General features: G+C 70.3%; 55 protein-coding genes (1 of these 55 only partly in view). 33 read left to right on the top strand and 22 right to left on the bottom strand.

The annotated features are described in order from the left end of the window. Positions 1-327: the 3' portion of an RDD family protein gene (locus tag ACFO6V_RS15335; protein WP_377136672.1), read on the top strand. 180 nt of this gene lie to the left of the window's left edge; only the last 327 of its 507 coding nucleotides appear in the window; the start codon falls outside the window, past its left edge; its stop codon occupies positions 325-327. A 30-nt stretch (positions 328-357) separates the two neighbouring features. Here ACFO6V_RS15335 and ACFO6V_RS15330 read toward each other — a convergent pair whose 3' ends face one another. The 3 genes from ACFO6V_RS15330 to ACFO6V_RS15320 all read right to left on the bottom strand — a co-directional run bounded on the left by ACFO6V_RS15330 (position 358) and on the right by ACFO6V_RS15320 (position 3,485). Next, positions 358-1,311 carry a glycosyl hydrolase family 18 protein gene (locus ACFO6V_RS15330; protein ID WP_377136671.1) on the bottom strand — a complete coding sequence of 318 codons (954 nt, stop codon included), beginning with the start codon at positions 1,309-1,311 and terminating at the stop codon, positions 358-360. A gap of 200 nt (positions 1,312-1,511) precedes the next feature. After that, positions 1,512-2,960 (bottom strand): catalase, encoded by a 1,449-nt coding sequence (locus ACFO6V_RS15325; RefSeq protein ID WP_377136670.1) that lies wholly within the window; start codon positions 2,958-2,960, stop codon positions 1,512-1,514. A gap of 93 nt (positions 2,961-3,053) precedes the next feature. Then, positions 3,054-3,485 (bottom strand): Fur family transcriptional regulator, encoded by a 432-nt coding sequence (locus ACFO6V_RS15320; protein ID WP_377136669.1) that lies wholly within the window; start codon positions 3,483-3,485, stop codon positions 3,054-3,056. A gap of 290 nt (positions 3,486-3,775) precedes the next feature. Between ACFO6V_RS15320 and infC the strand changes: the two genes are divergently transcribed. From infC to ACFO6V_RS15300, 4 genes are all read left to right on the top strand, one after another. Beyond that, on the top strand, positions 3,776-4,855 hold the full coding sequence (infC, locus tag ACFO6V_RS15315) for a translation initiation factor IF-3 (protein ID WP_377136668.1): 1,080 nt from the start codon (positions 3,776-3,778) through the stop codon (positions 4,853-4,855). 103 nt (positions 4,856-4,958) lie between these two features. Next, a complete protein-coding gene (rpmI, locus tag ACFO6V_RS15310) occupies positions 4,959-5,153 on the top strand; it encodes a 50S ribosomal protein L35 (protein WP_116674656.1) in 195 nt (64 codons plus the stop codon). A gap of 68 nt (positions 5,154-5,221) precedes the next feature. Beyond that, positions 5,222-5,605, top strand: a complete 384-nt coding sequence (rplT, locus tag ACFO6V_RS15305) for a 50S ribosomal protein L20 (protein ID WP_116674657.1) — start codon at positions 5,222-5,224, stop codon at positions 5,603-5,605. A 62-nt stretch (positions 5,606-5,667) separates the two neighbouring features. After that, a complete protein-coding gene (locus ACFO6V_RS15300; RefSeq protein ID WP_377136667.1) occupies positions 5,668-6,504 on the top strand; it encodes a TrmH family RNA methyltransferase in 837 nt (278 codons plus the stop codon). Positions 6,505-6,541: 37 nt separating this feature from the next. Here ACFO6V_RS15300 and ACFO6V_RS15295 read toward each other — a convergent pair whose 3' ends face one another. Next, on the bottom strand, positions 6,542-7,318 hold the full coding sequence (locus tag ACFO6V_RS15295) for a MarR family winged helix-turn-helix transcriptional regulator (RefSeq protein ID WP_377136666.1): 777 nt from the start codon (positions 7,316-7,318) through the stop codon (positions 6,542-6,544). Between the two features lie 309 nt (positions 7,319-7,627). On the opposite strand from ACFO6V_RS15295, the gene ACFO6V_RS15290 reads away from it, so the two are divergent. After that, positions 7,628-7,786, top strand: a complete 159-nt coding sequence (locus ACFO6V_RS15290) for a VanZ family protein (RefSeq protein ID WP_377136665.1) — start codon at positions 7,628-7,630, stop codon at positions 7,784-7,786. A 22-nt stretch (positions 7,787-7,808) separates the two neighbouring features. Here ACFO6V_RS15290 and ACFO6V_RS15285 read toward each other — a convergent pair whose 3' ends face one another. Next, positions 7,809-9,038 carry a M20 metallopeptidase family protein gene (locus tag ACFO6V_RS15285; protein ID WP_377136664.1) on the bottom strand — a complete coding sequence of 410 codons (1,230 nt, stop codon included), beginning with the start codon at positions 9,036-9,038 and terminating at the stop codon, positions 7,809-7,811. A 233-nt stretch (positions 9,039-9,271) separates the two neighbouring features. Here ACFO6V_RS15285 and ACFO6V_RS15280 point away from each other — a divergent pair, with 233 nt between their 5' ends. The 8 genes from ACFO6V_RS15280 to ACFO6V_RS15245 all read left to right on the top strand — a co-directional run bounded on the left by ACFO6V_RS15280 (position 9,272) and on the right by ACFO6V_RS15245 (position 20,356). Next, on the top strand, positions 9,272-9,703 hold the full coding sequence (locus ACFO6V_RS15280; protein WP_377136663.1) for a spore germination protein GerW family protein: 432 nt from the start codon (positions 9,272-9,274) through the stop codon (positions 9,701-9,703). An 84-nt stretch (positions 9,704-9,787) separates the two neighbouring features. After that, a complete protein-coding gene (gene thpR / locus ACFO6V_RS15275) occupies positions 9,788-10,384 on the top strand; it encodes an RNA 2',3'-cyclic phosphodiesterase (RefSeq protein WP_377136662.1) in 597 nt (198 codons plus the stop codon). A 399-nt stretch (positions 10,385-10,783) separates the two neighbouring features. Beyond that, the gene (pheS, locus tag ACFO6V_RS15270) at positions 10,784-11,854 is read left to right on the top strand and encodes a phenylalanine--tRNA ligase subunit alpha (RefSeq protein WP_377136661.1); all 1,071 of its coding nucleotides are present in this window, start codon (positions 10,784-10,786) and stop codon (positions 11,852-11,854) included. Between the two features lies 1 nt (position 11,855). Further along, the gene (pheT, locus tag ACFO6V_RS15265; RefSeq protein WP_377136660.1) at positions 11,856-14,426 is read left to right on the top strand and encodes a phenylalanine--tRNA ligase subunit beta; all 2,571 of its coding nucleotides are present in this window, start codon (positions 11,856-11,858) and stop codon (positions 14,424-14,426) included. Beyond that, on the top strand, positions 14,419-15,291 hold the full coding sequence (locus ACFO6V_RS15260) for an SDR family NAD(P)-dependent oxidoreductase (RefSeq protein ID WP_377136659.1): 873 nt from the start codon (positions 14,419-14,421) through the stop codon (positions 15,289-15,291). The genes pheT and ACFO6V_RS15260 overlap by 8 nt, the downstream gene beginning before the upstream one ends. Before the next feature lie 96 nt (positions 15,292-15,387). Next, entirely contained in the window at positions 15,388-16,629 is a 1,242-nt protein-coding gene (locus tag ACFO6V_RS15255) for a hypothetical protein (protein WP_377136658.1), read from the top strand. A gap of 254 nt (positions 16,630-16,883) precedes the next feature. Beyond that, complete coding sequence (locus tag ACFO6V_RS15250; RefSeq protein ID WP_377136657.1) at positions 16,884-18,428, top strand: RNA-guided endonuclease InsQ/TnpB family protein; 1,545 nt, start codon at positions 16,884-16,886, stop codon at positions 18,426-18,428. Between the two features lie 71 nt (positions 18,429-18,499). Then, positions 18,500-20,356 carry a glycoside hydrolase family 15 protein gene (locus ACFO6V_RS15245; RefSeq protein WP_377136656.1) on the top strand — a complete coding sequence of 619 codons (1,857 nt, stop codon included), beginning with the start codon at positions 18,500-18,502 and terminating at the stop codon, positions 20,354-20,356. A 10-nt stretch (positions 20,357-20,366) separates the two neighbouring features. On the opposite strand, the gene ACFO6V_RS15240 is transcribed toward ACFO6V_RS15245, so the two are convergent. After that, complete coding sequence (locus ACFO6V_RS15240) at positions 20,367-21,146, bottom strand: LLM class F420-dependent oxidoreductase (RefSeq protein WP_377136655.1); 780 nt, start codon at positions 21,144-21,146, stop codon at positions 20,367-20,369. Positions 21,147-21,293: 147 nt separating this feature from the next. Here ACFO6V_RS15240 and ACFO6V_RS15235 point away from each other — a divergent pair, with 147 nt between their 5' ends. Then, positions 21,294-21,719 carry an SRPBCC family protein gene (locus ACFO6V_RS15235; protein WP_377136654.1) on the top strand — a complete coding sequence of 142 codons (426 nt, stop codon included), beginning with the start codon at positions 21,294-21,296 and terminating at the stop codon, positions 21,717-21,719. Between the two features lie 42 nt (positions 21,720-21,761). Here ACFO6V_RS15235 and ACFO6V_RS15230 read toward each other — a convergent pair whose 3' ends face one another. The 14 genes from ACFO6V_RS15230 to ACFO6V_RS15165 all read right to left on the bottom strand — a co-directional run bounded on the left by ACFO6V_RS15230 (position 21,762) and on the right by ACFO6V_RS15165 (position 34,576). Continuing rightward, the gene (locus ACFO6V_RS15230; protein WP_377136653.1) at positions 21,762-22,520 is read right to left on the bottom strand and encodes a methyltransferase domain-containing protein; all 759 of its coding nucleotides are present in this window, start codon (positions 22,518-22,520) and stop codon (positions 21,762-21,764) included. 65 nt (positions 22,521-22,585) lie between these two features. Beyond that, positions 22,586-23,995, bottom strand: coding sequence for a family 43 glycosylhydrolase (locus ACFO6V_RS15225; protein WP_377136652.1), 1,410 nt, complete (start codon positions 23,993-23,995; stop codon positions 22,586-22,588). 263 nt (positions 23,996-24,258) lie between these two features. Next, on the bottom strand, positions 24,259-25,242 hold the full coding sequence (locus tag ACFO6V_RS15220) for a quinone oxidoreductase family protein (protein WP_377136651.1): 984 nt from the start codon (positions 25,240-25,242) through the stop codon (positions 24,259-24,261). 63 nt (positions 25,243-25,305) lie between these two features. Next, positions 25,306-26,034: a hypothetical protein gene (locus ACFO6V_RS15215; RefSeq protein ID WP_377136650.1), complete on the bottom strand. Its 729-nt coding sequence runs from the start codon at positions 26,032-26,034 to the stop codon at positions 25,306-25,308. A 110-nt stretch (positions 26,035-26,144) separates the two neighbouring features. After that, positions 26,145-26,453: a DUF6507 family protein gene (locus ACFO6V_RS15210; protein ID WP_377136649.1), complete on the bottom strand. Its 309-nt coding sequence runs from the start codon at positions 26,451-26,453 to the stop codon at positions 26,145-26,147. A gap of 333 nt (positions 26,454-26,786) precedes the next feature. After that, on the bottom strand, positions 26,787-27,227 hold the full coding sequence (locus ACFO6V_RS15205) for a hypothetical protein (RefSeq protein WP_377136648.1): 441 nt from the start codon (positions 27,225-27,227) through the stop codon (positions 26,787-26,789). A 1-nt stretch (position 27,228) separates the two neighbouring features. Next, the gene (locus tag ACFO6V_RS15200) at positions 27,229-27,693 is read right to left on the bottom strand and encodes a hypothetical protein (protein WP_377136647.1); all 465 of its coding nucleotides are present in this window, start codon (positions 27,691-27,693) and stop codon (positions 27,229-27,231) included. Positions 27,694-27,815: 122 nt separating this feature from the next. Then, on the bottom strand, positions 27,816-28,778 hold the full coding sequence (locus ACFO6V_RS15195; protein ID WP_377136646.1) for a hypothetical protein: 963 nt from the start codon (positions 28,776-28,778) through the stop codon (positions 27,816-27,818). 1 nt (position 28,779) lies between these two features. Further along, a complete protein-coding gene (locus ACFO6V_RS15190; protein WP_377136645.1) occupies positions 28,780-29,394 on the bottom strand; it encodes a DUF3558 domain-containing protein in 615 nt (204 codons plus the stop codon). A 34-nt stretch (positions 29,395-29,428) separates the two neighbouring features. Further along, positions 29,429-30,112 carry a hypothetical protein gene (locus ACFO6V_RS15185; protein WP_377136644.1) on the bottom strand — a complete coding sequence of 228 codons (684 nt, stop codon included), beginning with the start codon at positions 30,110-30,112 and terminating at the stop codon, positions 29,429-29,431. Beyond that, on the bottom strand, positions 30,109-32,583 hold the full coding sequence (locus ACFO6V_RS15180; protein ID WP_377136643.1) for a DUF6571 family protein: 2,475 nt from the start codon (positions 32,581-32,583) through the stop codon (positions 30,109-30,111). The genes ACFO6V_RS15185 and ACFO6V_RS15180 overlap by 4 nt, the downstream gene beginning before the upstream one ends. Then, the gene (locus ACFO6V_RS15175) at positions 32,580-32,906 is read right to left on the bottom strand and encodes a DUF6507 family protein (protein ID WP_377138146.1); all 327 of its coding nucleotides are present in this window, start codon (positions 32,904-32,906) and stop codon (positions 32,580-32,582) included. The genes ACFO6V_RS15180 and ACFO6V_RS15175 overlap by 4 nt, the downstream gene beginning before the upstream one ends. A 73-nt stretch (positions 32,907-32,979) precedes the next feature. Continuing rightward, positions 32,980-33,558 carry a hypothetical protein gene (locus ACFO6V_RS15170; protein ID WP_377136642.1) on the bottom strand — a complete coding sequence of 193 codons (579 nt, stop codon included), beginning with the start codon at positions 33,556-33,558 and terminating at the stop codon, positions 32,980-32,982. Positions 33,559-33,952: 394 nt separating this feature from the next. Then, complete coding sequence (locus ACFO6V_RS15165) at positions 33,953-34,576, bottom strand: hypothetical protein (protein WP_377136641.1); 624 nt, start codon at positions 34,574-34,576, stop codon at positions 33,953-33,955. A gap of 166 nt (positions 34,577-34,742) precedes the next feature. On the opposite strand from ACFO6V_RS15165, the gene argC reads away from it, so the two are divergent. From argC to ACFO6V_RS15100, 13 genes are all read left to right on the top strand, one after another. After that, positions 34,743-35,825, top strand: coding sequence for an N-acetyl-gamma-glutamyl-phosphate reductase (argC, locus tag ACFO6V_RS15160; RefSeq protein WP_377136640.1), 1,083 nt, complete (start codon positions 34,743-34,745; stop codon positions 35,823-35,825). Then, on the top strand, positions 35,822-37,018 hold the full coding sequence (argJ, locus tag ACFO6V_RS15155) for a bifunctional glutamate N-acetyltransferase/amino-acid acetyltransferase ArgJ (protein ID WP_377136639.1): 1,197 nt from the start codon (positions 35,822-35,824) through the stop codon (positions 37,016-37,018). The genes argC and argJ overlap by 4 nt, the downstream gene beginning before the upstream one ends. Then, entirely contained in the window at positions 37,015-37,941 is a 927-nt protein-coding gene (argB, locus tag ACFO6V_RS15150; protein WP_377136638.1) for an acetylglutamate kinase, read from the top strand. The genes argJ and argB overlap by 4 nt, the downstream gene beginning before the upstream one ends. Continuing rightward, positions 37,938-39,248, top strand: coding sequence for an acetylornithine transaminase (locus ACFO6V_RS15145; RefSeq protein WP_377136637.1), 1,311 nt, complete (start codon positions 37,938-37,940; stop codon positions 39,246-39,248). Before argB ends, ACFO6V_RS15145 begins: the two co-directional genes overlap by 4 nt. Then, the gene (gene argF, locus ACFO6V_RS15140; protein ID WP_377136636.1) at positions 39,245-40,174 is read left to right on the top strand and encodes an ornithine carbamoyltransferase; all 930 of its coding nucleotides are present in this window, start codon (positions 39,245-39,247) and stop codon (positions 40,172-40,174) included. Before ACFO6V_RS15145 ends, argF begins: the two co-directional genes overlap by 4 nt. After that, positions 40,174-40,692, top strand: coding sequence for an arginine repressor (locus ACFO6V_RS15135; RefSeq protein ID WP_377136635.1), 519 nt, complete (start codon positions 40,174-40,176; stop codon positions 40,690-40,692). The genes argF and ACFO6V_RS15135 overlap by 1 nt, the downstream gene beginning before the upstream one ends. 53 nt (positions 40,693-40,745) lie before the next feature. Beyond that, entirely contained in the window at positions 40,746-41,975 is a 1,230-nt protein-coding gene (locus ACFO6V_RS15130) for an argininosuccinate synthase (RefSeq protein ID WP_116674675.1), read from the top strand. After that, on the top strand, positions 41,972-43,513 hold the full coding sequence (gene argH / locus ACFO6V_RS15125) for an argininosuccinate lyase (protein WP_377136634.1): 1,542 nt from the start codon (positions 41,972-41,974) through the stop codon (positions 43,511-43,513). Before ACFO6V_RS15130 ends, argH begins: the two co-directional genes overlap by 4 nt. Then, positions 43,510-44,064: a uridine kinase family protein gene (locus ACFO6V_RS15120; RefSeq protein ID WP_377136633.1), complete on the top strand. Its 555-nt coding sequence runs from the start codon at positions 43,510-43,512 to the stop codon at positions 44,062-44,064. Before argH ends, ACFO6V_RS15120 begins: the two co-directional genes overlap by 4 nt. Before the next feature lie 65 nt (positions 44,065-44,129). After that, positions 44,130-46,076, top strand: coding sequence for a protein kinase domain-containing protein (locus ACFO6V_RS15115; protein ID WP_377136632.1), 1,947 nt, complete (start codon positions 44,130-44,132; stop codon positions 46,074-46,076). Between the two features lie 95 nt (positions 46,077-46,171). Next, entirely contained in the window at positions 46,172-46,534 is a 363-nt protein-coding gene (locus ACFO6V_RS15110) for a PadR family transcriptional regulator (RefSeq protein ID WP_116674676.1), read from the top strand. Next, a complete protein-coding gene (locus ACFO6V_RS15105) occupies positions 46,534-47,880 on the top strand; it encodes a permease prefix domain 1-containing protein (RefSeq protein WP_377136631.1) in 1,347 nt (448 codons plus the stop codon). Before ACFO6V_RS15110 ends, ACFO6V_RS15105 begins: the two co-directional genes overlap by 1 nt. A gap of 22 nt (positions 47,881-47,902) precedes the next feature. Then, positions 47,903-48,589 (top strand): DNA-3-methyladenine glycosylase, encoded by a 687-nt coding sequence (locus tag ACFO6V_RS15100; protein ID WP_377136630.1) that lies wholly within the window; start codon positions 47,903-47,905, stop codon positions 48,587-48,589. An 8-nt stretch (positions 48,590-48,597) separates the two neighbouring features. Here ACFO6V_RS15100 and ACFO6V_RS15095 read toward each other — a convergent pair whose 3' ends face one another. Further along, positions 48,598-49,581 (bottom strand): ATP-grasp domain-containing protein, encoded by a 984-nt coding sequence (locus ACFO6V_RS15095; RefSeq protein ID WP_377136629.1) that lies wholly within the window; start codon positions 49,579-49,581, stop codon positions 48,598-48,600. 181 nt (positions 49,582-49,762) lie between these two features. Further along, positions 49,763-51,079: an MFS transporter gene (locus tag ACFO6V_RS15090; protein ID WP_377136628.1), complete on the bottom strand. Its 1,317-nt coding sequence runs from the start codon at positions 51,077-51,079 to the stop codon at positions 49,763-49,765. A 182-nt stretch (positions 51,080-51,261) separates the two neighbouring features. Here ACFO6V_RS15090 and ACFO6V_RS15085 point away from each other — a divergent pair, with 182 nt between their 5' ends. The 5 genes from ACFO6V_RS15085 (at position 51,262) to glmS (ending at position 55,781) form a co-directional block, all read left to right on the top strand. Further along, complete coding sequence (locus tag ACFO6V_RS15085; protein ID WP_377136627.1) at positions 51,262-51,735, top strand: helix-turn-helix transcriptional regulator; 474 nt, start codon at positions 51,262-51,264, stop codon at positions 51,733-51,735. Next, a complete protein-coding gene (locus tag ACFO6V_RS15080; RefSeq protein WP_377136626.1) occupies positions 51,732-52,133 on the top strand; it encodes a VOC family protein in 402 nt (133 codons plus the stop codon). The genes ACFO6V_RS15085 and ACFO6V_RS15080 overlap by 4 nt, the downstream gene beginning before the upstream one ends. A 123-nt stretch (positions 52,134-52,256) precedes the next feature. After that, on the top strand, positions 52,257-53,516 hold the full coding sequence (gene tyrS, locus ACFO6V_RS15075; protein ID WP_377136625.1) for a tyrosine--tRNA ligase: 1,260 nt from the start codon (positions 52,257-52,259) through the stop codon (positions 53,514-53,516). Positions 53,517-53,681: 165 nt separating this feature from the next. Next, the gene (locus ACFO6V_RS15070) at positions 53,682-53,945 is read left to right on the top strand and encodes a hypothetical protein (protein WP_116674681.1); all 264 of its coding nucleotides are present in this window, start codon (positions 53,682-53,684) and stop codon (positions 53,943-53,945) included. Positions 53,946-53,957: 12 nt separating this feature from the next. After that, entirely contained in the window at positions 53,958-55,781 is a 1,824-nt protein-coding gene (gene glmS / locus ACFO6V_RS15065; protein WP_377136624.1) for a glutamine--fructose-6-phosphate transaminase (isomerizing), read from the top strand. Positions 55,782-56,313: the final 532 nt, after the last annotated feature.

Below are 56,313 nucleotides of genomic sequence, written 5' to 3'. Positions count from 1 at the left end.
ATCTTCCTCGCCGTGCTCGAGTCCGGTAAGCGGCAGGCGTCGGTCGGCAAGCGCGTGCTGGGGCTCAAGGTGGTGGCCGCCGGGGACGGCGGGCGGCTCTCGTTCGCCTCGGCCCTGCTCCGGAACGCGCTCAAGGTCACGGTGCCATGGACGATCGGACACGCCGCGGCGATCGCCCTCGTCGGGTCCACGACCATCAGCTCGGGCCTCTTGACCCTGACTGCGGCGGCCTACGTGCTGCCCCTCGTCTACGTCGTGACGCTGTTCGTGCGCGAGGGGCGCACGCCGTACGACCGGGCCGGAGGTGCCAGGGTCGTCCGCGTCTGACCGCCCGTCGGCCGTGCCCGCAGGAGCTGCTCAGGAGTTGACGACGTCCGCGGCGTGCGCGAACCAGCTCGCCCGGCCGCCGCCCGCGTACCCGACGGAGTTGAAGTACTCCCAGCCGAAGACGCCGCCGAAGTCCGGGTGCCGCGCGGCAAGGGTGCCGACCGTGGCGTCGAAGGTGGGCCAGTCGACGTACCCGCTGCAGTTGGCCGGGTTGGTGACGGTGCCGGCCACCACGCGGCCGGGGGTGAACCCGTTGGCGAGGATCTGGTCGTACACGGTGGTGGTCCGCAGGTCGCCCCAGCCGCAGTAGAACTGGGTGTTGTACCAGTCGATCCGGTCGCCGGCGCGGCGTTCGAGCTCGGCGTAGGAGAAGCCGCCGGAGAACCTCGTGCGGCCCGCCATGTCGGTCGCGACGGGCGTCAGCGTGATGACGAAGTCGGGGCCGAAGTCCGCCCGCAGCGTGTCGACCAGATGGATCGTGTCCGCGAGCGAGAAAGTCTCCTCGATGTCGAGGTCCACGCCGTCCAGCCCGTACGTGCGCAGGAAGTCCCGCAGCACGGGGTAGAAGCGGTCGAAGTCCTCGCGCAGGTACCGGTAGGTGCCGGGCGCGGCGCCGCCGACGAACGCGCTGACCGTGACGCCCTGGTCCTGCATGGTCGCCAGGTCGTCCCACATCACGCCGAGCTCCGGGTGGTTCGCCGGGATGTCGTTGACGGTGAGGGAGGCGTCCGCGTTCAGGTGTATGGCGCCGACGTTGACGTCGGTGACCGAGCCCAGGAGCGGCTTGGGGTCGACGTAGCGGCGGACGCCGTCCGAACCGGTCTCGTAGATCGTCTGGTAGAACGCCAGCACGCGGTGGGACGCGGCTGTCGGCTCGGGCTTCGGGTCGTGCTTCGGCGCCGAGGTGGCCGGCCCGGCCGCCGCCGTCAGTGCCAGCAGGCCTGCTGCGAGGGCGGCGCCGATCCGGATGAGCGAGCGAGACATCGTTGACTCCCTTGTTCGCGACGCGTTGTCATGGCGCACGGTAGCGGAGATCGAGTGAACGTAGGAGTGGTCGCTGCATGAGCCCCGATCGAGCGACCAGGCCTACGTTCGGCGATGGAGCGACCATCCCTACGTTCGGCGCGGCGGGACGGCAGAGGCCGGGCCCCTACGGGGACCCGGCCTCTGCTGGTGCGGGTGGATCAGACGGCGACGGCCGCGCGGAGCTTGGCGCCCAGCTCTCCGTCGACGTTCGTCCAGTACTGGAAGAAGCGCTCACGGATCTCGTCGATCGTGATGGCCTGGCCCTGACCGGTCAGGGTCTCCAGCAGACGGGCCTTGGCGCCGTCGTCGTAGACCTCGCGGTACAGCGTGCCGGGCTGGCCGAAGTCGCTGTCCTCGCTGTGCAGCGTTGCCGCGGTGCGCACGAGCTCGCCGTCCGACTCCCAGGCGCCGTCCTGGCCGCGAGCCGGGTCGGCGACGGGGCCGCCGAACGAGTTCGGCGCGTAGTTCGGCACGCCGACCTCGTTGAAGTGGTGGCGCTGCGAGCCGTCCTGCGAGTAGTTGTGCACCGGGGCGGCGTGCGGCTGGTTCACCGGGACCGACTGGTAGTTGGTGCCCACGCGGTAGCGCTGCGCGTCCGGGTAGGAGAAGACCCGGGCCATCAGCATCTTGTCGGGCGAGATGTCGGTGCCCGGGACCTGGTTGGCCGGGGACAGCGCGATCTGCTCGATCTCCGCGAAGTGGTTCTTCGGGTTGCGGTTCAGCGTGAAGTTGCCGAAGTGGATCAGCGGGTAGTCCGCGTGCGGCCAGACCTTGGTCAGGTCGAACGGGTTGAACCGGTAGGTCTTCGCGTCGTCGTACGGCATGACCTGGACCTTGATGTCCCAGACCGGGTTGTCCCCACGCTCGATGGCCTCGTACAGGTCGCGGCGGTAGTAGTCCGCGTCCTGTCCGGCGATCTTGGCGGCCTCGTCGTTGTCGAGGAACTTCACGCCCTGGCGGGAGATGAAGTGGTACTTGACCCAGAACTTTTCGCCTGCGGCGTTGGTCCACATGTAGGTGTGCGAGCCGTAGCCGTTCAGCTCACGCCACGAGGCGGGCAGGCCGCGGTCGCCCATGAGGTAGGTGACCTGGTGCGCCGACTCCGGGGACAGGGTCCAGAAGTCCCACTGCATGTCGGAGTCGCGCAGGCCCGACCAGGGGAGGCGCTTCTGCGAGTGGATGAAGTCCGGGAACTTGATCGCGTCGCGGATGAAGAACACCGGCGTGTTGTTGCCTACGATGTCGAGGTTGCCCTCGCTCGTGTAGAAGCGCAGCGCGAAACCGCGCACGTCGCGCCACGTGTCGGGGGAGCCCATCTCACCGGCGACGGACGAGAAGCGCAGGGCCACCTCGCCCTTGGCCCCCGGCTGGAAGCCCGCGGCACGCGTGTACTGCGACACGTCACCGGTGATCTCCCACTCACCGAAGGCGCCACCACCCTTGGCGTGCACGATCCGCTCCGGGATCCGCTCGCGGTTGAACTGTGCGAGCTTCTCGACCAGGTAGCGGTCGTGCAGGACCGTGGCGCCGTCGGCGCCGACGGTCAGCGAGTGTGCGTCGCTGACGACCGGCGTGCCGGTCTGCGTGGTGGTGTAAGGAGTTGTCATCTTCAGACGTGCCTTCCTTTGGTGCTACTCGGGGGTTCTAGCGGGGTTCGGCGTGGGTCGGCGAACTCTTGGTGCCCAGCGCTGTGGGCGGGCTCAGGCGCTGCAGTCCGGACACAGGCCCCAGTACGTGACCTCGGCGGTCTCGACCACGAACCCGTGGTCGTCGCTGGGGGTCAGGCAGGGGGCATGACCGACCGAGCAGTCCACGTCACCGATGGCGCCGCAGGAGCGGCAGACGATGTGGTGGTGGTTGTCGCCCGTCCGCCGCTCGTAGCGTGCAGGGTGGCCGGCGGGCTCGATGCGGCGCAGGAGAGCGGCGTCGGTCAGCGCGTGCAGGACGTCGTAGACCGCCTGCACCGAGACCGTGCCCAGCTCCGCGCGGACCGAGCTCAGGACGTCGTCGGCAGTGGCGTGCTGGCTCTCGCCCACCGCGCGCAGGGCCGCCACACGAGGGGCGGTCACCCGCAGGCCGGCGCCGCGGAGGAGGTCCTCCGGCGTCACGGCTGCGGAGGCGGTCGGCGTCATAGGTTTCACCCTAGCCCCTAAACTGGAATGATTCCAGTTGTGCTGAAGGCCTGTGCCGGGGCTTGCGCTGTGACGCGGCCGACCTCACACCGGCCCGTATGGCAACCTGCGCCGGCATGCTGCTATCGTGGGGGCACGACCGACCCGGTGAGAGCCGGGTGCACAAAGTGGATCACCATCCCACCCGAGTCACGACCGAGCGCCGCAAGGTGCCGACAGAGGCCGGGTCCTTGGTCGGGTGCAGCGGTATCGGCTCAGTTGTTCGCCGGTCCGGGCACCCTTTCCTTGTGATGGCTTCCACCTGTGTTCAGGGCGGGAGCCATTTCTCGTTCCTGGTGGTCAATCAACGACTTCTGAGGAGCATCACCATCACCGAGCCTCGCATCAACGACCGGATCCGTGTTCCCGAGGTCCGACTCATCGGTCCTGGCGGGGAGCAGGTCGGCGTGGTTGCCACGGCGGTCGCCCTGAAGCTCGCCCAGGACGCTGACCTCGACCTCGTCGAGGTTGCGCCGGACGCTCGCCCGCCTGTCACCAAGCTCATGGACTTCGGCAAGTTCAAGTACGAGTCCGACATGAAGGCGCGAGAAGCGCGGCGCAACCAGGCGAACACGGTTCTCAAGGAGATCCGGTTCCGTCTGAAGATCGACCCGCACGACTACGAGACGAAGAAGGGCCACGTCGTCCGCTTCCTCTCGGCCGGCGACAAGGTCAAGGTCATGATCATGTTCCGTGGCCGCGAGCAGTCGCGCCCGGAGATGGGTCGTCGCCTGCTGGAGCGTCTGGCGGAGGACGTCGCCGAGCTCGGCTTCGTCGAGTCGATGCCGAAGCAGGACGGCCGCAACATGACCATGGTCCTCGGGCCGGTCAAGAAGAAGGCGGACGCCAAGGTCGAGCAGCGCAAGCGCTCTACCGAGATCAACGCGGGCCGGATGACCAAGTCCGAGGCGAAGGCGCAGGCCCGTGCGGCCGACGAGCCCGAGACCTCGGAGCCGGTCGAGGACCAGGTCGACGAGATCTCCGAGGCCACGGTCGAGGAGCCTGCCGCCGCGCCGGCTCCTGAGCCCGTCGTCGAGGAGCCCGTCGCGGAGCCCGAGCCCGTAGCCGTCGTCGAGCCGGAGCCGGAGCCGGTCGTCGAGGCCGAGCCCGAGCCGGTCGCTGCGGCCGAGCCGGTCGCTGAGGTCGAGCCCGAGCCCGTCGTCGAGACGCCCGCCCCCGCGGAGCCGAAGCCGGCCACCAAGCCTGCGGCCAAGACTGCCTCGAAGCCGGCAGCGAAGCCGGTCACCAAGGCAGCTCCGAAGCCCGTCCCGGCCCCCAAGCCGGCGCCGAAGCCCGTGGCCCCCAAGCCGCGTGCGCCGAAGGCCGGCTGAGGCGCGGTCCCCAAGACCACTACGACACCAGGTCGGCCCACCGGCCCAGGTACAACGTCGCCGCTCCAGCAGCGGTCGACCGACATGAGGAGAAACGGCAGTCATGCCGAAGAACAAGACGCACTCCGGTTCGAAGAAGCGGTTCAAGGTCACGGGTAGCGGCAAGATCATGCGCGAGCAGACCAACGCTCGCCACTACCTCGAGCACAAGTCCAGCCGTCGCACGCGTCGTCTGGCCATGGACCAGGTCGTCGCACCGTCTGACGTCAAGAAGGTCAAGCGCCTGCTCGGTAAGTGATTTTTGTGGCGCACGCCTGACAGGCGTCGCCAAGAACCCTTTCAGCCCCGAAGTACAAGGAGTCTCACGTGGCACGCGTGAAGCGGGCAGTAAATGCCCAGAAGAAGCGCCGTACAACCCTCGAGCGCGCCGCCGGTTACCGCGGCCAGCGCTCGCGCCTCTACCGTAAGGCGAAGGAGCAGGTCACCCACTCCCTGGTCTACGCATACCGTGACCGGAAGAAGAAGAAGGGTGACTTCCGCAAGCTGTGGATCCAGCGCATCAACGCTGCGTCCCGCGCGCAGGGTCTGACCTACAACCGCCTCATCCAGGGCCTCAAGGCCGCTGGTGTCGAGGTCGACCGCCGCATGCTCGCTGAGCTCGCTGTCAACGACATCGCGGCGTTCAACGCCCTCGTCCAGGTCGCCAAGGACGCGCTGCCGGCGGATGTCAACGCCCCGGCCGCTGCCTGAGGTTGAGCATTTCACCGGACGCCCGGCCAGCCGCCTCTTCGGAGGCCCCGTCAGCGCTTGACGTGACGCTCGCGAATCCGCGAGCCGACCGCGTCAAGCAGGTACGGGCACTGGCCGGGCGTTCGGCGCGTTCCAAGCACGGGCTGTACCTGGTCGAAGGCCCGCAGGGCGTGCGAGAGGCGGTCCGCCATGCGGCGCCGTCCGTCCGGGACGTCTATCTGACGCCGTCGGCCGCGACGCGGTACGCCGAGATCGTCGACGACGCCCGCTCGGCCGGGCTGTTCGTGCATGTCGGCAGCCTCGAGGTGCTCGAGGCGATGAGTGCCGACGCCCAGGGTGTGCTCGCGGTCGTGCGGTCCGCCGTGCCGTCGCTGCGTGAGGCGCTGGCCGCGCGAGACCCGGAGCGCGCCGGTCGGCCCCTGCTCGCCGCTGTGCTCGCCACTGTCCGTGACCCCGGGAACGCGGGCACCGTCATCCGGGCCGCCGACGCCGCCGGGGCCGACCTCGTGGTCCTCGCGGGGGAGAGCGTCGACGTGCACAACCCCAAGGTGGTCCGTTCGACCGCCGGGTCGCTGTTCCACCTGCCCGTGGTCACCGGGATGTCGCTCGCGGCCGCGGTGGCCGAGCTGCGCGCCGCCGGGTGCCATGTCCTCGCCGCTGACGGGACCGGCCCGCTCGACCTGGACGACCTCCTGGACGACGCCGGTTCCGGCGCGGTGCCGGATCTTGCCGGGCCGACCGCCTGGGTGTTCGGCAACGAGGCCTGGGGGCTGCCCGAGGAGGATCGCGCGCTGGCCGACGCCGTCGTGCGGGTGCCGCTCCGCGGCAAGGCCGAGTCGCTCAACCTGGCCACGGCGGCGACCGTCTGCCTCTACGCGAGCAGCCGCGCCCAGCGCTGAACGCGCTGGACGCGGCTGAGGTTCGGCACACCTGCCGTCACTCCTCGCCCTGGTCCTCCCGGCGACCGCGTCGGCCGCGCCGGCCGTGCGGGCCGGGGTGACCGCCAGGTCCGCCGGGGAACCCACCGGGACCGCCCGGGAATCCGCCCGGTCCACCCGGACCGCCGGGGAACCCACCCGGACCGCCGGGGAACCCGCCGCGGCCGAACCCGCGCATGCGGGGGTCGAACCCGCCGCGGGAGCGCCAGAACTCCTCGAACGCCTCGCGACGTTCGCCGAACTCGCCGGCCCACTCACGCTCGGCGCGTTCGAGGATCCTTGCCAGGTAGCCGGACAGCTGCGCCACCTCGTCGTCGTCGAGGACGTCCAGCAGCTCCGGCGTCCCGTGCGGCGGGCGCTCGGTGGCCTGTTCGGCGGCCTTCCCCGCCTCGGTGAGCCGGACGACGACCACTCGCTTGTCGTCGGCCGAGGGCTCACGCTCGATCAGGCCCTGCTTCTCCAGCTTGGACAGCAGCTCGGCGGTCGCCTGGCGGGACATGCCCAGCAGGAACGTGAGGTCCTTCTGGGTGGTCTCGGGCTGCAGCTGCAGCAGGGCGAGCACGCGGCCCTGTCCCTGGCTGGGATCCAGCCACGGAGCCCCGCGTCCGCTCCGCTTCGCGCGCTTGGCGTGGTGCAGCTGCAGCATGCCGACCGTCGACAGGCGATTCATCGCCTCCTGGCGCGGGTCGTCGGTCTCGTTCTCGTTGGTCTCGTCCGTGGCAGTGTCGCTCTCGTCGATGCTGTCGTCCGGTTCGATCTCGTTGGGGTATCTCATGACTCTCCTGATTGTCAGGCACCTGTCTGTCAGGTGCATGACAACAACGATGCGCCTTGAGGCCCAACTCTGTCAAGTGCCTGACTGTCGTGTGCCTGACATCTCTTCGAGGGGGCTGGTTCGCCGCCGGGGTGAAGCGCACGCCTAGGATCACGACGTGCTGTGGTCGGGGGTCTGGGGCGAGTGGGGTCATGTGCTGCGTCCTGCGCTGCTCGGGCTCGTGGTCGCGCTGGTGGTGATCCGCCTGTCGGTGCGCCTGCGAATGCTGCGCGGAGCTCCGCGCCCACGGGCCTGGCGGCACTCGGTCGTGTGGCCGTGCTCGCCGCCGGGGTCTCCACGACCGTGGAGGCCCTCCAGTACGTGCTCGACCTGGGCCGCGTGGCCTCGGTGGACGACGTCCTCGTCAATACCGTGGGTGCCGTCTTGGCCGCGCTCTGCTCGCGCAGGTGGTGGCTCTATTACCGCTGATCCTCAGCAGGCCGCGGGCGGTTCACGCACGCTGCGCGCGCTCGGCGAGCCAGCCCGCCATCGCGCGTACCCCCGTGCCGATGGCGCGTTCGTCCGGCTCGAAGTCCACGTGGTGCGGAAAGCCCGTGGTGACGAGCGCGCCGGGCGACCGCACGCCCAGGAAGGTGTACGTGACGGGGATCCGCTGACCGAACAGCGCGAAGTCCTCACCGTTGAACGGCGGTGCGGCCTGCATCCGTGACACCCGCTCGTGTCCGAGTGAACGGCCCAGGTGACGTTCCAGCTCGGTGCCGTCTCGTTCCGGGCAGAGCAGGGCGGGGAACGGGGCGGCGGGGAACGCCGCGCCGGCGCCGTACCGGGCCGTGATCGCCCGGATGTTGTCGCGGACCTCGAGATAGCGCGCCTCGGGCCAGCACCGGTAGGACGTCGCCACGGTGACGGAGCCGTTCTGGCTCGGCTGTGGTGTGGCGTGCTGGATGTTGACGAAGCGGGCCAGCGGCCCGTCGGGCGTCCCGAGGTCCAGGAGGAGCTGTTCCATGTCGTCCAGCGTCTGCGGACGCCGGATCGTGGCCAGGTCCATGATGTCGGCGGCGAGAGCCTCGGCCCGTGCGACGGCGTCGGGGCCGGTGAGGGTGACCGTGCCGCGGTCGAGGCCCGGCATGCCGAACCCTGGCGTCACCGCGAGCGTCCCCACCGGCATCGGGCCGCAGTGCAGCGCGTGGATCTCCCGGGCGCCGGTGCGGCGCAGCACGCCGTCGTCCAGCATCGCCCGGGCGCCGGTGAGGTTCTCCTCGGCGGGCTGGAACACGAACGCGACGCTCCCGCTGAGCCTCGACCGCAGTCCGGCCAGCACCTCGGCGACGCCGACCCCAACCGTGGTGTGCAGGTCGTGCCCGCACAGGTGGCCCGTGTCGGTGACCCCGCCGGTCGTCTGACCCGCCTGTACCGCGTCCATGTCGGCGCGGTAGGCGACCGTGCGGCCCTTGCGTGCGCCGTGCAGCATGCCGACCACTCCGTGGCCACCGACACCCGTCGTGACCGCGAGTCCCGCGGCGCGCAGGCGGTCGGCGACGAGGGCGGCGGTGCGCCGCTCCTCGCCCGCGACCTCGGGGTGCTCGTGGATGTCACGCCGCAGCGCTACGAGATCCGCCTCGATCGACCCGGTGGCGGCATCGATCGAGCGCTGGTCCACGGGGCGGTGCGGGTGTCCGGCCGGTCCGGGAGCGGCCCACGCTGCGTTCGGTGTCGTCACCCCGGCGAGCGTAGCGACACCCGCCGTAGCGGTTGCCCGGAGAAAGGTCCGGCGGTCGACGGGGTGCGGTTCCTGGGCGGTCATGGCTGCTCCTGAGATCGGCGGGTCTGGGACGTGCCACCAGCGTGGCGCGACGCCGTCGGGCTTCCCAGCGGGCAGCCCCCCGGGTGAACTGGTGGGTTGTCCCGACTCCTGCCGTATCGCGCGGGGGAGCCTGGACCTACGTTGGGCGGATGACGCACACACCTGATCTGAGCCGCATCAGCGAGTCGCTGGCCGAGGCCTTCGGCGCCCGAGAGGTCTATGGCGAGCCGATCGAGCGCGACGGGGCGATCGTGATCCCCGCCGCACGCGTGTGGTCGGGCGGTGGCGCCGGTGGCGGGGGCGGCACCGAGCCGGGCGGTACGGCTGAGGCCGCGCCGTCCGAGGACTCGGCCGATCCCACTGAGCGCGGCACGGAACCGGGTGCCCTGGCCGAGGGAGGAGGTGGCGGGTTCGGTTTCGGCCGCCGTGCCGAGCCTGCCGGGGCCTTCGTCGTGGACGAGCACGGTGTGCGCTGGGTCCCGGTCGTCGACGTCAACCGGATAGTCCTCGGCGGCCAGGTGGCGTTGGTGCTCGTGGTGGCCGCCGTCGCCTGGGCCGTGTCCCGTCGCCGGAAGCGGTAGCCGACGTACATGGCGGCCCGCCGTACGCCGGCGCGGAGCGAAAACATGTCCAGTCCGGACGAGGCGCTCGCCTAAGATCGCGGGGTGCGGTTGTTCACGGCGGTCTTCCCGCCCCAGCGTGTCAAGGACCATCTAGGGCTCGCCATCGACGGCGTACCCGCCTCCCCGCGCTGGGTGCCGCGGGAGAGCCTGCACATCACCCTCGCGTTCTACGCGGACCTTCCCGAGGGAACGGTGCCCGAGCTGCGCGACGAGCTGGCGGACGTCGCGCGGAAGCATGCGCCGATCGACCTGCGGCTGCGCGGTGCGGGATCGTTCGGCGCCCGCGTCCTGTGGATCGGCGTCGACGGCGGGACCGGTGCGCTGAAGGACCTGGCGACCGACTGCCTGGCCGCCTCGCCGCGGGAGGTGCCGGAGGACGTCAAGCCGCACCGCGCGCACGTCACCGTCGCCCGGGCGCGTGCCGGTCAGGTGAAGCCGCCGCGCGGGCGGGACCGCTGGGGCAAGAGTGCGGGCGCCGAGCCCCGGTCGGCGCTGGAGCCCGCGGCCCAGGCTCTGTCCGTGTACGCCGGCCCGGACTGGACCGCTGACTCGTTCGCGCTGGTCGAGTCCCACCCCGGTGAGGGTGCTCAGGGCGGCCCGCGGTACGAGATCGTGGAGACCTGGGCACTCGAGGGCTGACCGTCGGACGGTAGCCCTCCGCGGGAGGTCCGCCTCCACGACCGGGACCAGGGCCGCCCCGGCCGTGGAGACGAGATTGTCCGAAGATCCTTCGAACATGTGTTGCACCCTATGCCGATCCACTGACACGCCAAAAAAGTGTGCCAAGCGCCGATCGTCCAGACGTCGTTATCGACGTTGCTCGCCTACACCCGGCATGGAATGATGACCCCCATGCAGCCACTGACCCGCCGATTTATGCGGCCCGCTACGGGCCGTGCGGCGAGCGCTGCACGCGGGCACTGAGCAGCCCTGTGGACAACGCGTCCTGAGCCCTGGCGGGCACCTAGACTTCATTTGCCGGCAGAGGACCCCAGGCAGGGGATCGAACCGGCTCCCGAATCCGCCAGGAAGGCAAGCATGTCCACGCCCGATGAGAAGGCACCCATCGATCCGCTCGACGAGGCAGCGCTCGACGCCGCGGTCAAGGCCGCGCTCGACGACATCGCCAAGGCCGGCGACCTCGACGCGCTCAAAGCCGTCCGCACCCAGCACACCGGGGACCGCAGCTCCCTGGCCCTCGCCAACCGGGGCATCGGCGCGCTGCCCGGCCCGGACAAGGCCAAGGCCGGCAAGCTCGTGGGCCCGCGTCGCGGGCAGATCAACCAGGCGATAGCGGCCCGTCAGACCGAGCTCGAGGGCGAGCGCGACGCGCGCGTGCTGGCGGAGGAGTCGGTCGACGTCACCCTCCCGGTCCAGCGCACGACGGCGGGCGCCCGCCACCCCATCGAGCTGGTCCAGGAGCGCATCGCCGACTTCTTCGTCGGCCTCGGCTGGGAGATCGCCGACGGCCCCGAGGTCGAGGCCGAGTGGTTCAACTTCGACGCGCTGAACTTCGGCCCGGACCACCCCGCGCGCCAGATGCAGGACACGTTCTACGTGGCCGGCGACGGTGCTGACGGTGAGTCGAACCTGGTGCTGCGTACGCACACGTCCCCGGTCCAGGCGCGCTCCCTGCTCGAGCGCGGCGTGCCGCTGTACATCGCCTGCCCCGGCCGTACCTTCCGTACGGACGCGCTGGACCAGACCCATACGCCGGTGTTCCACCAGGTCGAGGGGCTGGCCGTCGACAAGGGCCTGACCATGGCGAACCTCGTCGGCACGCTGGACGCGTTCGCGAGGGCGATGTTCGGGCCGGAGGCCAGGACGCGCCTGCGCCCGGCGTTCTTCCCCTTCACCGAGCCGTCCGCCGAGATGGACCTGTGGTTCCCGCAGAAGAAGGGCGGAGCCGGCTGGATCGAGTGGGGCGGCTGCGGCATGGTCAACCCCAACGTGCTGCGCGCAGCGGGCGTCGACCCGGAGGAGTACACGGGCTTCGCGTTCGGCATGGGCATCGAGCGCACGCTCATGCTGCGCCACTCGATCGCGGACATGCACGACATTGTGGAGGGCGACGTGCGCTTCTCCACCCAGTTCGGGACGGAGATCTGAAGTGCCCCTCATCGTGAAGGACTGGCTCGCTGACCACGTAGAGGTGCCCGCGGACCTCACCGCCGAGCAGCTCGCGGCCGACCTCGTCAAGGTGGGCCTGGAAGAAGAGGCGATCCACGGGGCGGCCGTGACCGGCCCCCTCGTGGTCGGCCGGGTGCTCGAGATGACGCCCGAGCCGCAGAAGAACGGCAAGACCATCAACTGGTGCCGTGTCGACGTCGGACCCGAGCACAACGACGCCGAAGGTGCGCGCGGCATCGTCTGCGGCGCGCACAACTTCGCGCCCGGCGACCTCGTGGCCGTGGCCCTGCCCGGCACCGTGCTGCCCGGACCGTTCGCCATCGCCGCCCGGAAGACCTACGGGCACGTGTCCGACGGCATGATCTGCTCGGTCAACGAGCTCGGTATCGGCGACGACCACGACGGCATCCTGGTGCTGACCCGGAACGGGTTCGCCGAGGCGGACCTCACGCCTGGCCAGGACGCCGTGGCGCTCCTCGGCCTGGGCGAGGAGATCCTCGAGATCAACGTGACCCCCGACCGTGGGTACGCGTTCAGCTACCGCGGCGTGGCCCGCGAGTACGCCCACTCGACGGGGGCCAAGTTCACCGACCACGGTCTGGCTACGGGTGCCGAACCCGCCGCGACCCCGGACGGGTTCGAGGTCCGGGTGCGCGACGACGCGCCGATCAACGGCGTGGTCGGCTGCGACCGGTTCGTGACGCGCATCGTGCGCGGCATCGACCCGGCCGCGCCGACGCCCGCGTGGATGAAGCACCGTCTCGAGGGTTCCGGCATGCGGTCCATCTCCCTGGCGGTCGACATCACGAACTACGTGATGCTCGACCTCGGGCAGCCGCTGCACGCCTACGACCTCGCCAAGGTCTCGGCGCCCATCGTGGTCCGCCGGGCCACCGCCGGCGAGCGCCTCACCACGCTGGACGACGCCGACCGCGCGCTCGACAGCGAGGACCTCCTGATCACGGACTCGCCCACGGGAGCGGGGAGCCGCGTGCTCGGGCTCGCCGGCGTCATGGGCGGAGCGTCGTCCGAGGTCAGCGACACCACGACGGACGTGCTCGTCGAGTCTGCCCACTTCGACCAGATCACCGTCGCGCGCACCGCACGCAGGCACAAGCTCTCGAGCGAGGCCGCCAAGCGGTTCGAGCGTGGCGTCGACCCATTGCTGCCCGCAGTCGCGGCGCAGCGCGTCGTGGACCTTCTGGTCGAGCTGGGTGGCGGCACCGCCGACGCCGCGGTGAGCGACCTCGACCACACCGCGGAGACGGTACGGGCGTCGATCGCGCTCAAGGTCACCGAGCCCACCAGGCTCTCGGGTGTCGAGTACACCCCCGAGCAGGTGCGCAGCACCCTGGAGGAGATCGGCGCGACGGTCGAGGTGTCCTCGGTGGTCGAGCCCGTGCAGGTCCTCCTCGTCTCCCCGCCGTCCTGGCGCCCCGACCTGACCGGTCCTGCCGACCTGGTCGAGGAGGTCGTGCGCATCCAGGGCTACGACCAGGTGCCTTCGGTGCTCCCGTCCGCCCCCGGTGGCCGGGGCCTCACGACCGAGCAGCGCACGCGTCGCTCGGTGGCCCGGGCGCTGGCCGAGGCGGGCTTCGTCGAGACGCTCAGCTACCCGTTCGTCGGCGTCCCCGAGTACGACGCGCTCGGCATCCCCGCCGACGACCCGCGCCGCGTCTCCCTCCGGCTCGTCAACCCGATGGCCGACGACAAGCCGCTGCTGCGGTCGAACCTGCTGGTCACGCTGCTCGACACCGTTCGGCGCAACGTGTCGCGCGGGCTGACCGACCTCGCGGTCTACGAGATCGGCCTCGTCACCCGCCCGACGCCGGGCGCCCCCGCGGCGCCCACGCTGCCCGGTGGGGTGCGGCCCACCGAGGAGCAGCTCGCGGCGCTCGCCGCGGCAGTCCCCGACCAGCCGCGCCGTGTCGCCGGCGTGCTGACCGGCAAGCGCGAGCTGGCCGGCTGGTGGGGCGCGGGCCGCACGGCAGGCTGGGAGGACGCCCTCGCGGCGGCTCGCCTGGTGGCCGAGCGCGCCCGGGCCGAGGTGGTCGTCGTCCCGGACTCCGGGCAGATGCCGTGGCACCCCGGACGCTGTGGACGCCTCGAGCTCACCGACGGGACGGTCGTCGGCCACGCCGGCGAGCTGCACCCCAAGGTCGTCGAGGCACTGGGCCTCCCGGCCCGGGCCGCGGCGTTCGAGGTGGACCTGAGCGTCCTGGTCGGTGCGGCCTCGGGCGAGCCCGTGGCGGCCGCCCCCGTGTCGGCGTTCCCCGCCGCCAAGGAGGACTTCGCCTTCGTGGTCGACGACGGGGTGCCGGCTGAGGCGGTTCGGTCGGCGATCGTGGCCGGCGCCGGTGAGCTGCTGGAGGACGTGGCGCTGTTCGACGTCTTCACCGGGGAGCAGGTGGGCGAGGGCAAGAAGTCGCTCGCCTACTCGCTCCGTCTGCGGGCCGCTGACCGGACGCTGTCCGCGAAGGAGGTCCGCGCGGTGCGCGACTCGGTCGTGGAGTCGGCGGCCGACAAGGTCGGGGCGGTCCTGCGTGGCTGACCCGCGCCAGGCGGTCGGCACCGGGGCGACCCCGCCGTCGCGCACCGCACTCGTCACGGGTGCCTCGCGCGGGATCGGCCGGGAGATCGCGCTGGGTCTCGCGCGAGCAGGGTTGGACGTCGCCCTGCTCGCGCGGGACGCCGCCCGCCTCGCGGCCGTGGCCGCGGAGATCCGGGCGGAGGGCGTGACGTCGGTCGAGCTGACCGCCGACGTGTCGGACCCGGAGGCGGTGCGTGCCGCCGTCGGGCAGGCCGAGGACGCGCTCGGGTCGATCGACCTGCTGGTCAACAACGCGGGCGCCATCGAGTCCGAGCACCCGCTCTGGGAGGCCGATCCCGAGGAGTGGTGGTCGGTCTTCGAGACCAACGTGCGCGCGCCCTTCCTGTTCATGCGCTACGCCCTGCCGGGCATGATCGCGCGCGGCGGCGGCCGGGTCATCGACCTGGCCTCCGGTGCGAGCTCGCACGAGATGGGCGGCGGGTACTCGGCGTACAACGCGAGCAAGACGGCATTGACGCGCATGGGCGCCAACCTCCACAACGACGGCTTCCCGCGCGGCCTCCGCGTCTTCGAGCTCGCGCCGGGCGTGGTGCGGACCGACATGACGACGGGGATGGCCCTGCACGAGGGCCGTACCCGGTGGACGCCGGCCGAGCGCGTGATCGACGTCGTGAACGCGATTGCGGCCGGCGAGCTCGACGCCTGCTCGGGCTGGTTCCTGCGCGTCTCGCACGACACCCCCGAGTCGCTCAAGGCGCTGGCCGCCGACGTCGCCCGGCAGGGTGGCGAGGCAACCGCCCGCCGGCTGCGGGTCATGCCCGCGGGCGGCGACGACCCGCTGGCGGACGCGCTCACCAAGCGCTGACGGCCGACACGGGACGTTCATCCGGCGGTACTGGTGTGCGGGGGCGGGCGCTCTCTACGGTGGAGAGCGACCGTCCCCTCACGCAAGGAGACCACCATGCGCCATCGTCGCCCCGCACTTGCGGTCGCCGCTCTGGGGCTGTGCGCCCTGCTCGCCTCAGCGAGCCAAGCGATCGCAACGGAGCCCGCGAACGAGCAGGCCGGGCTGTCGGCAGCGGCCGCCACACCGCTCACGGCGAGCAACTTCCGCTATACCCTGTCGGAGACGTCGTCGTCCCTGGTCGGAGCGCTCGACGCGGCCCTGCCGAACGTGACCATGGGAGCGGTGGCGGACGACGCCAACCGCACCCCGAGCTGCGACAGCGCGCCGTCGGTCGCGAACCGCACCGCGTACTACTGCTGGAACGCGGGCGATCAGGACACCCCTGACTGGTACCCGCAGGGCATCACCACCAGCTCCGACGCGTTGGGCGAGGGCTTGTACGACGGCAAGCGCATCAACCTCGTGAGCTGGTACGACCACGCAGAGGACGGCATCGACAAGGGCGTCCGCATCAGCGTGTCCAACCTGTCCGCGAGCGCTTCCGCCCCGCCGTACCGGCACATCCTGCTGGTCGAGCCGAGCGGCACCACGAGCGCGCCGTCGTACAAGCCGGTCACCGTCCATGCCGGCGGCATCATGTGGTACGGCAACCTGCTGTACGTGGCGGACACGAGCGGCGGGTTCCGCGTGTTCGACCTGGACCACCTGTGGCAGGTCTCGACGGGCAGCTCCTCGGCCGTCGGGCGTCAGTCGGACGGCTCGTACCACGCGTTCGACTACAAGTACGTGCTGCCGCAGACGGCGAAGTTCACCGACTCGACGGCCGGTGGGTACGCGCAGCTGCAGCATTCGTCGGTGGCGCTCGACCGGACGAGCTCGCCGGACTCGGTGATCGTGAGCGAGTACCGGAGCGCGGCGGACGTCGACGCGGGAGCCCAGGTCCGGACGATCCGGGTCCCGATCGACTACACGAACCGGTACCTCAAGCCCGCGTCCGACGGGATCATCAAGGCGACCGAGGCGTACCGGACCGACCTGGAGAGCGTCCAGGGCTCGACCGCGATCAACGGTGAGTTCTTCTTCTCGCAGAGCGACGGCTCCGACCACTCCAACCCGGACTCGGACGGTGACCTGCACACGTTCGCCGCGCCGTCCGGCTCGATCGTGCGACACGGGAACGCACTGACCGTGGGCGCGGAGGACCTGTCCTACGACCCGACCCGCGACTACCTGTGGTCGCTGGGCGAGTATCCCGGGTACCGATGGGTGTACGCGGCGGACGCCTCGTCGTTCTGACGCCGACGGCGACGCCGGGCCGACGGCTCGTGTCGGACGTGCGGGTCACCCGAGTGCCCTGCACGTCCGACATGAGGGTGCACGCCGCGCTGGGATGTCTCCCTGGTCGAGACGGGGTGCTGAACCTCGGCCGTGTTCGGAACTCGTCGGCATTTCGGGAGTGAACCGGTGTGTTAAAACTGGTGTGCGGGTGTATCTGTGGGGTGAGAGCTGGTCAAGGGTGTTTGTCAGTGGCCGGTGGCAGAATGGTCTGCATGCCTAGGCACACGTCGTTCCGGTTCCGTCTCGACCCGTCGGTCGAGCAGGGACGCGTGCTGTCTCGGCATGTGGGGGCGGCGAGGTTCGCGTTCAACCAGGCCCTGCGCCTGCACAAGGACGCCCGTGCCGCCGCAGAGCGCGGGCAAGGCCGGGACTGCACGCCCGAGGCCGCGCCCGGAGTCGGGTCCCACGACGACCACCCCTGGCGTGACGTCTCGAACCCCGTCCACGTGCCGTGGACGGGGTTCGATCTGATCAACGAGTTCAACAAGTGGAAAAGATCAGAAGCCGCCGGACGCCAGTTCCTCGTCGACCCGACCGGGATGACACAAGTTCACGTGACGGGTCTGGTCTGGCAGGGCCGAGTGCTGGCGCAGGTGTTCGAGGAAGCCTGCGTCGACCTCGGTCGCGGCCTGAAGGCGTTCACTGACTCCCTTGCTGGTTCCCGGAAGGGACCAAAGGTCGGGTTCCCCCGGTTCAAGAAGAAGAGACTGACGGGTGGGTCGTTCCGGATCCGGAACAAGACCAACAAGGGGCGGTCGAGCATTCGGGTCGGTGACGGGGAGCGCGTCCGGTCGGTGACCTTGCCGAAGATCGGGATGTTGCGGGTGCGGGAGTGCACCCGGCGGCTGCGCCGGATGATCGCCAAGGATCGTGCCAGGATCCTGCACGTGACCGTGTCCCGGGGTGCGAACCGGTGGTGGATCTCCATCACCGTCGAGGCCGCCGACCTGCACCCCGCTCGGCGACACACACCACCGCCTGCCGAGTCCCCACGCGGCGAGAACCGTTGGGTGGGCGTGGATCGCGGCCTGCGTACCCTGGTCGTCGCGGGCTCGTCCGACGGCGTTGAGGTGCTTCGTCTGAACAATCCCCGCGCTCTCCGGCGTGGCCTGCCGCGTCTACGCCGCCTGTCCAAGGCGGTGTCTCGCAAGAAGAAGGGATCGAAGAACAGGGGGAAGGCTGTCGTGCGTCTGGGACGACAGCATGCCCGGATCCGTGACCGTCGTCGCCATGTGCTGCATCAGGTCTCCAACCAGCTGGTCAAGAACCACGCCTGGCTGGTCCTGGAAGGCCTGAACATCACCGGTATGACGAGCAACCGCAAGCTCTCTCGCGCCATCTCGGACGCGGCGTGGGGTGAGCTTGCTCGGCAGATCACGTACAAGCAGGCCTGGCGCGGCGGCCAGGTCGTGGTCACGGATCGGTGGTTCCCGTCGTCCAAGACCTGCTTCACGTGCGGGACTCTTCGTAAGGACCTGACACTCAAGGACCGCACGTTCGAGTGCCGCGAGTGTGGGCACGTGATGGATCGGGATCTGAATGCCGCAGTGAATCTCGCCGCCTGGGCCGAGAACCACACCCCACCCGTCGATGACGGTGCGGGGCGTGGTGTTGCCCGGGTCGGGGACCGTCAAGCAGACGGCCCCGTCAACAACGCCCACCGACAGAACACGCCCACCCACCCCGGCCCTAGCGGTCGTGGTGGCAAGGGACTGGATGACGTGGGAACCAACCCTCAGACCGTACCCGCGGCCTGAGGGTTGGACGCCCGAGAAGGGCGGTGTTCCACAAGCCATTCGGCTTCTGAAACACGCCGTAGTCTGTGGCGATGACGCGCCGCATCGAGGACTACGGGATGGTCGGAGATCTCCAGACGGCGGCGCTGGTCGGCCGGGACGGTGCGGTCGACTGGATGTGCCTGCCTCGCTTCGACTCCCCGGCCTGCTTCGCCGCCCTGCTCGGGGACGAGCGCAACGGGTCCTGGAAGCTCGGCCCTGAGGGGGCCGGCGACTGCACCAGACGCCGCTACCGCGACGGCACGCTGATTCTGGAGACGGAGTGGGACCTGCCCGAGGGGCGGGTCCGCGTGATCGACCTGATGCCGCCGCGCAGCGAACAGGCCGACCTCGTGCGCATCGTCGAGGGCATCAGCGGACAGGTCTCCATGACCACCGAGCTGCGGCTCCGGTTCGACTACGGGAACGTCGTGCCCTGGGTCACCCGGGACGGCGGCGCCCTCCTGGCCGTGGCGGGTCCGGACGCCGTCCGTGTCGACATCGACGCAGCGGTCGTCATGACTCCCAGCGGCATGGCCGACGACTTCGTCCACCGCGCCCGGTTCACCGTGGGACCGGGCGACCGGGTGCCGTTCGTCCTGACCTATCACGCCTCCCACCTGGCCGCCAAGAAGCCCGTCGTGGCGGACGAGGCGCTCCGGGACACCGAGGAGTTCTGGCGGTCGTGGGTTGCGCGGTCCACGTACACCGGCCCCTGGGCCGACGCCGTGCACCGGTCCCTCATCACGCTGAAGGCGCTGACCTACGCACCGACCGGGGCCATCGTCGCGGCGGCCACGACGTCGCTGCCCGAGGAGATCGGCGGCGCCCGCAACTGGGACTACCGCTACTGCTGGCTGCGCGACGCCGCGTTCACGCTGCAGGCGCTGATCGGCACCGGGTTCATCGACGAGGCGCGCGACTGGCGGGCGTGGCTGCTGCGCGCGGTCGCCGGCGACCCCGCGGACCTGCAGATCATGTACGGGCTCGACGGACGCCGTCGCCTGCCGGAGTACACGATCGACTGGCTGCCCGGGTTCGAGGGCTCGAGCCCGGTGCGGATCGGCAACGGCGCCGCGGGCCAGCTCCAGATCGACGTGTGGGGCGAGACGCTCGACGCCCTGCACCTGGCGCGCGAGGCGGGCCTGGAGAACGACCACGAGGCATGGCGTCTGCAGAAGTCGCTCCTGGAGCACCTCGCGCAGCACTGGGACGATCTCGACAACGGGCTCTGGGAGGTGCGCGGCCCGCGCCGCGCCTTCGTGCACTCCCGCGTCATGGCGTGGGCGGGCTTCGACCGGGCGGTGCGCGCCGTCGAGGAGGGCGGCCTCGACGGGCCCGTGGAGCAGTGGCGCGCCGTCCGCGACCGGATCCACGCCGACGTGTGCGCGTACGGGTTCGATGCGGAACGGAACACGTTCACGCAGTTCTACGGGTCGGACGGGCTGGACGCCGCCCTGCTGCTGATCGGGCAGGTCGGGTTCCTGCCCTGGGACGACCCGCGCGTGGTGGGCACGGTGGACGCGGTGCAGCGGGAGCTGAGCGAGGACGGGCTCCTGCTGCGGTACGACACCGACGCCGACGACGGGGTGGACGGCCTGCCCGGCGACGAGTCGACGTTCCTGGTGTGCAACTTCTGGCTGGTCGACGCGCTGCACGGCATCGGCCGGCGGGACGAGGCCGTCGCCCTGTTCGAACGCCTGCTCACCCTGCGCAACGACCTCGGGCTCCTGAGCGAGGAGTACGACGTGCGCACCGGGCGCCACCTCGGCAACACGCCGCAGGCGTTCAGCCATCTCGGCCTGGTCAACAGCGCGCTGCGCCTCGGCCGGGGGCCGACGCCCCGTGACATCGAGTCGGGCGTGACGGCTCAGGTGGCCGTCACGCCCGCGGCGAAGGAGACCGCCTGAGCCGGCAGGCTCAGCGGCGCTCGTCGCGCCAGTCGACCCAGGCCTGCACGGTGCTCAGGTCGTAGTCAGGGCCACTCTCACCGATGGTCAGCAGGGTCGCGCCGGCCGCCACGAGGACGTCGCCGGTCGCCTCCGGCGCGCCGCTGACGCCCACCGACCGCTCCACGAGCGCGGAGGTGTCGCGGCCGACGGCGGCGCCGTGCTCGTCGAGGATCGCGGACTTCGTCTTCAGGACGTCGACGTCGCCGAAGGTGTGCCAGATGTCGGCGTGCTCGGCGACGATGCGCAGCGTCTTCTTGACCCCGCCACCGCCGATCATGATCGGGATCTCGCGCTCGGGCGCCGGGTTGCCGGCGGCGAGGCGGGCCTTGATCCGCGGCATGGCCTCGGCAAGGCTCGCGATACGCGAACCGGCGGTACCGAACTCGTAGCCGAACTGGTCGTAGTCCTTCTCGAACCAGCCGGCACCGAGGCCCAGGATCAGCCGCCCGCCGGAGATGTGGTCGACGGTGCGTGCCATGTCGGCCAGCAGGTCGGGGTTGCGGTAGCCGATCCCCGTGACGAGCGCGCCGATCTCCACCCGCTCGGTCTGCTCGGCCCAGGCGCCGAGCATGGTCCAGGCCTCGAAGTGCTTGCCCTCGGGGTCGCCCGAGAGCGGATAGAAGTGGTCCCAGTTGAAGATGACGTCCACACCCATGTCCTCGGCGCGGAGCACCGTGTCGCGGATGGCGGAGTAGTCGGCGTGCTGCGGCTGGAGCTGCAGCGCAATGCGGATGGCGCGATCAGTCATGTCCGCAGCCTACGACGATGTAGACGGCGTCGCGCCCGCCGCAGCAGGTGGTCCGGGACGCGTGTCGGTCACGTCGCGCCGGGTGCCGGGGGGCCGAGACTATGGGTGTGCCGCCGGCCGGCGACCACCGGAACGACAGGAGCACGCATGCCGAACTACAGCACGTCCGCAGAGATCGACGCCTCGCCGGAGGCCGTATGGGCCGTCCTGTCCGACGTCGAGCACATGCCCGACTGGACGTCCTCCATGACCTCGGTGTCGATCATCGACGGCCCGAACCCGCCCGACGTCGGCACGCAGGTGCGGATCGAGCAGCCGAAGATGCCGCTGGCGATCTGGCTGATCGACGAGTGGGACGCCCCGCGGCACTTCGCGTGGATCAGCGAGGCGCCGGGCGTCACCACGCAGGCGGAGCACCTGGTGGAGCCCCTGCCCGACGGCCGTTCCCGGGTCACCCTGGCCATCACGCAGACCGGCGGGCTGGCCTGGCTGCTCGGCGGGCTCACCATGGGCCGCACCCGCCAGTACGTCGACACCGAGCTCGCCGGTCTGCGAGCCAGGCTGGGCTCGTAACGCCGGACCTCCTGGCATCAGCCGTCGGATCCAGGGCCGGGCTCAGACCCGGGTCGCCACCGCGAACACCCTGCGGAACGCGAGCGGCGTGCCGTAGGCGCGCTCCGGGTAGGCCTCGCGCAGCGCCGCCCCGAACTCCTCCTCGAACCGGGTGCGCAGTGCCGGGTCCTTGGCCTCCAGCGCCTGGAGCGTGGGCTGGGCGCCGGTCGCCGAGATCCAGCGGAGCACGGGGTCCGGTCCGTGCAGCACGTGCGTGTAGGTGGTCTCCCACGCGTCGACGGTCCAGCCCGGCCTGGCCAGGCGGTCCAGGTACTCGGCGGGGTCGGCGGTCGCCCGCCGTTCGACCGGTCCGACGACGTCGGCGTACGGCTCCTGGCCGGCCACCTCCCGCAGGAGGACGTGGCTGGGCGCGTCGTGGTTTCCCGGGACCTGGAACGCGAACGTCTGCGAGGCCCGGTCGGCGAGCGCCGTGAGCAGGTCGCGGTGCCCCGGTACCCACTGGAGCGCTGCGTTGCTGACGACGAGGTCGGCGGTGTGGTCGTCGGTGCTGAGGTCGGCCAGCACGTACTCGGTGCCGGGATCGGCGGTGCGTGCCCGCTCGATCATGGCGGGGGAGGCGTCGACCCCGGTCACCTGGGCCTCGGGCCAGCGGGCGCGGAGCACGGCCGTGAGGTGGCCAGGCCCGCACCCGAGGTCGACGACGGTGGACGGCGTACCGGGCACCCGGGCGACCAGCTCGGTGAACGGCCGGGACCGCTCGTCCGTGTACTGCAGGTAGGCGCCGGGGTTCCAGTCGGCCATGTCCACTCCTCGTCGTCGAGTATCTTGACGTCAAGATACATCATGTCCGCGCGAGGATCCTGGACCTACGCGACCTCGATGTAGTCGACCTCCGCGAAGGCGGTTCCCTTGCCCAGCCGGATCGTGTTCCAGCCCGCCTGGAGGGTGACGTCCTTCGTCACCTGTCGCCAGCTGTCCCAGCCGGTCACGGGGTAGCTGACGGACCCCGCCGCGGCCCCGTTCACGGTGACCGTGTGCGAGGCGGTCCCGGCCGATCCGTTGGCGTAGCCGACGTGCAACGAGTAGCTGCCGGTGGTGGGTACGTAGATCGAGCCGACGTCGACGGCGCTGTCGGCGTGGTCGATGTACGCGACGACCTTGCCGTCAGACGCGCCGGCGGCGTTCGACCGGACCGTGCAGTTGTGCAGCGTGCCGCGCTCGGCCTCGTACCGGACCCGGCTGCCCCGCACCACGGGGTTCCCGTTGGCCCAGCCGAGGTCGGCGACGTACATGCCCCGCCCGCCCGCGGCGCGGTGGCCGTGGAAGACGAGCTTGTCGCCCCCGCCGTCGCGCAGCACGTCGGCGCCGCCGGGGCCGCCCACCGCGCCGTCGAGCGAGGCTGTGGTCATGAGGAAGCGGAACGCCTTGGTGTACGGACCGGTGATCGAGCTCGAGACCGCGTAGTTCGTGCCGTACTGGTTGGTCGTGTACGGGCCCGCCGAGTAGAACAGCACGTACTGGCTGCCGACCTTGGTGATCACGGGCGCCTCGATGATCCCCGCCTCGTCGGCCCGGTCGTTGCGCAGCACCTGGGCGGCGCCACCCTCGAACGTGATGCCGTCCGCGGCCGTGCGCTGGACATGGATCCAGGTGGTGGCGCCGATGGCGTTGCCGTCGTTCTTCCAGACCAGGTACCGGGCGCCGTTCGTGTCGACGAAGCTGGACGCGTCGATGGCGCCGCCCGCGCCGAGCGGGCAGGCGAGCGGCTGGGTGCCGACCGGGACGAACGGGCCGCCGGGGGAGTCGGACAGGGCGGCGCCGATGCACTGTCGGTCGGACGCCGCGTGCCAGGCCGTGTAGTAGAGCAGATAGCGTCCGTCAGCACGGCGGGAGACGTCGGGTGCCCACGTGCGTCCCTCCTTCGCCCAGGCTCCGAGGTTCGGCAGGGCGTCCGTGGACCGGTACGTCCAGGGCCCGTCCGGGTCGGGCGCGGTCGCCCAGGGCAGGTTCTTGCCCTCGTTGGTCGCGTACGCGTAGTAGGTGTCGCCGAACTTCGACACGTCGGGGTCGGGGAAGTCGCGGTCGAGCACGAGGCTCGGGCGCACGGTCGCCTGGACGGAGAGGTCGTCGCTCGGGGTGGCGACGGCGGTGGGCCTGGCGAGGTCGGTGCCGTCCGCCGGCGTTGCCGCGGCGGAGCCGGTCGTGAGGAGCCCGAGGGCCAGGGCGGCGACGGCGGTGCCGGCGACAGCTGCGCGGGAGAAGCGAGGAAGTACCACGTTGAACCTCCGGGCGAGAGAAAACTCGACGGGTGAATTGTCGCGACTGAGCCATTCCCTGTAAAGGGCCGGGGCGTGACGAGTTTCGCTCGCCAAGGAATCGCTCCAACGTTAGACCCGGTGATCGGGCGCCTGACGCCGACATCGGTCACTTGCATCACCCGTTCTGCGACTTCGGTCCGTTGCCCTGAGATCGGTCAATCAACCGACCGATCTCAGGGCAACGGACCGAAGTCACGGAGTCCGCACCGGCAGGGCCGCGCTCAGGGAACCAGCAGCACCTTCCCCGTCGTGGCCCGGCCCTCCAGCGCCTCGTGCGCCGCCCCGGCGTCGGCCAGCGAGAGGGTGGAACCGACGTGGACCTTCAGGTCGCCCGACGCGGCGGCCTCGAACACCTCGGACGTGCGCCACTCGAGCTCGTCGCGCGTGAGCGTGTGGTGCGCGATCGTCGGCCGCGTGAGGAACAGGGAGCCGGCCTTGTTGAGCCGCTGCGGGTCGAACGGCGGTACCTGACCCGACGCGCCGCCGAACAGCACGAGCATCCCGCGCGGACGCAGGGAGGCGAGCGACGCCTCGAAGGTGGACCGGCCGACGCCGTCGTACACGACATGCACGCCCCGGCCGTCGGTGAGCCCGCGCACGAGCGCGGGCAGCTCGGCCGTGAGGTCGTCCAGCGCCGCGTAGTCGATGGTGTGCGCGGCACCGGCCGAGGCCGACAGTGCGGCCTTCTCCGCGGTCGAGACGGTGGTCAGGACGCGCCCGCCGTGCAGGACGGCGAGCTGCGTGGCCAGCAGGCCGACGCCGCCGGCTCCCGCGTGCAGCAGGATGTCGTGCCCCTGCCGGACCTCGAACGTGGACCGCACGAGGTAGTGCGCGGTGATGCCCTGCAGGGGGAGCGCGGCAGCCGTGGTGAGGTCCAGCCCGTCGGGTACCGGTACGGCGCCCGCGGCGTCGACCGCCACCAGCTCCGCGTAGGAGCCGGGCGCGTCGTGCCAGGCCACGCGGTCGCCGATCGCGAATCCCGTGACGTCGTCGCCGAGCGCCTCCACGGTGCCCGCGCCCTCCACACCGACCACGTGCGGGTACTGCATGGGGTAGACGCCGGAACGGCGATAGGTGTCGATGAAGTTCACGCCGGCTGCGGCGACACGGACCAGGAGCTGACCCGGACCCGGTGTCGGATCCGGGAGCTCGGTGTACTGCAGGACCTCGGGACCGCCCGCTTCACGGGCTACGACTGCGTGCATGCGGCCGAGCCTATGCGTCCGCAGCGGATGCGGTGGTAACGCTCCTCGTGGGTGCCCGGCGCGTCACTTGATGTCGTTGGGCGAGTACTCGAGTCCGATCTCCGGGGGCGGGACGAAGTACCCGCGGGCCGCATCCTCGAGCAGGCAGCTGCTGTCCTCGCGCGGGTCGAGGAATGGTTCGGCTGCCTCGGCGACGAAGGCGCCCATTGTGTTCATCACGGCGTCTTCGTCGAGCGCTTCTCCTTGATCGACCCTGCGTCGACCGTCCTCGAACACCACCCTCGTCTCGAGCAGGGTGCCGGGCGGGTCGGTGGGTGCTTCGGGGTGCTCAGCGGTGACGTACCAGTCGGCGGCAGAGCATGTGATTACAGTGGCGCTCCTGCCATCGGGGGCCTCGTCCACGTGGATCGGGATCATCGGACGCGGGCCCGGTATGAAGACCCATGCCTCGTCACGAGCAGTGTCTTCAAGGTAGTCCCGCGTCTCACGCCGGACACGCGGCGCCGTATCGCGAAGTGCCCGCGCGCTGAAGTCCCTGGTCGCGATGGCCATGTCAAGCTCGAAGGAGGAGGTACGGACGGCCTCGACCCAGGTATCGCTCTCCAGGGGACCGGTCGGTTGACCGTCGGGCCAGACGACCTCGGGCCGCGGCCACTCAGGCTGCGGCCACTCGGCCTGCGCAGCTGGTTTGCCGGGGCCGCAGCTGCTCATGACCGCGGACACAAAGGCCACGGTGATCATGAGGCCGGCGAGGACTTTTGTGGCAGGCGTCCACTTGTAGGTGCCGGGCACGGGTCTGGGTGGGTCCTCTCGGGGGCAAGCGGCGGATCGTGCGCCGTCGAAGAATATGTGGCCCCGGTGGGTCTGTCACGGATTCACCCGTCCTGTGCGCGAGCCATGAGTCAGACGGCTCCGTTGCCGAATCGCTGCTGGTCGGCGGCCATTCTCTCGTCGGCTTCGTTGTAGGCACGGACTGCCTGCTCGGTGCCGTCGATGGCCTTGTTCGCCTGCGCGGCCAGGCCTCGTGCGCGCCGTTCGTGGAGTGCGTAGAACCCGGCTACGGCCTGTACGACGACGGGGTCTCCGCTCATGCCTGAGCCGTCGCTGCGGGCCGCGATCTGTTGCGCTGCCGCGTGCAGCTGCTCGGCATGCTTGCCTGCCTGTCGCAGCGTCTTGTCGGTGAGGTCGGGGGTGATTCGGTATCCGGTCATATGCTGCCGCTCCCACTCATAGGTACCTGTCCATCAGGACGTTCGAGTGCCAGACGCCAACGGGGACGGAGATGACTACGATGAGAAGGCCGAGTCCTGGTCCTTTCAGCGATGCCCAGGTACCCCAACGCCGCGCGGTCTGCACCAGTGAGGCGATGATGACCACGGCGAGCAGGGGAAGCACCCAGATCCAGACCAGCCCAAACATGCTCACGAACCCCCATACGAAACATGCGACGAGCAGCGCAACGTTCGCGAGTACGGACCAGCCTGCGATCGTGGGATCGACGGGCGGCTTCAGTTTGTGCTGACTCGCGTTCCCAGGTGTCGTGTTCATGAGTCGGCGGCGGTCCGGTCCGTGGACGGGCTCACCACGATGACGCTGAGGTTCTGCGGCACTGGCGGTTGATCGGTCCAGAATCCAAGCTCCACGTACCACCCATCGTCGCTCTGGCCGCCGGGACGTCGGTACTCGTACTTACCAGTCGTCTCGTGCCGCGTTGGTTCGTCCGCTGTCCACCCCTCACTCTCCAGGACCTCGGCCATGCGGTCGGCGGCTTGCTCCGGGGTGACGTCGGCGTTGGCGGCCAGCACGATGGTCCCGTGCCACTGCCAGTACTGCCAGGGGTGGTCCTCGAGGTCATGGCTCTCGGCGTTCACAAACCGGTTCTCACTGGCGATGATGTCGTCCTGATAGCGGTCGACTTCCTCGATGGCGGCCATCAGTCGGTCGGCGATCTGCTCGGACTCCTTCTGGTATTCCTCGATCGTCACGTCACTCCTCGGGCCGGGGGAACAAGCCGTCACGGTCATGCCAGGGCACAGACCCACCGTCGTGCATCAGTACCTTGAACGCCTCGCGGCCGATCACCGTGCTGAGGGCGATGCTCACGGTCGACGGCGTCACGTCGGAAGCCGTCAGCCAGACGCCGCCCGCAACCCGTGTGCGGAGCTCCCGGGCGTCGGCCTCCAGTACCTGCAGCTTCTGCCGCACCGGCATCAGCTCGTCGACGTAGGCGTCCATGAGCCCGGCGGCCTGGTCCAGGACATCCCACTCACGATCGCCCGAGGCCTTGACCGGGTCCATCGCGCCGTACAGGTCCTCGCCCTCGGGCGCCTGGTAGTGCTCTCGCAGGCTGGCCCACGCTGTATGCGCATCGCGCGAAGCCTGCCCGACGGACTGACCGGTCTGGCGGCAGAACCGCGCGTTCTCCGATACGTCGTCCAGACTCGTCCACAACGCACCGGAGCGGAACGGGACGCGTCCGGATCGATCAACCCCGACGCGTCGGTCACCTCACTGCTCACAAGCCCTCACCCCCACTCGACACGTCCACTCGGATCGTCCGTCCGGCGTTGCATCTACTGCGTGATGACGTGGGCTTCGCCGACGACGATCTGGGTCTCGTTGGTGAGGTCCAGGGTGAAAGTGCCGGACTGGCCGGCTCCGTGCCAATCGACTACCCAGTGGGACGTGGCCGTCACGGTGTAGGGGTTGCCCTGCTTCTCGTAGCGGTGGCCGCAGTCCGGAGATTCCTTCTTGCCGAAGCTGTCCTGGTAGGGGGTGCCCGCGCCCTGGCAGGTCACGGTGGTCCCGTCGCCCATGTTCCAGTCGATGCTCGCTACTCGTCCGGTCGAGGTCACCGTCGCGGTGCCTGCGGGCGCGGTAGCGACCAGCGGTCCGACGGTCTGGATGCCTGGTTCGTGTACCCACATCCACACGGGCATCCCGACCAGTCCGACGCGGCCGGGCTGGTTCTCGGGCACGATCCCGATGGGAATCTTGGTCGGGTTGGCCTCAGCGAAGGCCTCCCGGGCGATCTGCTCGACGTCGATGCCGCTTTCGGCGGAGGGCGCCCACCACCGCAATATGCAGTCCTCGGGAGGTAGATGGATCCCGGCGGACTGATCACATGCCTCGATCCGCAGGACACACGTCATGATGAAGCCGTCGTCATGCCCCTCCCAGATGCGATCCGTCTTGGCGGGAGGTGGGGCTACCACTGACGCATAGCACTCTCCATTCCAGAGACCGCCCCGGCTGTCCTTGCAGGGCACCTCTCTGGCGCCCTCCCGGCAAACAGGCTCGCTGCCGTTGACGGGAGTCGTGCCCTCGGTCGGTGAGCCGCCTGGTGACCCATCCTCTTTGCCCTCGCAGATCCACCCGTTGCGGCCGTTGGGAACGCAGTTTCCTGAGTCGTTCTCAGGCGCGTCTGTCGCCATGACGGCGGCTGCCGGGGTAATCGCGCTGACCAACACGATCAGGACAGAAAGAGCCAGCGCAGCGAGCGGTCGGAGCGCGTTCGGGATGGGAACGCGGGCCACGTCAGCACTCCTTCTTGGTGTACTTGTCTTCGCGAATTGTCCACCGCTCGCCGGGCTGACCCTGCATCAGGACCTTGCTTATGGACTTCTGAGGACCCGGGTCGGGGACCGGAACGACCTCGCCATCGGCATCGACAGTGTGCGTTCCTGTGCCGTCGACACACACGTCCAGCTTGATCCGGTGTCCGCTGATGGTGTCGGCGAGTGGGTCGCCGACATAACTGGCATCAACCAGGGCGGTCACGTCGCGGTTTCCGACCATCTTGTAACCCTGCTCGGTAAGGAAATCCCACTTCATTCGCTCGTTGCTCAGGATGTCCGGGTCGCCGAGATAGAGCGCGAGTTCCTCGTAGCCATTGGTGCCGGCCTTCTGGTGCTTCTCGTCGATCTCGAGGTACTCCTCGTACCGGCTCAGGGCGTCGGCGATGCGTTCCTGTTCGGCGGCCTCGGCCGGGTCCGTCGGCGTAGGCGACGCCGTCGGTGAAGCGGAAGCGGACGGCGACGCCGTCGGAGGCGTTCCGCCGTCGCTCTGCCCGCCGCAGCCAGACAGGACAACCGCTAGAGCGGTACAAGCGATGATGCCGAACGTGGACGTCGGGCGATTCGGGCGAGCCATGTGTTCTGACAATCCTCTCGGAGCAGGCAGGCTGTCAGAACTTGATGTCGTCGGGGGAGTACTCAAGGGTGACGTCCGGGGCCGGGTCGAAGTACCCGCGTGGGGCATCGTCGAGCAGGCAGTTGCGATCTTCGCGAGGATCGAGGAAGGGTTCCGCAGCCTCGGCGACCTCGGCGTCCATAGTGTTCATCACGACGTCGTCGTTGAGCAGAACGCCCGGCTCCACCATGCGACGACCGTCTTCGATGGTCACTGGTATATCAAGGAGGACGCCGCGCGGGTCTGTGGGCGGTTCAGGGTCTTCTGCGGTGATGTACCAGTCGGCGGCGTAACAGGTGATCACGGTGGCGCTCTTGCCGTTAGGCGCTTCGTCCACATGGATCGGAATCAGCGGACGCGGGCCTGGCGTGAAAGCCCACGCCCTCTCACGGGCGGAGTCCTCAAGATGGGCGTGGGTCTCACGGCGGATGATCGGGGCCGTGTCGCGGAGTGCCGGTGCACTGAAGTCACGCGTGGCGATGGCGATGTCGAGCTCGAGGTAGGAGGTGCGGACCGCCTGGACCCAGGGGTCGTCCTCCAGGGGCCCGGTGGGTTCGCCGTCGGGCCAGATGACCTCGGGCCGCGGATCGGGCTTGACCGAGCCGCATCCCGTCAAGGCCAGGGCCAGGCCGGTTATCAGTGCGGCACCGACGTGGTGGGTGCGGTGGATGGTGCTCATTGAGTAACGATCCCGTCCGATGACTTCGAATAGATGGCTTCGTAGACGCTGTCGAAGGTTCCCGACGCCTCGTTGGCTGACAGACCATCGACGCCCAGTTGTGTGGCAAGCTCGGCGGCGGCATGACCCGTAGCTGCGGCTTCCTCGCGGGCCTTGCCTTCACTATCGACCTGGGCCTCGGCGAGGTTGTTCGTCCAGGCGTCCAGGGCCTCGTCGGTGGCCCAGGCGACGGCTCCCTTCAGGGCGAGCTTCCCGACCTTTTCGACTGGCTCGGGGACCGGGATGGCACCGGCGGCGGTCGAGGCAGCGTTGATCGCCTGCTCGGCGGCCTCATCTTTCCTGTTCATCACTCCGGCCTCGCCGCCGTCGCGGGCGCCAGAGAGGAACGCTTCGAGCTTCACGATCCGGTCGACTGCCTCCCGCGGATCCGTCTGCCCCTTTTGGGCGACCCCAACCAGAGCCTCCTGATACTGGCTCACGCCCTGGGTCAGCATCTCGACGGAAGCCGGGCTCGACGCCGCAGCAGCTGCCACCTCCGCGAGGGCGGCACGTGTGACGTTCGGCGTGGCGCGTGGTTCGCCCTCCAGGCCCGGCAACTCGCTCGGAAGGAAGCCTTCGAGGGCGAGACTCTTCAATTCCTGATCTGTGCTGTACTCGTGGATCGGGTTGTGTGCCAGATGTGGCATCGCGTCCACGGTCCCGCTAGCCAGTTCGATCGTGCCGAGCGTCGATACCTGCTCCGGGATGAACGTCTCGTTCTCGCTCAGGCCGCGCACGGCGTAGGTGGTCATGGTGGCGACCTTCTCCCACACTTCCGGGTCGTAGGCGCCGCTCGTGGGGTCGTAGGAGTTCGGGTCCAGAGGGCCGCCGGTGGCCTCCTGTGCGCCTGACCACAGTGCGGCAACGCCTTCGAACCCGTCGCGTCCGGCGCGTACCGAGGAGTCACGCTCCTGAAAGTAGTACTCCAGGCGGGCCTGCCCTGCGGACTTGTACCCCGAGTCGCTCTCGTCTGTGGGGCTGTACTCGTCGGTGCCGTCGTCGGTGAGCCAGTTCAGTGCCGCGTCGGGGTACTCCCCGAGCGTGGACAGCACCCGCCCCATCGGGTCCTGGAGCCGGGTGGAGTTTCCGTCCTGCCCGGGCGTCAGCGCCTCCAGGGCGAGCACACCGACTTCAGGCCCGATGTGCAGCCACGGCTGCTGCCACCCGATCGGGTCCCGCTCCATCGCGTCCAGCTCCGTGGCCGTCGCTACCGTGAACTCCTCGCCCATCGGGCTGTTCCGATGGTCGCCGAAGAGGAAGCCGACTGCCGAGGCATGTCGCCCGCCTTCCACGCCCCGCAGCATCTCCAGGGCGAACTTCTGCGCCTGCTCTGGCTCCCAGTCCGCCGACGCCGTTGACAGGCCTTCGCGGAGCCGTGTCGCCACCCTTCGGGCAGCCTCCATGTCGCAGCCTGTGGTGAATGCGCTCTGTCCTGCTGCATGCACAACCGTGGCAACCGCCGCTCCACCTGCGCCCGCTATCACTGCTGCTAACGCCGCCTCGTCCTGCCCGAACACCTGCAGCGTCGCGTCAAGCGCGGCGATGTCCGTCCCGGATTCGCTTTCGGCGGCCTGCTCGATCGCGTCCGTGAGCTTGCCCTCGACGATCTGCCGGTCCAGGTCGAGCAGCGGGATCGTGTCGCCCATCGCCTCCTGCTGCCAGCTCTCCAGGCCGTTCCACCATTGCGTCAGCTGCTCCGGCGTCATCGCCTCCAGCTCGTCCCGGTCGCGCATGAACCACTCGCCGTCGTCGGGCGGTGCGCTGCCAAACGGGCTCCCACCCATTGCAAAGGTCAGGGCGGAGATCCGCCCCTCGGCCGCCTCCACGGTCTGCAGGCCGTGCACCAGCGTCTCGATCGCGTCCCGGATCTGCTCGGTCAGTCCCGATATGGTCGCGACGTAGGCCTGGTTCTGCTCGACCGACGGGCGATGCTCACGCCACGAGAGCGTCATCCCCTTGGCCTGTGCAAGCGGCGAGAGGGCCTCAAGCAGCGCGCCCGCCGGCGTGAATTCCGCGACCCGAACGAACGGCAGGTCTTCGGCAGAGACCCAGATCCCCGGCGACACCGTAGCGCGCCACGCCGTGGCCTCGGTCTCCAAGGTCGCGAGTCGCTGCTTCAACCCGCCCACCGTGTCCGTGTAGTTCCGCATCAGCTTGGCACCCCACCGGAGCCGTTCGGAGACGGTCTCCCCGGCGCGGTGTGCAGGATCCATCGCGAGATACAGATGCTCGGCACCTGGTGCCTCGTATACGTCAGGCAACACACCCGACCACCGGCTGCGGATGTCCTGTGCCACCTCGCCCACGGTGTCGGCGAGCTGATCCGCCAGCCGGGCGTGCTCCTCGACCCCGCACAGGCCGAGGGCATGCGACCGATAGGGCCACGCACTCGGGGCGATCAAGCCGCCGGCGTCCGTGAACTCGCTGGTCATGGTCCCAGCTCCCCGCTGGCGAAGCCAGCCCTCGCAGCGGTCGCCTGCAGGTCGATTGCCATCGTCTCGTCCCCGTACTCGATTGCCGTGACCGCTTCGCGTGCTCCGGCAACCACCCGCTCGATCCGACCCTGCATCGACTCGACGGCCGAAGCCTGCTCCTCGAAGAAGGCAACGATCGCGCCCGCGACCTCCGGAGTCCCCGGCTCGCTCGCCGGGTCCAGAGACCCGGCCTGCCGTACCACTCCGTTCAGCGGCTCCGCCATCGCCTCCACATCAGACAGCACACCGCGAGCTCCCGGCCCGACACGCCAGCCATCCATCACGAACCACACCTCTCCCAGCACGGGTATTCGCCCGGGCCATAGCCAATTCCCGCCTCGTCTTCCACAGTTCCTATTGCGTGATGACGTGGGCTTCGCCGACGACGATCTGGGTCTCGCTGGTGAGGTCCAACGTAAAGGTGCCGGACTGGCCTGCTCCGTGCCAGTCGACTACCCAGTGGGACGTGGCCGTCACGGTGTAGGGGTTGCCCTGCTTCTCGTAGCGGTGGCCGCAGTCCGGAGATTCCTTCTTGCCGAAGCTGTCCTGGTAGGGGGTGCCCGCGCCCTGGCAGGTCACGGTGGTCCCGTCGCCCATGTTCCAGTCGATGCTCGCTACTCGTCCGGTCGAGGTCACCGTCGCGGTGCCTGCGGGCGCGGTAGCGACCAGCGGTCCGACGGTCTGGATGCCTGGTTCGTGTACCCACATCCACACGGGCATCCCGACCAGTCCGACGCGGCCTGGTTTGTTCTCGGGCACGATGCCGATCGGGATCGCGGTCGGGTTGGCCTCGGCGAAGGCTTCGCGGGCGATCTGCTCGACGTTCACGCTGCCCTCGGGAACGGGCGTCCACCACCGTTGCACGCAGTCCTCAGCGGGCAGGTGGATTCCGGCGGACTGGTCGCATGCCTCGATCCGCAGGACACAGGTCATGATGACGCCCTTGCCGCGGCCCTCCCAGATGGGGTCTGTCTTGGCCGGAGGTGGATCAACGACTGACGCGTAGCAGCGTCCGTTCCACACGCCGCCCTTGCCGTCGCGGCAGGGGACCTCCCTGGTGCCCTCCCGGCAGACCGGTTCACTGCCCTTGACGGGAGCCGTCCCACCGGCAGACGCGTCGCCCGAGGATCCGCCTTGTTCGCCTTCGCAGAACCACCCTTGAAAGCCTGCTGGCCCACAGCTTCCCGTGTCTTGCCCAGGTGCATCGGCTCTTGCACCAGCGCTTGCCGCCGGGGTGCTGGTGAGTGCCAGCGCTAGCGCCGCTACGCCGCAGGTGGTCAGCAGCGCGAGCGTCCGGAGCGCGTTGACGGGGGCTGAGCGCCGCACCTCAGCACGACTTCTTCGTAGAGGTGATCTTGTTGATCGTCCACTGCTCACCAGGCTGACCCTGCATAACGACCTTCAGGACGGATTGGTCCGGGCCGGGATCGGTCACCGGAACGACCTCCCCACCTGCATCAACGAATTCGAATCCGGTTGCGTTGACACACAGGTCAAGGTGTACCCGATGACCGCTGACGGTGTTGGCGAGCGGGTTCCCGTCATACCTGGCATCGACAACGGAGACGATCGGCTTCCGGTCACCGACCATCTTGATGCCGTGCTCGGCGATGTAGTCCCACTTCATCTGCTCGTTTGAGTGAATGTCGGGATGCCCGACGTAGAGCGCGACGTCTTCATAGCCGTGGGTGCCGGCCTTCTGGTGCTTCTCGTCGATTTCGAGGTACTCCTCGTACCGGCGCAGGGCGTCGGCGATGCGTTCCTGCTTGGCGGCCTCGGCCGGATCCGTCGGCGTCGGTGACCCAGTAGGCGACGCGGACGCGGATGCAGATGCGGCCGGGGACGCCGACGCCGGCGCGTCGCTCTGGCCACTGCAGCCAGACAGGACAACCGCTAGAGCGGTACAGGCGATGACGCCGAAGGCAGACGTCGGAAGATTCGGGCGAGCCATGTGTTCTGGCAGTCCTCTCGGGGCAGGCACGCGGGTTGCGCCCCCGCAGCGTATTTGGCCCGGATGGGTCTGTCACGGATTCACCCGCCCGGCCGGAGTGGCCCAGCGGCCGGAACCGGTGTCCGCCGACTGTGACAGCACTGCATAACTATGTATAGTACGGAATATGTCCAGCAGCCAGCTCATCCGAGTCGCCGTCGCCGGCGCGTCCGGTTATGCGGGAGGGGAGGCCCTGCGCCTCCTCGCGGCCCACCCCTTCGTCGAGATCGGCACGCTCACCGCGCACTCGAACGCCGGGTCGAGCCTCGGCGAGGTCCAGCCGCACCTGCGCGGCCTCGCGCACCGCATCCTGGAGCCCACCACGCCGGACACGCTGGGCGGGCACGACGTGGTGCTGCTCGGCCTGCCGCACGGCGCGTCGGGGAAGGTCGCGGCCGAGCTTCCGGACGACGTCCTGGTCATCGACCTGGGCGCCGACCACCGGCTGGAGTCCGCGAGCGACTGGGAGCAGTTCTACGGCTCGGCGCACGCCGGGACCTGGCCCTACGGCCTGCCCGAGCTGATCCACGCAGAGGCGCCCGGTGCCGACGTCGCCACCGCTGCCCGTCAGCGCGACAGGCTGGCCGGCGCGCGCCGCATCGCGGTGCCCGGCTGCAACGTCACGGCGGTCACGCTCGGCCTGCAGCCCGGTGTCGCGGCCGGCGTCGTGGAGCCGACGGACATCGTCGCCGTGCTGGCCAACGGCTACTCGGGCGCGGGCAAGGCGCTCAAGCCGCACCTCCTGGCGAGCGAGGCGCTCGGCGCCGCACAGCCGTACGCGGTGGGCGGCACGCACCGGCACATCCCGGAGATCCAGCAGAACCTGCGGGCCGCCGGCGCGCCCGAGGTGACCATCAGCTTCACGCCCACGCTCGTGCCGATGGCGCGGGGCATCCTCGCGACCGCGACGGCCCCGCTCGCCAAGGGCGTCGACCCGGAGCAGGTCCGCGCCGCGTGGGAGGCCGCGTACGCCGACGAGCCGTTCGTGCACCTGCTCCCGGAGGGCCAGTGGCCCAGCACCGCGATGACGCTGGGCGCCAACACGGCGTGCGTGCAGGTGGCGGTCGACGCCGCTGCCCGCCGGGTCGTCACGATCACCGCCATCGACAACCTCGTCAAGGGGACCGCCGGCGCCGCCATCCAGTCCATGAACCTCGCCCTCGGCCTGCGGGAGACCGCCGGCCTCATCACCGAAGGAGTCGCGCCATGACCGACACCACAGCGGGGGTCACCGCAGCGCAGGGGTTCCGAGCCGCCGGTGTCACCGCAGGCCTCAAGGCCTCCGGCACGCCGGACCTGGCCCTTGTCGTCAACGACGGCCCCGAGCACACCGCCGCCGCCGTGTTCACGAGCAACCGCGTGGTCGGTGCGCCGGTCATGTGGTCGCGTCAGGCGGTCAAGGACGGCGCCGCGCGCGCAGTGGTGCTCAACTCCGGCGGCGCCAACGTGTGCACCGGGCCTGGCGGGTTCCAGGACGCGCACGCCACCGCGGAGAAGGTAGCGGACGAGCTCGGGATCGGCGCGATCGACGTGCTCGTGGCCTCGACCGGCCTGATCGGTGTCCGCCTGGCCGCGGACAAGCTGCTGGCAGGCATCCCCGTCGCGGTGGACACCCTCGCGGCCGACGCCGCCGCGGGGCAGGCCGCCGCCACAGCGATCATGACCACCGACACCGTGGCCAAGACCGCAGTGCGCACCGTCGAGACGCCGTCCGGCACCTTCACCGTCGGTGGCATGGCCAAGGGCGCCGGCATGCTCGCCCCGGCGCTGGCGACCATGCTGTGCGTGATCACCACCGATGCGTCGGTCCCGGCCGAGACAGCGGACGCCGCACTGCGCGCCGCGACCCGGGTCACCTTCGACCGCGTCGACTCCGACGGCGCCATGTCCACCTCGGACACCGTGGTCCTGATGGCCTCGGGCGCCTCCGGCGTGACGCCGGACCTCGACGTGCTCACCGAGGCGGTCACCGCCATCTGCGCCGACCTGGCCCGGCAGCTCATCGCCGACGCCGAGGGCGCGTCCCACGACATCGCGATCACCGTCACGAACGCCACGACCGAGGACGCGGCGCTCGCCGTCGCGCGCGCCGTGAGCCGGTCCAACCTGGTCAAGGCCGCGGTGTTCGGCAACGACCCCAACTGGGGCCGCATCCTGTCGCAGGTCGGCACGGTGCCCGAGGAGGTCGCGCCGTTCGACCCCGCCGAGCTCGACGTGAGCGTCAACGGCGTCCTGGTCTGCAAGGCCGGCGGCGCCTACGAGCCGCCGGAGAAGGTCGACATGGCGGCGGCCCGTGAGGTCACGTTCACCATCGACCTGCACGCCGGCGACGCCGAGATCACGCTCTGGACCAACGACCTCACGCACGACTACGTCCACGAGAACAGCGCGTACAGCACATGAGCAGCGACATCGTGAACGGGCTGCGGCCCGACCAGAAGGCAGAGGTGCTCATCGAGGCCCTGCCCTGGCTGCAGGAGTTCTCCGGCGCGCTCGTCGTCGTCAAGTACGGCGGCAACGCGATGCTCGACGCCGAGCTCAAGGCGGCGTTCGCGCAGGACATGGTGTTCCTGCGGCAGGTGGGGCTGCGGCCCGTCGTCGTGCACGGCGGGGGACCACAGATCAACGCCATGCTCGACCGCCTCGGGATCGCCTCGGAGTTCAAGGGCGGCCTGCGCGTCACCACGCCGGAGGCGATGGAGGTGGTGCGCATGGTCCTGACCGGCCAGGTCAGCCGCGAGCTGGTCGGCCTGATCAACGCGCACGGCCCCGTCGCCGTCGGCCTGTCCGGGGAGGACGGCGGCCTGCTCGGCGCCGAGCGCCGCCACGCGGTCGTCGACGGCGAGCCCGTCGACGTCGGCCTCGTGGGCGACGTCGTCCAGGTGGACCCGCGCGCCGTCGAGGACCTGCTGCAGGCCGGCCGCATCCCCGTGGTGTCCACGATCGCGCCCGACAAGGACGACCCCACCCAGGTGCTGAACGTCAACGCGGACACCGCGGCCTCGGCGCTCGCGGTGGCGCTGGGCGCCAAGAAGCTCATCGTGCTCACCGACGTCGAGGGGCTGTACACGAGCTGGCCCGACAAGGGCTCGCTCGTGGAACGGATCACCGCGCCGGAGCTGGCCGAGCTGCTGCCCAGCCTGGAGTCCGGGATGGTGCCGAAGATGGAGGCGTGCCTGCGTGCGGTCGAGGGCGGCGTGGCCGCCGCGACGGTCATCGACGGACGCCAGCCGCACAGCGTGCTGCTGGAGGTCTTCACCACGCGAGGCAACGGGACGATGGTCGTTCCCGCCCCGTCCGCCCAGAAGGAAGGTGCCGCAGCATGAGCACGCTGATCCCCACCGAGGACGGCTCGGTCCTGTCCGCGAACGGCTCCGTCGCAGCCTGGACCGAGCGGTACACGGGCGCGGTGATGGACACGTTCGGCCCGCCGCAGCGCGTCCTGGTGCGCGGCGAGGGCGCGTACGTGTGGGACGCGGACGGCAAGCGGTACCTCGACCTGCTCGGCGGTATCGCCGTCAACACGCTCGGTCACGCGCATCCGACGCTGACCGCTGCGATCAGCGCCCAGCTCGGCACGCTCGGCCACGTCTCCAACTTCTTCGGGACGCCCGCCCAGATCGCGCTGGCCGAGACGCTGCTGCGGATCGCCGAGGCCCCTGAGGGCTCACGCGTGTTCCTGACCAACTCCGGCACCGAGGCGGTCGAGGCGGCGTTCAAGATGACGCGCCGGGTCGCGTCGTCGTCCGGCGTGGGTACCCGCACGCGGGTGCTTGCGCTCGAGGGCGGCTTCCACGGCCGGTCGATGGGCGCCCTCGCGCTCACCGCGAAGGCCGCCTACCGGGAACCGTTCGAGCCGCTCCCCGGCGGCGTCGAGCACCTGCCGTTCGGTGACCTCGCGGCGCTGGAAGCAGCGTTCTCGCCCCAGGCGATCGCCGAGCGCGGCGAGGTCGCCGCACTGGTGGTCGAGCCCGTACAGGGTGAGGCGGGAGTGCGCCCCCTGCCGCCGGGCTACCTCGTGGCCGCCCGCCGGCTGACCACCACGCACGGCGCGCTGCTCGTCCTGGACGAGGTCCAGACGGGCATGGGCCGGTGCGGTTCCTGGTTCGCCTACCAGCAGCCGGAGATCGGCGGCGGCATAGTGCCCGACGTCGTCACGGTCGCCAAGGGCCTCGGCGGCGGCTTCCCCGTGGGTGCGGTGATCGCGTACGGCGCCGCCGCACGACTGGTGGGCCGCGGCCAGCACGGCAGCACGTTCGGCGGCAATCCCGTCGCCGCGGCCGCCGCGCTCGCGACGATCGGCGTCATCGAGCGCGACGGCCTGCTCACCAACGTGCGGGAGATCGGGGCGCAGCTGCGCCAGAAGATCGAGACGAACGGCAGCCCGCTCGTCAAGGAGGTCCGCGGGCGCGGGCTCCTGCTCGCCGTCGTGCTGAACGAGCCGGTGGCGCCGCAGGTGGCCGCTGCGGCGCTGGAGGCCGGGTTCATCGTGAACGCCGTGGCGCCCGACGCGATCCGGCTCGCCCCGCCCCTGATCCTGACCGCGGACCAGGCCGCAGAGGCCGCCCGCTTCTTCGCGACGCTGGTCGATCCTGTCAAGACCCCTTCCGAGTCCAAGGAGCCTTCCGCATGACCCGCCACTTCCTGCGCGACGACGACCTGACGCCCGCCGAGCAGAAGACGGTCCTGGAGCTCGGCCTCGCCCTGCGCGAGGACCGGTTCGCTCGGCGCCCCCTGGAGGGCCCGCGTGCGGTCGCGTTCATCACGGACAAGCCGACGCTGCGCACCCAGGTGTCGTTCGCGGCGGGTATCGCGGAGCTGGGCGGGTTCCCGCTCGTCGTCGACGGCAACCTCGCCAAGATCGGCGTCCGTGAGTCCATCGCGGACACGACCCGCGTGCTCGACCGGCAGGTCTCCGCGATCGCGTGGCGCACGTTCGGCCAGGACCGCATCGAGGAGATGGCCGCGGTCTCGCGCGTGCCGGTCATCAACGCGCTGACCGACGACTTCCACCCGTGCCAGATCCTCGCGGACCTCCTCACGGTGGCGCAGCACCGCGGGCTCGACGCGCTGCCCGGCACCACGTTCGCCTACGTGGGCGACGCCGCGAACAACATGGGCAACTCCTACCTGCTGGGCTGCGTCACGGCGGGCATGCACGTGCGGATCGCGGGCCCGGAGGGCTACCTGCCAGACGCCGCTGTGGTCGCCCGCGCGCACGAGATCGCCGGCGAGACCGGCGGCTCGGTGACCGTGACGACGTCCGCCGAGGAAGCAGTCGCGGGGGCCGACGTCGTGGCCACCGACACGTGGGTCTCGATGGGCGACGAGGCCGAGGCCGAGGAGCGCGCCAAGCCGTTCTGGGACTACCAGCTGGGCGCGGACCTGCTCGCGGGCGCCGCCGAGGGCGCGCTCGTGCTGCACTGTCTGCCCGCCTACCGCGGCAAGGAGATCACCGCCTCCGTTATCGACGGCCCGCAGTCCGTCGTCTGGGACGAGGCGGAGAACCGGCTGCACGCGCAGAAGGCGCTGCTGACCTGGCTGCTGGGGCAGGGCTGATGGTCATCAAGCAGACGGTGACCACCGCGACGACCGCGACGACGAAGGCGGCCCGGCACGCCCGGATCACCGAGATCGTGACGCGCAACGCCATCCACTCGCAGGCCGAGCTGGCCGAGGCGCTGGCGGCCGACGGCGTGAGCGTCACGCAGGGCACCCTCTCGCGCGACCTGATCGAGCTGCAGGCCGAGAAGGTGCGCGGCTCGGACGGCACCCTCGTCTACGCGGTCCCGGGTGAGGGCGGGGACCGCAGCACGCAGTCGGACGCGAGCGAGGAGTACCTGTCCGCGCGGCTGACCAGGCTCGCCAAGGAGCTGCTGGTCTCCGCGGAGTCGTCCGGCAACCTCGTCGTCCTCCGAACCCCGCCGGGGGCAGCGAACCTGCTGGCCTCGGCGATCGACCACTCGGTGTTCCCGGGGATGCTCGGCACCATCGCCGGCGACGACACGATCCTCGTCATCGCGCGGGACGCCGACGGCGCCGCGCTGGCGGGCCGCTTCCTCGCGCTGAGCACCTGATAACACTTCACAATCGCACCTGACACACCACCACCGGAAAGAGATCGTCAATCATGACTGAACGCGTCGTGCTCGCCTACTCGGGCGGCCTGGACACCTCCGTCGCCATCGGCTGGATCGCTGAGGCCACCGGGGCCGAGGTGGTCGCCGTGGCCGTCGACGTCGGCCAGGGTGGCGAGGACATGAACGTCATCCGCAAGCGCGCGCTGGACTGCGGCGCCGTCGAGGCGTACGTCGCCGACGCGCGCGACGAGTTCGCCAACGAGTACTGCATGCCCGCGCTGCGGGCCAACGGCCTGTACCTCGACCGCTACCCGCTGGTCTCGGCCATCTCCCGGCCGGTCATCGTGAAGCACATGGTGGCGGCGGCCCGGCAGTTCGGCGCCTCGACCGTCGCGCACGGCTGCACCGGCAAGGGCAACGACCAGGTCCGCTTCGAGGTGGCCACCACCTCGCTCGCGCCCGATCTGAAGTCGATAGCGCCCGTGCGCGACCTCGCGCTGACCCGCGAGAAGGCCATCGACTACGCGGAGAAGCACGACCTGCCGATCGCGACGACGAAGAAGAACCCCTTCTCGATCGACCAGAACGTGTGGGGCCGTGCGGTGGAGACGGGCTTCCTCGAGGACATCTGGAACGAGCCCACCAAGGACGTCTACTCCTACACGGACGACCCGACGTTCCCGCCCGTGGCGGACGAGGTCATCATCACGTTCGAGCAGGGCGTGCCCGTGGCGCTCGACGGTGTCGCCGTCACCCCGCTGCAGGCCATCCAGGAGATGAACCGCCGCGCCGGCGCCCAGGGCGTCGGCCGGATCGACATCGTCGAGGACCGCCTCGTCGGCATCAAGTCCCGCGAGATCTACGAGGCCCCCGGTGCCATCGCGCTCATCGCGGCGCACCAGGAGCTGGAGAACGTCACCGTCGAGCGGGAGCAGGCCCGGTTCAAGCGCCAGGTGGAGCAGCGCTGGAGCGAGCTCGTCTACGACGGCATGTGGTTCTCGCCGCTGAAGAAGTCGCTCGACGTCTTCATCGACGACACCCAGAAGTACGTCTCCGGCGACATCCGCATGGTCATGCACGGCGGCCGGGCCACCGTCACGGGACGCCGCTCGGAGCAGTCGCTCTACGACTTCAACCTCGCCACCTACGACGAGGGCGACGCGTTCGACCAGTCGCAGGCCCGCGGGTTCATCGAGATCTACGGCCTCACCGCCAAGCTCGCCGCTGCGCGCGACGAGAAGTTCGGCAACGGCGTGGACCTGGGGGTCGGGGCGCTGTGACGGAGCACGACGGCACACCCCAGGACGCGGCGGGGCAGGACGCGCCGGGCCAGGACGTCGCGGGTCACGATGCTGCGGGGCAGGGCGTCGCGCAGCCGGCGTCGTCCGGCACCGTCGGCGCGCACTCCGGCGAGAAGGTCGCCCTCTGGGGCGGCCGGTTCGCCGGCGGCCCGTCGCCGGAGCTCGCCGCGCTCTCGCAGTCGACGCACTTCGACTGGCGGCTCGCGCCCTACGACATCGCCGGCTCCAAGGCGCACGCCCGGGTCCTGGCGGGCGCCGGCCTGCTCACCGAGCCGGAGCTGGCCAGGATGATCGACGCCCTCGACATGCTGGAGCAGGACGTCGCCTCCGGCGCCTTCCTCCCGGTGCTCGACGACGAGGACGTGCACACCGCCCTCGAACGCGGCCTGCTGGAGCGCGCCGGGGACGAGCTGGGCGGCAAGCTCCGCGCGGGCCGGTCCCGCAACGACCAGATCGCCACGCTCGTGCGGCTCTACCTGCGCGACCAGGCGCGGACCATCGCCGCGCAGCTCCTGGACCTGGTGGACGAGCTGATCGCCCAGGCGGAGGCCGCGGGCGACGCGCCCATGCCGGGCCGCACCCACCTGCAGCACGCCCAGCCGGTCCTGCTGGCGCACCACCTCCTCGCGCACGCCTGGCCGATGCTGCGCGACGTCGACCGTTTCCTCGACTGGGACGTGCGCGCCTCGAAGTCGCCGTACGGCTCCGGCGCGCTCGCGGGCTCGTCCCTCGGGCTGGACCCGGCGGCCGTCGCCGCGGACCTGGGGCTGGAGGGCGGGCCGGTCGAGAACTCGATCGACGGGACCGCCTCGCGCGACGTCGCGGCGGAGTTCGCGTTCGTCGCCGCGATGATCGCCGTCGACCTGTCGCGGATCGCGGAGGAGGTCATCCTCTGGAACACCAAGGAGTTCGGGTTCGTCCGGCTGGACGACGCGTACTCGACGGGCTCGTCGATCATGCCGCAGAAGAAGAACCCGGACATCGCCGAGCTCGCGCGCGGCAAGGCCGGCCGCGTGATCGGCGACCTTACCGGCCTGCTCACCACGCTCAAGGGCCTCCCGCTCGCGTACAACCGCGACCTGCAGGAGGACAAGGAGCCGGTGTTCGACCAGGTGGCGACGCTCACCACCGTGCTGCCCGCGTTCTCGGGCATGGTGCGGACCATGGTCTTCGACACCGACCGGATGGCGGAGCTCGCCCCGCAGGGCTTCTCGCTCGCCACCGACATCGCCGAGTGGCTCGTCCGGCAGGGCGTCCCGTTCCGGGTCGCGCACGAGGTGGCCGGTTCCTGCGTGCAGGAGTGCGAGGCCCGCGGCATCGAGCTGTGGGACCTGTCCGACGAGGACCTGGCGAAGATCTCGGAGCACCTCACCCCGGAGGTGCGCGGCGTCCTCTCGGTAGAGGGCTCGCTGGCCTCGCGCGACGCCGTGGGCGGCACCGCCCCGGTGCGCGTCCGGGAGCAGATCGAGCAGGCGAAGGAGCGCTCCACGGAGTACCGCTTCTGGGCCCAGCCGTGACGGTCTCACCCGCCGTGCTCGGCGACCTGCTGAGCCGGATCCGGTCCGCCGACGCGCGCCTCGTGTGCGTCGACGGACCGGCCGGCTCCGGCAAGACGACGCTGGCCGCCCAGCTGGGCGACGCGTTCGAGGCCCCGGTGGTCCACATGGACGACCTCTACGAGGGCTGGGCAGGCGGCCCGGACGCGGGTGCCGCCAACCTGCGCCGGTGGGTCCTCGACCCGCTGGCGGCGGGGGAGCCCGTCCGCTACCGGCGGTACGACTGGGTGGAGGACGACTGGGCCGAGTGGCACGACGTCCCGCCGTCCACCCATCTCGTGGTGGAGGGGTGCGGCGCGGCGGCGCGCCAGGTGGACGCGCTGGGCGCGTTCCGCATCTGGGTCGAGGCGGACGACGTCGAGCGGCTGCGCCGCGGTCTGGAGCGCGACGGCGACGACGCCCGCGAGCACTGGCTGCGCTGGATGGCCGACGAGGCGGCCCACTACGAGCGAGAGAGCACCCGCGTCCGCGCGGACGTCCGCCTGGACGGTTTCGGCGAGCTCACGCCGTAGTCGGCGCCTGCCGCTCGTCCGGTCGGACGTCAAGCATGCCTGCGCTGTTTCGGTAGGTTTAGCCGGTGACATTCCTGGAACCGCTGGACCCGGCCGCTGACCCGCGCGAAATCGGTCCCTATCGACTGCTCGGCCGCTTGGGACGTGGGGGGATGGGAGCCGTTTATCTGGGCCGTTCTCGCGGTGGTCGCGAGGTCGCGCTCAAGGTGATCCGGGGCGAGCTTGCCGCCGACCAGCACTTCAGGCAGCGCTTCGAGCGGGAGGTCGCCGCCGCGCGCCGGGTCGGCGGTTTCTACGCCGCCGAGGTGGTCGACGCCGACACCGAGTCCGACCGGCCCTGGATGGCCACCAACTACATCCACGGCCCCTCGCTCCAGGCCGCCGTCGACACGCACGGCCCGCTGCCGATCGAAGCCGTCCTGGCGATCGGTGCCGGTCTGGCCGAAGGGCTCCAGGCCATCCACGCCGCTGGACTGGTGCATCGCGACCTGAAGCCCGCCAACATCATCATTGCGGCCGACGGTCCTCGCGTCATCGACTTCGGCATCACCAGGGCGCTCGACGTGACCTCGTTCACCAGTGCTGACGCCCTGATGGGGACGCCCGCGTACATGCCGCCGGAGCAGGCGCTCGGGCACCCCGTCGAGGCGGCCGGTGACGTGTTCGCGTTCGGTGGTGTCCTGACCTTCGCTGTCTCGGGTCATAACCCGTTCGGCACCGGTCGGCTGGAGACCATGGTCTACCGGGTGGTGCACGGCGAACCGGACATGACGGGAGTCCCCGACGAGCTGAAGTCCATGGTGCTGGCCTGTCTCGCCAAGGATCCGGCGGCCAGGCCCCAGGTGCCGCAGGTGCTGGACTGGCTCGCCGACTCGGACGACGCGGCCACGGTGATGGCCCGGGCGGCGTCGAACCGGCCGTGGCTCACCGCTGGGATCGCCACGATGATCGCTGAGCGCAACGGGACCGGCACGACCGGGCCGCTGCCGCTCGCGCAGCCTGGGCAGTCCACGGCCGGGCATGTCCGTCCCGCAGCTCCCGAGCCGGTCCCGGTCCCGGTCCCGGCACGGTCGGCGGGCCCGCTGCGGAGTGAGCAGGCCATGTCGTCCCCGGCGTCGGACATCCCGATCGCCGTTGCGGAGACCCATTTCCGGGGCGAGGCGGACGCGACCGAGCTGAGCCGGCCCGATGCGCAGTCGCCCGCACCGGTGACGGAGCACGGCGCGAGCCGCCGCAGCTGGATCTGGCCCGTCGTGGCTCTCGCGGGCGTTCTTGTGCTCGCCGTCGGCGGGTTCTTCCTGCTGCGGTCGCTGCTTCCTGGGAGTGACGCCCCTCTGGAAGGAACGGGCGGTGGTGCGAGTCCTGGCGTCACGGACGCCAACGCGGACGCGGACACGGACGCGGACGCCGACCCGTCCGAGGCCGCGAACGGCGCCCCCGCGAACGAGGGCCAGTTCACTGCGGCCGACTGTCCGGCTCCGGTGCAGGAGTCTCGGGCGACCTACTCGCTTCCCGAGGACGAGTCGGCCTCCGAGAACCGGACATGGCACGCCACGCTCAAGACCTGCGTGGGTGACATCGAGGTCGAGCTCGACGGGGTCTCCGCGCCGGCCGCCGTCGCGGTCTTCGTGGAGCTCGCCCGGGCCGGCTACTACGACGGCACCGGATGCCACGAGCTCAAGACCGCCAATCCGTACCGCCTGAAGTGCGGGGACCCCACCTTCACCGGTACGGGGAGCCCGGGCTTCGTGTTCGGGCCGCCGGAGAACGTCCCGCAGGACGGCGTGTATCCGGCAGGCAGCCTCGTCATGGCATTCAACGACGAGGGACTCTCGAGCGCTCAGTTCTCCCTCCTGTACGACGACTCCGAGCTCCCCGGGAACAAGGGACACACCGTGTTCGGCAAGGTCACCACGGGCATGGAGATCCTGAAAGCAGTCGCGGAGCAAGGGAGCAAGGGCAACGCGCAACCGGTGCAGCCGGTGACGATCACCAGCATCGAGCTGGAGTAGCCCAGCCGTACGGGCGGCCGTCCATACCTAGATCAACCATGCCTAGGAGTGCTAGGGTTCCAACCCCTAGCACTCCTAGGCATTGGAGAATCTGAGTGCACATCGACAAAGATCTGGTGGCGGCCTCGGCCACACCGCTCGTCCTCGGCATCCTGGCCGACGGCGAGTCCTACGGCTACGCGATCGTCAAACGCGTCAACGAGCTCTCCGGCGGGCGCATGCAGTGGACCGACGGGATGCTGTACCCCTTGCTGCACCGCCTGGAGCGGCTCGGGTACGTGGAGGCGAGCTGGGGCACCTCGGAGGCAGGACGCCGCCGCAAGCACTACGCGATCACACCGGCCGGCCGCGAGACGCTCGCCGACCGGCAGCAGCAGTGGTCAGTGGTGGCCGACGCCCTGAAGCAGGTGTGGCAGGACGTCCAGCGACCTCCCGTCGTCGTAGAAGGGTGGGCATGATGAGCACCAACCCCGAGCTCGAAGCACAGATCGACCAGTGGCGCGGCTACGTCCAGCGCCGTCGGGCCATCTCGGCGAGCGACGTCGAGGAGATGGAGGACCACCTGCGCGAGCAGGTGACCGACCTGACCAGCACCGGGCTCCACGACGACGAGGCCTTCCTGGTCTCCGTCAAGCGCATGGGCAACCTCGACGAGGTCTCCCGCGAGTTCGCCCGCGAGCACTCCGACCGGCTGTGGAAGCAGCTCGTCCTCGTCCCCGAACCGTCCGACGGCGGCGCGCGGTCCTGGCGCGAGCTCGGCGTCGTCCTGGCGCTCGCGCTGGGCGCGGGAGCCGCGGTCAAGCTGGGCGTCGAGCTGTTCGCCGACGAGATGGTGGTCGTGCGCAACATCGGGCTGCTGGTGCTCCCGTTCCTCGCCGGGTACTTCGCCTGGAAGCGCAAGCTCACCTGGCAGGTCGGCGCGGCGCTCCTGGTCCCGTTCGCGCTGCTCGCGGTGGTGCTGAACGTCTACCCGTTCGACCCGGACGGCTCGACCCTGTTCCTCGCCGCGAGCCACTCGATAGTCGCCCTGTGGGCGCTGGTCGCCGTCGCGTACGCCGGCGGCAGATGGCGGTCCGACGCCCGCCGCATGGACTACGTCCGCTTCACCGGCGAGCTCGCCATCTACTTCGTCCTGCTGGCCCTGGGCGGGGGAGTGCTGATCGGGCTCACGCTCGGCACCCTCGGCCTGGTCGGCGTCGACTTCGAACCCGTCCTCGAGTCCTGGATCCTGCCGTTCTGCGTGCCGGGCGCCCTCATCGTCGCGGCCTGGCTGGTCGAGGCCAAGCAGAACGTCGTCGAGAACATCGCGCCGGTCCTGACCCGCGTCTTCACGCCGCTGACCATCGTGATGCTGCTCGTGTTCCTCGGCGTCTTCGCGACCACGGGTGGCCTGCTCGACGTCGACCGCGAGCTGCTCATCCTCATGGACGCGGTACTCGTGCTGGTCCTGTGCCTGCTGCTCTACTCGATCTCCGCCCGCGACTCGCTCGCGCCGCCCGGCCTGTTCGACGTCCTCCAGCTCGTGCTGGTGGTCGCGGCGCTCGCGGTCGACGCGGTCACCCTGAGCGCGATGCTGACCCGCATCGCCGAGTTCGGGTTCAGCGCCAACAAGGTGGCGGCCCTGGGCCTCAACCTGGTGCTGCTGGTGCACCTGGCCTGGTCGGCCTGGCTGACCGTCGGATTCCTCCGGGGCGCACGGACGTTCGCCCCGATCGAGCGGTGGCAGACGCGGTACCTCCCGGCGTACGCCGTGTGGGCGCTCATAGTGGTCGTGATCTTCCCGCCCGCCTTCGCGTTCGCCTAGCGGGTCCGTGCATGATCGGGCCATGAAGTCTCCCGAGGTGATCCTCAGCAGCGTCCCGGGCAGGGACTGGTACCTGCGACCAGTTCTCGACGTCGCCCGGGACCTGCTGGGGGCCACGCTCACGACGCGCACGCCCGACGGCGTCGTCTCCCTCCGCCTCACCGAGGTGGAGGCATACGACGGCGCCACCGACCCCGGCTCGCACGCCTATCGCGGCCCCAACCGGCGGAACGCGACGATGTTCGGCGAGCCGGGACGGCTGTACGTGTACCGCCACCTCGGCCTGCACCACTGCGTGAACGTGGTGTGCGGGCCGGAGGGGGAGGCCTCGGCGGTGCTGGTCCGGGCCGGCGAGGTGGTGGACGGCGCGGACCTGGCCCGCTCCCGCCGCCTCGCGTCGGGCGTGGTCCGGACCGACCGCGACCTCGCCCGCGGCCCGGCCCGCCTGGCGGTCGCCCTGGGCCTCGACCTGCCCGCCGATGGCGTGGACGTCACCGATCCCGACGGCGCCGTGGTGCTCGCCCGTCCGCCGGTCGAGCCGTCCTCGTTGGCCGAGCCAGCCCCGGTGGTCGAGCCTGTCGAGACCCCCGCCGCCGTCCGCACCGGCCCACGCGTAGGCGTGAGCGGCGACGGCGGCCGCGCCGACCTCTTCCCCTGGCGCTTCTGGCTGGACGCCGAGCCGACCGTCTCGCTCTACCGCAAGGCCTGACCGAGCAATCAGCGAGCCTCGGGGTACGTCTCCTTCAGCACCCGGGCCAGGTGCCGCACGATCTCGCGCGGCCCCGACCTCGTGGTACTCCGCTCGACGTCGCTGTTGTAGTTCGTGTTGGTGTTCACGTCGTACGTCAGGACGCGGCCGTCAGCGGTCCGGATGTTCTCGATCCCCGCCACCTCGATCCCGTGCCGCCGCGTGAACTCCAGGTACTTGGCGACCACCGGGTCGTCGTAACCCTCACGCTCGGAGAACAGGCCCCAGTCCTCGTCGGGCGCCATGGAGATGGTCGCGCCCACCGGCGGGATCGGCCGGCCGGTCTCCGGGTCGATCGCGCACGCGTCGGCGGGGCAGAGCTGGAACCCGCCGCGCTCCGTGTCGCCGCGTACGGCGTAGACCATCTCGCCGCCGACGATCTCGACGCGGGTGATGCCGCCGTCGGCCGCGACCACGTACTCCTGGATCAGCGTGATGCCGTCGACGGGCTCCTCGTACTCGTCGGAGCCCACGTAGTCGGCGAGGTCGTCGAACGACTCGAACTTGCGCACACCGAGACCCTTGCCGCCCTGGTTGTGCTTGGTGACGAACGGGGTGGGGAACCCCTGCGCGGCCTTCAGCACCTGCTCACGCCCGACGGCGGCCACGGTGCGGGGCGTGTCGATCCCGGCGGCGCGCAGCGCGGTGAGCTGGTCCACCTTGCTGACCTCGAGCTCCAGCACGCGGCGGCCGTTGACGGTGCGCCGTCCGGAGGCCTCCAGCCAGGACAGCACCGCACGCGAGTAGTCCTTGGTGAGCCCGTGGTCGCGCGTGTGGCTGCTCGCCGAGATGCGCGACCAGAAGACGCCCTCCGGCGGTGCCTCGTCGAGGTCGAGCACGCCGTCCGTCAGCACCCACTCGACGTACTCGACCCCCTCGGCGGCGAAGGCCTCCGCGAACGGGGGAAACCACTCGGGGTTCTCGTGCAGGGCATAGATCTTGGGGGTGCTCACAGGAATCTTCCGAACGCTCGGCTGCCGTCAGGGGACGCATCAATCCTGGCACGCGAGCCTGGGCGGCCGGTTGTGTCCTGCGGCACAGGGGCACAGGGGCACAGGGGCGCCGGACGACGGAGCGACGAAGGCCGGTCCCCGAGCCATCGGGGACCGGCCTCCGCTCCAGGAGCTCCTCGAGCTACCGGTGGTCAGCCGCCTGCGGTGCTCCGGCCGCCTCCGCCGCATCGACCGGCTCGCCGGCAGCGTCGTCGGCAGTCTCCGGCGCCACGTCGACCTGCGCCAGCGAGCGCCGCGCGGCCGGCACGGCGAGGATCCCGCCGAGCACGGCGACCAGCAGGGCGCCGGCCAGGATCAGTAGCGACTCCACGGAGAACCGGTCGGCCAGGGGGCCGAACACGACCATGGACAGCGGCATCGCGACGGTCATCACGATCCCGACGAAGCCGAACACCCGGCCCTGCATCTCGGGCTCCACACGCTCCTGGAGGATCGTGAACGCCGGCGTGTTGAGGGTCGCGAACGTGATGCCGATCAGTAGGCCGAACCCGAAGAACACCCACATGTTCGTGGAGAAGCCAAGTCCCGCGACGAGCACACCCGTGGCCACCACGGAACCCACCATGAGCCGCACCCGGCGCTTGATCCGCGGACCCACGGTGGCCATGATGATGCCGCCCAGCAGCATGCCGCCGCCCCAGAACAGCTCGTTGGCGGTCAGCTTCCACACCTCGTCGCCGAACGTGCGGGTGACCATCAGCGGCGTGAGGTAGCTCGGTGCGCCGACCAGGAACATCACCAGGGCGAACAGCGAGACCAGCCACTTCACGGGCCCGTTCGAACCGATGTACCGCACACCCGCGACGAGGTCGCCGAAGTAGCTGACCGGTCCGCTCTCGGCGTCGGACCGCACCAGACGGGGCACGGTGACCAGGGCGAGCATCCCGACGCCGATGAGCGCGGTCGCCGCGTCCACGAAGAACACCGTGACGATGTCGAAGGACGCATAGACCACGGCCGCCAGGGCGGGGGCGAGCAGCATCATCCCCGACTGGATGGACTGGAAGATGCCGTTGACGCGCATCAGCTGATCGGCCGGCGCGATCTGCGGGATCATCGCGCTCACCGCGGGCGTCTGGATGCCCGCGAAGGTCGATCGGACGGCCAGCGCGACGTAGATGACCCACAGGTCGTCGACGCCGCTGACCATCAGCAGGGCCAGTCCGAGCGTGACCACGGCGATGGTCGTGTCGGCGCCCATGATCAGGAGCTTGCGGGAGTGCCGGTCGGCCCACACCCCGCCGAAGATCGACATGACCGCCTGCGGCAGCATGCCGAAGACGATGCTCATCATGAGCACGGCCCCGGACTGGGTCTCGATGGTCAGGTGCCACATGACGGCGAACATGACCAGCATGGACCCGAGCAGCGAGATCGTCTGTCCGGTCAGGAACAGCGCTACGTTCCGCTTCCAGCCGGGCATGTCGTTGTCGGTCATGATTCCAGCCTGCCTGACCGGAAGGCTGAACGCTGAGGCTTTTTCGTTTCCATGGAACGTCCGACGACGACGCGCACCTGAACTCATCGCACGGCAGCTCGTCGTGGTGGCTTCTCACGCAGAGCAATGGCAGAGGATGGTGAGCCGCCGACTGCCTGGACCGCGCCAGAACGCTGCCGCCGGTGAACTTCAGCCCCGACGAGGCGGTCGCTGTCGCCGTCGCGCTGGGCGGTATGGCCGGGACGCCGTTCGCGGCCGCGGGGTCGACGGCGCTGCGCAAGATTCTCGCGGCCATGCGGGACGACGACGCGACTGCCGCCCACGACCTCGCAGGCCGTGTGCACCTGCTCGGGGTGCCACAGGAGGTGCCCCCGGTTCCCGCGGTCCTCGCCCACGCGATCTCCGCGCGCAGGGTCCTGCGTCTGCGGTACAAGGACCGTGCGGGTAGCGGGACCACGCGTGACGTCGAGCCGCTCGGTTATGTCGGGTCGTCCACCGGGTGGTACCTGCTGGCCTGGTGTCGGCTGCGCGACGGGATCCGCGCCTTCCGCCTCGACCGCGTCGACGGTGTCACGGCAACCAGCGAGCGTGCGCCCCCGGAGGGTCGTCCGGCCGGAAGACGTCCAGGTCCCGGAGGGGGAGGTCCACCACCATGAACCACACGGCCCTCGCCTCAGTGCGCCTCATCACCGACGACGTCGACCGGCTGACGGCCTTCTACGAGCACATCACCGGTGTCACGGCGGACCGGCCGTCACCGGAGTTCGCCGAGCTGCGCACGGACAAGGGCACGCTCGCCATCGGCAGCACCCGCACGGTCCAGCTCTTCGGCCCGGGCTCCGCGGGACCTGCGGACAACCGCACGGCCATCGTGGAGTTCCTCGTCGACGACGTGGACGCGCTGTTCGCCAGGGTCGGCGACACGGTCGAGACCGTGACCGCACCGACAACGATGCCGTGGGGCAACCGGTCGCTGCTCGTGCGAGACCCGGACGGCACCCTGGTGAACTGCTTCACGCCCGTGAGCCCGGAGGCGCAGGCCAGATTCGCGTAGGTGCCGGGCGGAATGAAGGCGAGCCCCGCACCGCCGTCGGGCAGACTAGGACCTGCGGACCCACGAAGGGCACGCCGTGCGGCCCGCCCGGGCCGCACCCACACGAAACAAGGAGCAACCACGGTGACCGACATCCTCGACGAGCTGCAATGGCGAGGCCTGGTGGCACAGTCCACCGACGAGGCCGCGCTGCGTTCTGCGCTGTCGGAGGGCACCGTCGACTATTACGTGGGCTTCGACCCCACCGCGCCGTCCCTGCACATCGGCAACCTGGTCCAGATCCTGACCGCACGCCGCCTGCAGGACGCCGGGCACCGGCCGACCGCGCTGGTCGGCGGCGCGACCGGGCTCATCGGCGACCCGAAGATGGCGGGCGAGCGCACGCTCAACGACCCGGAGGTCGTCGCGGGCTGGGTGGAGCGCATCCGCGGCCAGATCGAGCCGCTGCTCATCTGGGACGGACCCAACGCCGCCACGATGGTGAACAACCTGGACTGGACGTCGGGGCTGTCGGCGATCGCGTTCCTGCGCGACATCGGCAAGCACTTCCGGATGAGCACCATGCTCGCCAAGGACACGGTCGCCCGGCGGCTCAGCTCGGACGAGGGCATCAGCTTCACCGAGTTCAGCTACCAGGTGCTGCAGGGGATGGACTTCCTCGAGCTCTACCGGCGACGCGGGGTGACCCTGCAGACGGGCGGCAGCGACCAGTGGGGCAACCTGCTCGCGGGCGTCGAGCTGGTCCGCAAGGCCGAGGGGGTGAGCGTCCACGCGCTCACCACGCCGCTCATCACCAAGGCCGACGGCACCAAGTTCGGCAAGACGGAGGGCGGCGCCGTCTGGCTCGACCCGGACATGACGAGCCCTTACGCCTTCTACCAGTTCTGGCTCAACCAGGCGGACGCCGACGTCGTGAACTACCTCAAGGTGTTCACCTTCCGCAGCCGGGAGGAGATCGCGGAGCTGGAGCGCGAGGTCGCCGAGCGGCCCTTCGCCCGCGAGGCCCAGAAGGCGCTCGCGGGCGACGTCACCACGCTGGTGCACGGCGCCGCCGCGACCGAGGCGGTCATCACGGCGAGCCAGGCGCTGTTCGGTCGCGGCGAGCTGGACGGTCTGGACGAGCGAACTCTCTCCGGCGCTGTGAGCGAGCTGCCACGGGTGACCGCCAAGGCGGGTGACCTCGTCGTGGACCTGCTGGCGGGCTCGGGGATCGTCGCCTCCAAGGGCGAAGCGCGCCGCGCGATCAAGGAGGGTGGTGCCTACGTGAACAACGTCAAGGTCACCGCCGAGGACCAGGCCTTGACGACCGAGGACCTGCTGCACGGCAGGTTCGCCGTCCTGCGGCGCGGGAAGAAGACGCTGGCGGTCGCCGCGTCGGAGTGATGACACCCGGTACGACCGCCTGACCGGCCGGTGCGTATGACGGCGGTCGCCTGCTGACAAGCGGGCGACCGCCGTTTCGTTTGCCCGCACGTTGCTGATGCCGATTCTTGCCCGATATCGGGCAAGAAGTTGCTCAACTGGATCGGGATGGGCAAGTCTCACGGCATGAGGACGTCTTCCGACCTCGTCGCCCACGTGGCGGCGTCCACAGGACTCACGCCCGCCGAGGCGGCACGGGTGATCGGCGACGTCGTGGCGTACTACGCCACCCCGGTCGAGGAGATCGTCCGGCGGCGGCACGCCGAGCTCAAGACCCATGGGGCCAAGAACCCCGAGATCTTCGCGCGCATCGCCGCCGAGCTGGAGCACCGGGTCGTCGCGGCGCCCCGGCTCAGCGAGCGGCAGCTGCGCCGGATGATCTACGGCTGAAGGAGAACAGACATGTGCGGAATCGTCGGTTACGTGGGGGGCCAGAACGCGGCCCCGCTGCTCGTGGAGGCGCTCGGCCGGCTGGAGCACCGGGGGTACGACTCGGCGGGCGTCGCCGTCGTCGGCTCCCAGCTGCGGGTGACCAAGCGCGCGGGGCGGGTGCGTGACCTCGCCGAGGTGCTGCCCAAGCGGATGCCCGGTCGCGTCGGCATCGGCCACACGCGCTGGGCCACGCACGGCCCCGCGACGGACGCCAATGCCCACCCGCACACGGACGCGAGCGGCACGGTGGCCGTGGTGCACAACGGCATCGTCGACAACGCCGCGGCGCTGCGCGCACGGCTCACCGACGAGGGAGTGTCGCTCGCGAGCGACACCGACACCGAGGTGTTCGCCCATCTCATCGCCCGGTCGGACGCCGACACGCTCGAGGGCAAGGTCGTGGACGCGCTGGATGCGGTGGAAGGCACGTACGGGCTGGCCGTCGTGCACGCCGACTTCCCGGACCGCGTGGTGGTGGCCCGCAACGGCAGCCCGCTGCTGGTCGGGGTGGGGGACAAGGAGATGTTCATCGCCTCCGACCTCGCGGCACTGGTGCGGCACACCACCACGGTGGCGCACCTGAACGACGGCGAGCTGGCGACCGTGACGGCGTCGGGCTTCACGACGTTCCGCCGCGACCTGACGCGGACGCAGACCACGGCGCGCGAGGTCGACGTCGACCCCAGTGCCTACGAGCACGGGCAGATCGACGGGCGCCCCCGCATGTACACGGAGATGCTCGAGCAGCCGGCCAGCGTGGAGCGCGCGCTGCGCGGGCGCCTGGACGAGCGGTTCGCCACGGCCCACCTGGGCGGGCTCGACATGGACGCCCGCGAGCTGCGCGCCGTACGACGCGTCAAGATCCTGGGCTGCGGATCGGCGTACTACGTGGGACAGATGGGCGCGTCCCTCATCGAGGAGCTCGCGCGCATCCCCGCCGACGCGGAAGCGGCGAGCGAGTTCCGCTACCGCAGCCCGGTGATCGAGCCTGACACCCTGTACGTGGCGGTGAGCCAGTCGGGCGAGACCATCGACACCCTGCTGGCGGTGGAGGAGATCCGCCGCAAGGGTGGCCGGGTCATCGGCCTGGTCAACGTCGTGGGCTCGGCGATCGCCCGGGCCTGCGACGGAGGGATCTACCTGCACGCCGGACCGGAGATCGCCGTCGCCTCCACCAAGGCGCTCACCACGATGTTCGTGGGCTTCGCGCTGCTGGCGCTCCAGCTCGGCCGCGTCCGCGACCTGTCCGTCGCCGACGGACGCCGGCTCGTGGCGGGCCTGCAGAACCTGCCGGCACAGATCGAGCAGGTGCTCGACGGCGAGGCGCGTATCGCTGAGGCGGCCAAGGCGCTCGCTGCCGCCGAGAGCCTGTTCTTCGTCGGTCGGGTCCGCGGGTACCCGGTCGCGCGTGAGGGCGCGCAGAAGTTCAAGGAGATCAGCTACCGGCACGCCGAGGCGTACCAGATGTCGGAGCTCAAGCACGGGCCGCTCGCCCTCATCTCGCCCGAGGTGCCGACCGTCGCCATCGTGCCCGACGACGAGCTGACCGACCGCAACGTCGCGGCACTGCACGAGATCTCCGCCCGTGGCGGGCGGCTGGTAGTTGTCACGCACCCGGGCGTCGACCTGGGGGAGCTGCGTGCCGAGCGGATAGACGTGCCCCGCAGCGAACGGGAACTCGACCCGCTGCTGATGACCGTGCCGCTGCAGCTGCTGGCGTACCACGCGGCCCTGACCCTCGGGCACGACGTCGACAAGCCGCGGAACCTGGCCAAGTCGGTCACCGTGGAGTGACGGCGACGGCGGCGGGCACGCCCTCGGGTCCGCCGCCGATCCGCGGTTTCTGGCGCTCCGCGGCCCGGATCGCACCCCGATTTTGCGCGGGCGCCGATCGCTGTGTACTGTTCCGGTTGTTCGCCCGACAGGGAGACACGGACAGGAAGCGCGAGAGCGCAACTGGCCGGTCCCGGGGTGGAAACCAACCCAGATCTCGTAGTAGCCTTGTGCGCTCCGGAACTGGGTGGGGGCTTGTCAGATCGCCTCCCCAGACCACGGATCCTGAAGAGGGTCCTTGCGCCGGGGAACGTGGTAGGGTAAGTTACACAGGTTGCCTCCGAACGTTGATCAAGCGGCTAGCGCCGCGATCGACCAGGAGGCCCCCAACCTTCGCAAGTCGTCAGGGATTCATTCTTCTGGTGATAGCGTAAATGGGAATCGGAAATACTTCGGATGATCGAAGAATTCTCCCGGCTGAGAGGCCGGCGAGGATTTGGAAAAGTCCGAAAGAGCCTGGTAAGTTACAGGCACTGCCCCGGACAGGGAAGCG

The organism is Promicromonospora alba (assembly GCF_042654905.1).
In the GTDB taxonomy this organism is placed as follows: Bacteria; Actinomycetota; Actinomycetes; order Actinomycetales; family Cellulomonadaceae; genus Promicromonospora; species Promicromonospora alba.
Note: the sequence above shows the minus strand (reverse complement) of the source record. Positions and strands in the feature narration are given on the sequence as shown.

What these genes read in the sequence shown, in the direction of transcription:
- ACFO6V_RS15330 (WP_377136671.1), bottom strand. Translation starts at nt 1,311, where the DNA reads ATGTCTCGCTCGCTCATCCGGATCGGCGCCGCCCTCGCAGCAGGCCTG.
- ACFO6V_RS15325 (WP_377136670.1), bottom strand. Translation starts at nt 2,960, where the DNA reads ATGACAACTCCTTACACCACCACGCAGACCGGCACGCCGGTCGTCAGC.
- ACFO6V_RS15320 (WP_377136669.1), bottom strand. Translation starts at nt 3,485, where the DNA reads ATGACGCCGACCGCCTCCGCAGCCGTGACGCCGGAGGACCTCCTCCGC.
- infC (WP_377136668.1), top strand. Translation starts at nt 3,776, where the DNA reads ATGGCTTCCACCTGTGTTCAGGGCGGGAGCCATTTCTCGTTCCTGGTG.
- rpmI (WP_116674656.1), top strand. Translation starts at nt 4,959, where the DNA reads ATGCCGAAGAACAAGACGCACTCCGGTTCGAAGAAGCGGTTCAAGGTC.
- ACFO6V_RS15295 (WP_377136666.1), bottom strand. Translation starts at nt 7,318, where the DNA reads ATGAGATACCCCAACGAGATCGAACCGGACGACAGCATCGACGAGAGC.
- ACFO6V_RS15280 (WP_377136663.1), top strand. Translation starts at nt 9,272, where the DNA reads ATGACGCACACACCTGATCTGAGCCGCATCAGCGAGTCGCTGGCCGAG.
- pheS (WP_377136661.1), top strand. Translation starts at nt 10,784, where the DNA reads ATGTCCACGCCCGATGAGAAGGCACCCATCGATCCGCTCGACGAGGCA.
- ACFO6V_RS15255 (WP_377136658.1), top strand. Translation starts at nt 15,388, where the DNA reads ATGCGCCATCGTCGCCCCGCACTTGCGGTCGCCGCTCTGGGGCTGTGC.
- ACFO6V_RS15250 (WP_377136657.1), top strand. Translation starts at nt 16,884, where the DNA reads ATGCCTAGGCACACGTCGTTCCGGTTCCGTCTCGACCCGTCGGTCGAG.
- ACFO6V_RS15245 (WP_377136656.1), top strand. Translation starts at nt 18,500, where the DNA reads ATGACGCGCCGCATCGAGGACTACGGGATGGTCGGAGATCTCCAGACG.
- ACFO6V_RS15240 (WP_377136655.1), bottom strand. Translation starts at nt 21,146, where the DNA reads ATGACTGATCGCGCCATCCGCATTGCGCTGCAGCTCCAGCCGCAGCAC.
- ACFO6V_RS15235 (WP_377136654.1), top strand. Translation starts at nt 21,294, where the DNA reads ATGCCGAACTACAGCACGTCCGCAGAGATCGACGCCTCGCCGGAGGCC.
- ACFO6V_RS15230 (WP_377136653.1), bottom strand. Translation starts at nt 22,520, where the DNA reads ATGGCCGACTGGAACCCCGGCGCCTACCTGCAGTACACGGACGAGCGG.
- ACFO6V_RS15220 (WP_377136651.1), bottom strand. Translation starts at nt 25,242, where the DNA reads ATGCACGCAGTCGTAGCCCGTGAAGCGGGCGGTCCCGAGGTCCTGCAG.
- ACFO6V_RS15210 (WP_377136649.1), bottom strand. Translation starts at nt 26,453, where the DNA reads ATGACCGGATACCGAATCACCCCCGACCTCACCGACAAGACGCTGCGA.
- ACFO6V_RS15190 (WP_377136645.1), bottom strand. Translation starts at nt 29,394, where the DNA reads ATGGCTCGCCCGAATCGCCCGACGTCCACGTTCGGCATCATCGCTTGT.
- ACFO6V_RS15185 (WP_377136644.1), bottom strand. Translation starts at nt 30,112, where the DNA reads ATGAGCACCATCCACCGCACCCACCACGTCGGTGCCGCACTGATAACC.
- ACFO6V_RS15180 (WP_377136643.1), bottom strand. Translation starts at nt 32,583, where the DNA reads ATGACCAGCGAGTTCACGGACGCCGGCGGCTTGATCGCCCCGAGTGCG.
- ACFO6V_RS15175 (WP_377138146.1), bottom strand. Translation starts at nt 32,906, where the DNA reads ATGGATGGCTGGCGTGTCGGGCCGGGAGCTCGCGGTGTGCTGTCTGAT.
- ACFO6V_RS15170 (WP_377136642.1), bottom strand. Translation starts at nt 33,558, where the DNA reads ATGACCTGTGTCCTGCGGATCGAGGCATGCGACCAGTCCGCCGGAATC.
- ACFO6V_RS15165 (WP_377136641.1), bottom strand. Translation starts at nt 34,576, where the DNA reads ATGGCTCGCCCGAATCTTCCGACGTCTGCCTTCGGCGTCATCGCCTGT.
- argC (WP_377136640.1), top strand. Translation starts at nt 34,743, where the DNA reads ATGTCCAGCAGCCAGCTCATCCGAGTCGCCGTCGCCGGCGCGTCCGGT.
- argJ (WP_377136639.1), top strand. Translation starts at nt 35,822, where the DNA reads ATGACCGACACCACAGCGGGGGTCACCGCAGCGCAGGGGTTCCGAGCC.
- argB (WP_377136638.1), top strand. Translation starts at nt 37,015, where the DNA reads ATGAGCAGCGACATCGTGAACGGGCTGCGGCCCGACCAGAAGGCAGAG.
- ACFO6V_RS15145 (WP_377136637.1), top strand. Translation starts at nt 37,938, where the DNA reads ATGAGCACGCTGATCCCCACCGAGGACGGCTCGGTCCTGTCCGCGAAC.
- argF (WP_377136636.1), top strand. Translation starts at nt 39,245, where the DNA reads ATGACCCGCCACTTCCTGCGCGACGACGACCTGACGCCCGCCGAGCAG.
- ACFO6V_RS15135 (WP_377136635.1), top strand. Translation starts at nt 40,174, where the DNA reads ATGGTCATCAAGCAGACGGTGACCACCGCGACGACCGCGACGACGAAG.
- ACFO6V_RS15130 (WP_116674675.1), top strand. Translation starts at nt 40,746, where the DNA reads ATGACTGAACGCGTCGTGCTCGCCTACTCGGGCGGCCTGGACACCTCC.
- ACFO6V_RS15105 (WP_377136631.1), top strand. Translation starts at nt 46,534, where the DNA reads ATGAGCACCAACCCCGAGCTCGAAGCACAGATCGACCAGTGGCGCGGC.
- ACFO6V_RS15100 (WP_377136630.1), top strand. Translation starts at nt 47,903, where the DNA reads ATGAAGTCTCCCGAGGTGATCCTCAGCAGCGTCCCGGGCAGGGACTGG.
- ACFO6V_RS15090 (WP_377136628.1), bottom strand. Translation starts at nt 51,079, where the DNA reads ATGACCGACAACGACATGCCCGGCTGGAAGCGGAACGTAGCGCTGTTC.
- ACFO6V_RS15080 (WP_377136626.1), top strand. Translation starts at nt 51,732, where the DNA reads ATGAACCACACGGCCCTCGCCTCAGTGCGCCTCATCACCGACGACGTC.
- ACFO6V_RS15070 (WP_116674681.1), top strand. Translation starts at nt 53,682, where the DNA reads ATGAGGACGTCTTCCGACCTCGTCGCCCACGTGGCGGCGTCCACAGGA.
- glmS (WP_377136624.1), top strand. Translation starts at nt 53,958, where the DNA reads ATGTGCGGAATCGTCGGTTACGTGGGGGGCCAGAACGCGGCCCCGCTG.